This window comes from Streptococcus sp. 27098_8_12, assembly GCF_041432115.1.
GTDB classification, from domain to species: Bacteria; Bacillota; Bacilli; order Lactobacillales; family Streptococcaceae; genus Streptococcus; species Streptococcus parasanguinis_V.
The window spans coordinates 1-57,671 of the sequence record NZ_JAPVZA010000014.1 but is presented as its reverse complement, the minus strand read 5'-3'; the positions used below and the strand labels follow the sequence as shown (position 1 = coordinate 57,671).

General features: G+C 38.4%; 47 protein-coding genes, 2 pseudogenes and 1 other annotated feature (1 of these 50 running past the window's edge). Of the genes and pseudogenes, 43 read left to right on the top strand and 6 right to left on the bottom strand.

Annotated elements, in window-relative coordinates; all coding sequences use genetic code 11:
• The 29 genes from lepA to rplL all read left to right on the top strand — a co-directional run.
• A protein-coding gene (lepA, locus tag O3629_RS07030) for a translation elongation factor 4 (protein ID WP_009731117.1) crosses the window boundary here: on the top strand, positions 1-350 show its final stretch. 1,477 nt of this gene lie to the left of the window's left edge; the window shows 350 of its 1,827 coding nt (coding positions 1,478-1,827); its start codon lies beyond the left edge, outside the window; it ends in the stop codon at positions 348-350.
• 308 nt (positions 351-658) lie between these two features.
• Positions 659-1,303 carry a hypothetical protein gene (locus tag O3629_RS07025; RefSeq protein WP_371608953.1) on the top strand — a complete coding sequence of 215 codons (645 nt, stop codon included), beginning with the start codon at positions 659-661 and terminating at the stop codon, positions 1,301-1,303.
• Positions 1,304-1,387: 84 nt separating this feature from the next.
• Positions 1,388-1,882, top strand: coding sequence for a YkgJ family cysteine cluster protein (locus O3629_RS07020; protein WP_003001664.1), 495 nt, complete (start codon positions 1,388-1,390; stop codon positions 1,880-1,882).
• Positions 1,882-2,571 carry a YjjG family noncanonical pyrimidine nucleotidase gene (locus O3629_RS07015; RefSeq protein WP_371608952.1) on the top strand — a complete coding sequence of 230 codons (690 nt, stop codon included), beginning with the start codon at positions 1,882-1,884 and terminating at the stop codon, positions 2,569-2,571. Before O3629_RS07020 ends, O3629_RS07015 begins: the two co-directional genes overlap by 1 nt.
• A gap of 123 nt (positions 2,572-2,694) precedes the next feature.
• Positions 2,695-2,967, top strand: coding sequence for a 30S ribosomal protein S16 (gene rpsP, locus O3629_RS07010; RefSeq protein WP_003007475.1), 273 nt, complete (start codon positions 2,695-2,697; stop codon positions 2,965-2,967).
• Positions 2,968-2,987: 20 nt separating this feature from the next.
• A complete protein-coding gene (kphA, locus tag O3629_RS07005; RefSeq protein ID WP_003001620.1) occupies positions 2,988-3,227 on the top strand; it encodes an RNA-binding protein KphA in 240 nt (79 codons plus the stop codon).
• A 42-nt stretch (positions 3,228-3,269) separates the two neighbouring features.
• Positions 3,270-3,602, top strand: a complete 333-nt coding sequence (locus O3629_RS07000; protein ID WP_049507369.1) for a MazG nucleotide pyrophosphohydrolase domain-containing protein — start codon at positions 3,270-3,272, stop codon at positions 3,600-3,602.
• 53 nt (positions 3,603-3,655) lie between these two features.
• Positions 3,656-4,174 carry a ribosome maturation factor RimM gene (gene rimM / locus O3629_RS06995; protein WP_003011300.1) on the top strand — a complete coding sequence of 173 codons (519 nt, stop codon included), beginning with the start codon at positions 3,656-3,658 and terminating at the stop codon, positions 4,172-4,174.
• On the top strand, positions 4,164-4,880 hold the full coding sequence (gene trmD / locus O3629_RS06990) for a tRNA (guanosine(37)-N1)-methyltransferase TrmD (RefSeq protein WP_003007469.1): 717 nt from the start codon (positions 4,164-4,166) through the stop codon (positions 4,878-4,880). Before rimM ends, trmD begins: the two co-directional genes overlap by 11 nt.
• 138 nt (positions 4,881-5,018) lie before the next feature.
• On the top strand, positions 5,019-7,340 hold the full coding sequence (locus O3629_RS06985; protein WP_371608951.1) for a CAP domain-containing protein: 2,322 nt from the start codon (positions 5,019-5,021) through the stop codon (positions 7,338-7,340).
• 228 nt (positions 7,341-7,568) lie between these two features.
• On the top strand, positions 7,569-8,312 hold the full coding sequence (locus O3629_RS06980; protein ID WP_003016359.1) for a DeoR/GlpR family DNA-binding transcription regulator: 744 nt from the start codon (positions 7,569-7,571) through the stop codon (positions 8,310-8,312).
• Positions 8,309-9,220 (top strand): 1-phosphofructokinase, encoded by a 912-nt coding sequence (gene pfkB / locus O3629_RS06975; RefSeq protein ID WP_049488054.1) that lies wholly within the window; start codon positions 8,309-8,311, stop codon positions 9,218-9,220. The genes O3629_RS06980 and pfkB overlap by 4 nt, the downstream gene beginning before the upstream one ends.
• A complete protein-coding gene (locus O3629_RS06970) occupies positions 9,217-11,184 on the top strand; it encodes a fructose-specific PTS transporter subunit EIIC (protein WP_371467924.1) in 1,968 nt (655 codons plus the stop codon). Before pfkB ends, O3629_RS06970 begins: the two co-directional genes overlap by 4 nt.
• 131 nt (positions 11,185-11,315) lie before the next feature.
• A complete protein-coding gene (locus O3629_RS06965; protein ID WP_371467926.1) occupies positions 11,316-11,690 on the top strand; it encodes a DUF1149 family protein in 375 nt (124 codons plus the stop codon).
• A 3-nt stretch (positions 11,691-11,693) separates the two neighbouring features.
• On the top strand, positions 11,694-12,542 hold the full coding sequence (locus tag O3629_RS06960; protein ID WP_371467928.1) for a DegV family protein: 849 nt from the start codon (positions 11,694-11,696) through the stop codon (positions 12,540-12,542).
• 10 nt (positions 12,543-12,552) lie between these two features.
• The gene (gene dapB, locus O3629_RS06955) at positions 12,553-13,320 is read left to right on the top strand and encodes a 4-hydroxy-tetrahydrodipicolinate reductase (protein ID WP_371608950.1); all 768 of its coding nucleotides are present in this window, start codon (positions 12,553-12,555) and stop codon (positions 13,318-13,320) included.
• Complete coding sequence (locus O3629_RS06950; RefSeq protein ID WP_201036822.1) at positions 13,317-14,528, top strand: CCA tRNA nucleotidyltransferase; 1,212 nt, start codon at positions 13,317-13,319, stop codon at positions 14,526-14,528. Before dapB ends, O3629_RS06950 begins: the two co-directional genes overlap by 4 nt.
• Positions 14,525-16,393, top strand: coding sequence for an ABC-F family ATP-binding cassette domain-containing protein (locus O3629_RS06945; protein WP_371608949.1), 1,869 nt, complete (start codon positions 14,525-14,527; stop codon positions 16,391-16,393). The genes O3629_RS06950 and O3629_RS06945 overlap by 4 nt, the downstream gene beginning before the upstream one ends.
• Positions 16,394-16,402: 9 nt before the next feature.
• The gene (locus tag O3629_RS06940) at positions 16,403-16,921 is read left to right on the top strand and encodes a hypothetical protein (protein ID WP_024055631.1); all 519 of its coding nucleotides are present in this window, start codon (positions 16,403-16,405) and stop codon (positions 16,919-16,921) included.
• An 86-nt stretch (positions 16,922-17,007) separates the two neighbouring features.
• Positions 17,008-17,967 carry an ROK family glucokinase gene (locus O3629_RS06935; RefSeq protein ID WP_021153285.1) on the top strand — a complete coding sequence of 320 codons (960 nt, stop codon included), beginning with the start codon at positions 17,008-17,010 and terminating at the stop codon, positions 17,965-17,967.
• A gap of 78 nt (positions 17,968-18,045) precedes the next feature.
• Positions 18,046-18,885, top strand: coding sequence for a thymidylate synthase (locus tag O3629_RS06930; RefSeq protein ID WP_195423273.1), 840 nt, complete (start codon positions 18,046-18,048; stop codon positions 18,883-18,885).
• Positions 18,886-19,088: 203 nt separating this feature from the next.
• Entirely contained in the window at positions 19,089-28,391 is a 9,303-nt protein-coding gene (locus tag O3629_RS06925) for a CshA/CshB family fibrillar adhesin-related protein (protein WP_371608948.1), read from the top strand.
• 146 nt (positions 28,392-28,537) lie between these two features.
• Positions 28,538-29,047, top strand: coding sequence for a dihydrofolate reductase (locus O3629_RS06920; protein ID WP_371608947.1), 510 nt, complete (start codon positions 28,538-28,540; stop codon positions 29,045-29,047).
• A gap of 208 nt (positions 29,048-29,255) precedes the next feature.
• The gene (gene clpX, locus O3629_RS06915; protein ID WP_003001797.1) at positions 29,256-30,488 is read left to right on the top strand and encodes an ATP-dependent Clp protease ATP-binding subunit ClpX; all 1,233 of its coding nucleotides are present in this window, start codon (positions 29,256-29,258) and stop codon (positions 30,486-30,488) included.
• An 18-nt stretch (positions 30,489-30,506) separates the two neighbouring features.
• Complete coding sequence (gene yihA / locus O3629_RS06910; protein ID WP_003016353.1) at positions 30,507-31,109, top strand: ribosome biogenesis GTP-binding protein YihA/YsxC; 603 nt, start codon at positions 30,507-30,509, stop codon at positions 31,107-31,109.
• Positions 31,110-31,258: 149 nt separating this feature from the next.
• Positions 31,259-31,963 (top strand): glucosaminidase domain-containing protein, encoded by a 705-nt coding sequence (locus O3629_RS06905; RefSeq protein ID WP_021153281.1) that lies wholly within the window; start codon positions 31,259-31,261, stop codon positions 31,961-31,963.
• A 167-nt stretch (positions 31,964-32,130) separates the two neighbouring features.
• A complete protein-coding gene (locus tag O3629_RS06900; protein ID WP_371608946.1) occupies positions 32,131-32,928 on the top strand; it encodes a formate/nitrite transporter family protein in 798 nt (265 codons plus the stop codon).
• A gap of 61 nt (positions 32,929-32,989) precedes the next feature.
• Positions 32,990-33,124: a sequence feature (ribosomal protein L10 leader region), on the top strand.
• Between the two features lie 38 nt (positions 33,125-33,162).
• Positions 33,163-33,663 (top strand): 50S ribosomal protein L10, encoded by a 501-nt coding sequence (gene rplJ, locus O3629_RS06895; RefSeq protein ID WP_003001722.1) that lies wholly within the window; start codon positions 33,163-33,165, stop codon positions 33,661-33,663.
• Between the two features lie 76 nt (positions 33,664-33,739).
• Positions 33,740-34,108, top strand: coding sequence for a 50S ribosomal protein L7/L12 (rplL, locus tag O3629_RS06890; protein WP_003001622.1), 369 nt, complete (start codon positions 33,740-33,742; stop codon positions 34,106-34,108).
• Between the two features lie 204 nt (positions 34,109-34,312).
• On the opposite strand, the gene O3629_RS06885 is transcribed toward rplL, so the two are convergent.
• Together O3629_RS06885 and O3629_RS06880 are read right to left on the bottom strand one after the other, a co-directional pair.
• Complete coding sequence (locus O3629_RS06885; protein ID WP_070449964.1) at positions 34,313-34,612, bottom strand: tryptophanyl-tRNA synthetase; 300 nt, start codon at positions 34,610-34,612, stop codon at positions 34,313-34,315.
• A gap of 140 nt (positions 34,613-34,752) precedes the next feature.
• Positions 34,753-35,718: a hypothetical protein gene (locus tag O3629_RS06880; RefSeq protein ID WP_371608945.1), complete on the bottom strand. Its 966-nt coding sequence runs from the start codon at positions 35,716-35,718 to the stop codon at positions 34,753-34,755.
• Between the two features lie 523 nt (positions 35,719-36,241).
• On the opposite strand from O3629_RS06880, the gene O3629_RS06875 reads away from it, so the two are divergent.
• Positions 36,242-36,502: a hypothetical protein gene (locus tag O3629_RS06875; protein ID WP_371608944.1), complete on the top strand. Its 261-nt coding sequence runs from the start codon at positions 36,242-36,244 to the stop codon at positions 36,500-36,502.
• 5 nt (positions 36,503-36,507) lie between these two features.
• Positions 36,508-36,927, top strand: coding sequence for a hypothetical protein (locus tag O3629_RS06870; RefSeq protein ID WP_371608943.1), 420 nt, complete (start codon positions 36,508-36,510; stop codon positions 36,925-36,927).
• Between the two features lie 442 nt (positions 36,928-37,369).
• Here O3629_RS06870 and O3629_RS06865 read toward each other — a convergent pair whose 3' ends face one another.
• Entirely contained in the window at positions 37,370-37,837 is a 468-nt protein-coding gene (locus tag O3629_RS06865; protein ID WP_371608942.1) for an 8-oxo-dGTP diphosphatase, read from the bottom strand.
• A 603-nt stretch (positions 37,838-38,440) separates the two neighbouring features.
• Between O3629_RS06865 and O3629_RS06860 the strand changes: the two genes are divergently transcribed.
• On the top strand, positions 38,441-40,015 hold the full coding sequence (locus O3629_RS06860; RefSeq protein WP_371608941.1) for an ATP-binding cassette domain-containing protein: 1,575 nt from the start codon (positions 38,441-38,443) through the stop codon (positions 40,013-40,015).
• Between the two features lie 359 nt (positions 40,016-40,374).
• Here O3629_RS06860 and O3629_RS06855 read toward each other — a convergent pair.
• A pseudogene (locus O3629_RS06855) lies at positions 40,375-40,629 on the bottom strand (tyrosine-type recombinase/integrase); the annotation flags it as partial.
• Positions 40,630-41,017: 388 nt separating this feature from the next.
• Between O3629_RS06855 and O3629_RS06850 the strand changes: the two are divergent.
• From O3629_RS06850 to O3629_RS06825, 6 genes and pseudogenes are all read left to right on the top strand, one after another.
• A complete protein-coding gene (locus O3629_RS06850) occupies positions 41,018-41,884 on the top strand; it encodes a helix-turn-helix domain-containing protein (RefSeq protein WP_371608940.1) in 867 nt (288 codons plus the stop codon).
• A gap of 288 nt (positions 41,885-42,172) precedes the next feature.
• On the top strand, positions 42,173-43,420 hold the full coding sequence (locus O3629_RS06845; RefSeq protein ID WP_371608939.1) for an MFS transporter: 1,248 nt from the start codon (positions 42,173-42,175) through the stop codon (positions 43,418-43,420).
• Positions 43,421-43,659: 239 nt separating this feature from the next.
• Positions 43,660-45,270 (top strand): ATP-binding cassette domain-containing protein, encoded by a 1,611-nt coding sequence (locus O3629_RS06840; RefSeq protein WP_371608938.1) that lies wholly within the window; start codon positions 43,660-43,662, stop codon positions 45,268-45,270.
• A gap of 121 nt (positions 45,271-45,391) precedes the next feature.
• The gene (gene pezA / locus O3629_RS06835) at positions 45,392-45,868 is read left to right on the top strand and encodes a type II toxin-antitoxin system antitoxin PezA (RefSeq protein WP_371608937.1); all 477 of its coding nucleotides are present in this window, start codon (positions 45,392-45,394) and stop codon (positions 45,866-45,868) included.
• Positions 45,868-46,635 (top strand): type II toxin-antitoxin system toxin PezT, encoded by a 768-nt coding sequence (gene pezT / locus O3629_RS06830; protein WP_371608936.1) that lies wholly within the window; start codon positions 45,868-45,870, stop codon positions 46,633-46,635. The genes pezA and pezT overlap by 1 nt, the downstream gene beginning before the upstream one ends.
• 62 nt (positions 46,636-46,697) lie before the next feature.
• Positions 46,698-46,979 (top strand): annotated as a pseudogene (locus tag O3629_RS06825) (tyrosine-type recombinase/integrase); the annotation flags it as partial.
• A 507-nt stretch (positions 46,980-47,486) separates the two neighbouring features.
• On the opposite strand, the gene O3629_RS06820 reads toward O3629_RS06825, so the two are convergent.
• Positions 47,487-48,350 carry a helix-turn-helix domain-containing protein gene (locus O3629_RS06820; RefSeq protein WP_070588957.1) on the bottom strand — a complete coding sequence of 288 codons (864 nt, stop codon included), beginning with the start codon at positions 48,348-48,350 and terminating at the stop codon, positions 47,487-47,489.
• Positions 48,351-48,574: 224 nt separating this feature from the next.
• On the opposite strand from O3629_RS06820, the gene O3629_RS06815 reads away from it, so the two are divergent.
• The 3 genes from O3629_RS06815 (at position 48,575) to O3629_RS06805 (ending at position 52,267) form a co-directional block, all read left to right on the top strand.
• Positions 48,575-50,776: an ABC transporter permease gene (locus O3629_RS06815; RefSeq protein WP_371608935.1), complete on the top strand. Its 2,202-nt coding sequence runs from the start codon at positions 48,575-48,577 to the stop codon at positions 50,774-50,776.
• A gap of 4 nt (positions 50,777-50,780) precedes the next feature.
• On the top strand, positions 50,781-51,437 hold the full coding sequence (locus O3629_RS06810; protein ID WP_021153266.1) for an ATP-binding cassette domain-containing protein: 657 nt from the start codon (positions 50,781-50,783) through the stop codon (positions 51,435-51,437).
• A gap of 410 nt (positions 51,438-51,847) precedes the next feature.
• Entirely contained in the window at positions 51,848-52,267 is a 420-nt protein-coding gene (locus O3629_RS06805; RefSeq protein WP_371608934.1) for a hypothetical protein, read from the top strand.
• 64 nt (positions 52,268-52,331) lie between these two features.
• Here the strand turns inward: O3629_RS06805 and O3629_RS06800 are convergent, their stop codons facing one another.
• Positions 52,332-52,658, bottom strand: coding sequence for a helix-turn-helix domain-containing protein (locus O3629_RS06800; protein WP_013903620.1), 327 nt, complete (start codon positions 52,656-52,658; stop codon positions 52,332-52,334).
• A gap of 160 nt (positions 52,659-52,818) precedes the next feature.
• Between O3629_RS06800 and O3629_RS06795 the strand changes: the two genes are divergently transcribed.
• Positions 52,819-56,658, top strand: coding sequence for an SEC10/PgrA surface exclusion domain-containing protein (locus O3629_RS06795; protein ID WP_371608933.1), 3,840 nt, complete (start codon positions 52,819-52,821; stop codon positions 56,656-56,658).
• Between the two features lie 141 nt (positions 56,659-56,799).
• Positions 56,800-57,171 (top strand): hypothetical protein, encoded by a 372-nt coding sequence (locus tag O3629_RS06790; RefSeq protein WP_371608932.1) that lies wholly within the window; start codon positions 56,800-56,802, stop codon positions 57,169-57,171.
• The last annotated feature ends 500 nt before the right edge of the window (positions 57,172-57,671 follow it).

Below are 57,671 nucleotides of genomic sequence, written 5' to 3'. Positions count from 1 at the left end.
AAATGGATATCCTTCTCAATGGCGATACCGTCGATGCCCTCAGCTTTATCGTTCACAAGGACTTTGCCTATGAGCGTGGTAAGTTGATTGTTGAGAAACTCAAGAAGATTATCCCTCGTCAACAGTTTGAAGTGCCTATCCAAGCAGCCATCGGTCATAAGATCGTGGCCCGTACAGATATCAAGGCCCTTCGTAAGAACGTCTTGGCCAAGTGTTATGGTGGGGACGTCTCACGGAAACGCAAGCTTCTTGAAAAGCAAAAAGCTGGTAAGAAACGGATGAAAGCAATTGGATCTGTAGAAGTACCACAGGAAGCCTTCTTATCTGTCTTGTCAATGGATGAAGAATAACATTTAGAGAGTGGGACAGAAATCGGTAATTCGTAAGAATTCGATTTCGTCGTACCACCTCCGCACAGTTGAGTAGGGCTGTAAAAGCTGATGAAATCAGCGTAGTAGAGCCCACTCAACCACTGCGTCTTGCTCGACAATCCAAAAATAATTGAGAGGCTAGGACTTTTGTCCCAGCCTTTTGTTTTAGGTTTGAAAGAAATAAACTGAATGAGAAAGGTTCCATCAGATGTGACACTTATCCTATTTTAAAATACCCACTTTCATGGTAGACTAGAGGAAAGAAAACGTTCTCAAGGAGGTTGAGCATGAAACACAAATTATGGGTTACATCACTGACGATTCTTTCTACCTGCACACTAATGGCTTGTAGTCACACCACTCAAAAGGACACAGCAGCTTCTTCTACAAAAGAAAGTAGCAGCAAAGTCGAAAAGCAAACAAGCAGCTCTTCGTCAAAGGATACTGCTTCTACAAAGAAAACCACTTCCAGTCAAGAAACCAAGCGGATTGGAAATGCAGATTATGGTTACATCGATATTCCAAGTAAATGGATCAAGTTCACGGATATCGATGGGACAGAAGCTGTCCAATATACAGATGGCAGTGGCTATAATATTGTCACCTTGAACAGCTTTACCCGGGAAAAGGCCAAAGTTCCTGCGGATATCGAGTTTAATGCTGAATTTCTAGCCAAGAAACTGGCTGTAATGTGGCAAGATAACCAGGATGTTGGGAAGATGACGGGAGCTCGGACTAAAGTCTCAGGTCTGGACGCCTACCAGCTTCAAATTGTCATGAAATCTGGTCAATACCTGATTACTTGGATTTTCCAGAAGGGTGAAAAAGTTTATACCATTTCTTTTGAAGGGGATGCAGAAACCTTGAAAACCTTTATCCCATACATTGAAGACACTTGGAGCCTAGATGGAACAGGCGCTGTAACGGATTAATCAAGTGAGATAGATCGCAAGATCTATCTTTTTTCACAGTCTTTGTGGTATAATCTTTCTATTGTTTAGAAGAGGAAATAGAGGATGACACAGGAAATTGATATTGAAAAATACCATCAGTTAGCTCTCCAAAAGCAAAAGGAGCACCGCAAGGTATTGGCAAATCTCAAGAAGAAGCCACCTAAGAATTTAGATAAAATAGCTCAGGAAATCCACGATGAAGTTTTCCAAGAAATCGACTGTACGGCTTGTGCTAATTGCTGCAAAACCTTAGGGCCCGATTTTAAGGAAGCGGATATCACGCGGATCGCCAAATATTTCAAGATGAAGCTTCCTGCCTTTGAGGCAGAATTTCTTCAAGTTGACGAAGATGGGGACAAGGTTTTTAAATCCATGCCTTGCCCCTTTCTTGGTGGGGACAATCTCTGTTCCATCTATGATGTTCGTCCAAAAGCTTGTCGGGAATTCCCGCACACCGATCGCAAGAAGATTTATCAGATCAACCATCTGACCATCAAGAATACCCTCACTTGCCCAGCAGCTTATTTATTTGTAGAAAAATTGAAGGATCGTTTGTAATGGCATATACATTTTTACTTTTTGATTTGGACCATACCTTGTTGGACTTTGAATCTGCTGAAGAAACAGCCTTGACGCAGATGTTAGAAGACATGAATTTTCCAGATGTACAGGCCTTTAAGGATTACTACAAACCCATGAACCAAGGACTCTGGAAGGATTTGGAGCAAAAGAAATTGACCAAGCAAGAGCTCGTGGATAGTCGGTTTGCGATTGGGTTTGCCCACTTTGGGATCACGGTTGATGGGGCTGAGATGGCTCTTCGCTACCAAGATTACATCAGTCTTCAAGGGCAGTCTTTCCCAGGTGCGGAGGACTTACTGGCCCGACTTGAAAAAGCGGGTTACCAGCTCTATGGTGCAACGAATGGAGTGACTGCCATTCAAGAAGGACGCTTGGCTCATTCTACAATTGCTTCTTATTTCAAAGAGGTCTTTATCTCTGAGCAGCTTCATACTCAGAAACCAGAACCTGCATTTTTTGACAAAGTTGGCCAACTGATTCCAGGTTTTAGCAAGGAAGAGACCCTTATGATCGGAGATTCCTTGACGGCGGATATCGCAGGAGGCCATGCTGCGGGGATTGATACCGTCTGGTATAATCCTGATCGTAAGGAAAATACCAGCCTGGTAGTACCGACTTATACCGTTAGCAACTATCAAGAAATCGCCGATTTACTGATAAAATAAAAAATTTTAAATACTGTCAAGTTTTTTTCTTGACAGGTCTATAAAATGTGTTATAATAGATCATGTGCTAAATAGCTTGTCTATTTCACCGAAAATTAAAATATAGAAAAGAGACTTATAAAAATGGCAGTTAAAATTCGTTTGACTCGTATGGGTTCTAAGAAAAAACCTTACTACCGTATTAACGTAGCAGATTCACGTTCACCACGTGATGGACGTTTCATCGAAACAGTTGGAACTTACAATCCACTTGTTGAAGAAAACCAAGTAACTTTGAAAGAAGACCGCGTTCTTGCATGGTTGGCTGATGGAGCTCAACCTTCAGATACAGTTCGCAACATCCTTTCAAAAGCTGGTGTGATGAAGAAATTCCACGATTCTAAATTCTCAAAATAATTTTTTAAGTAGGTTGATGTATGGATACGATTGAAAATCTCATTATTGCAATTGTGAAACCCTTGATTTCACAACCGGATGCCTTAACCATCAAGATCGAAGATACTCCTGAATTCTTGGAGTACCACCTTGACCTTGATCCTAGCGATGTTGGTCGTGTAATCGGTCGAAAAGGTCGCACCATTTCTGCGATAAGAACGATTGTCTACTCTGTCCCAACTGAAGATAAAAAAGTAAGAATCGTTATTGATGAAAAATAAAAAGGCGGGACTTAGTCCCGTTTTTTGTTGCAAGGAGAAAGAATGAAAGAAGTGACTATTCGGCAGTTACAAGCCTATTTACAAGAACATTACCAGAATACCCGGACGGAAGAAGGTTTGTTTATCAAGCTGGTTGAAGAGGTTGGCGAAGTAGCCGAGGTGTTAAATGGACGTTCTGGACGGAAAGCGGGTGTCCAAGATTCAAATGAGGAATTGGCTAAAGAACTAGCTGATATCATTCACTACACGGTCGCTATCGCGGCCATTAATGAAATCGACCTTACTAAAACTATCTTTGAAAAAGATAAAACAGCAGCCGTAAAATACCAGCACGAGCGGGATTTGGAGCAGTTTCTAGCAGATAAGTCCATTTGAGAAAATCTCTTGAACGTGATAAAATAGAGTGAATAAACTACACTGGAGAAATCATGAATTACTTTAATGTTGGGAAAATTGTCAATACCCAAGGCTTACAAGGAGAAATGCGGGTCTTGTCTGTGACAGACTTTGCGGAAGAGCGTTTTAAAAAAGGAGCTGAGTTGGCGCTCTTTGATGAGAAGGATCGTTTTGTCCAAACGGTGACCATTGCTAGCCACCGCAAGCACAAGAACTTCGACATCATCAAGTTTAAGGATATGTACCATATCAATGCCATTGAGAAATTCAAAGGCTTTAGCCTCAAGGTTGCAGAAGAAGACTTGACGGATTTGGAGGATGGCGAGTTTTATTACCATGAGATCATCGGCCTTGATGTTTACGAGAATGACCAACTAATCGGTCAGATCAAGGAAATCCTGCAACCAGGTGCCAATGATGTCTGGGTCGTGAAACGCAAAGGCAAACGAGATCTTCTTTTGCCATATATTCCACCTGTAGTCTTGAATATTGATATCCCAGGAAACCGGGTGGATGTAGAGATCTTAGAAGGGTTAGACGATGAAGATTGATATTTTAACCCTCTTTCCAGAGATGTTTTCTCCCCTTGAGCATTCCATCGTCGGAAAGGCTCGTGAAAAAGGTCTATTAGAGATCAACTACCATAATTTCCGCGAAAATGCAGAGAAGGCGCGGCATGTGGACGATGAACCTTATGGTGGCGGGCAAGGCATGCTTCTACGAGCGCAGCCGATTTTTGATGCCTTTGATGCCATTGAGAAAAAGAATCCGCGCGTGATCCTGCTGGATCCTGCTGGTCGGACCTTCGACCAAGCCTACGCAGAAGAGTTGGCTCAGGAAGAAGAATTGATTTTTATCTGTGGTCACTATGAGGGCTACGACGAGCGGATCAAGACCTTGGTGACGGATGAGATTTCTCTTGGCGATTATGTCCTGACGGGTGGCGAGCTAGCGGCCATGACTATGATTGATGCGACGGTACGCTTGATTCCAGAAGTGATCGGAAAAGAGTCCAGCCACCAGGATGACAGTTTCTCCTCTGGTCTCTTAGAGTATCCTCAATACACCCGGCCTTATGAATACAGAGGAATGACAGTTCCAGATGTTCTTATGAGTGGCCATCATGAAAATATCCGTCAGTGGCGCCTCTATCAGAGTTTGAAAAAGACCTTAGAACGTCGTCCAGACTTGCTAGAAAACTATGAGTTGACAGCAGAAGAAGAGAAGATGTTGGAACAAATTAAACAAGAAGACTAACAGCGTCAGCTGTTTTTCTTTTGCCTCAAAAATTTATGAAAAAAACTTTTAAAACCTACTAGTTATTGGTAACAAAATGTGGTATGCTAAGGGGTAGAGAAACTTCAAGAAAATGATTAAGTTTTGGGGGTGAGTTTAATGGGAAAGAAATTAGGAAAATCGGTTTTCACGACTGGGATTGCTGCAACAACAGTCCTATCTGGTATGTTTCATCACAAAGCAAATGCCGAAGAGGTCAAGCAAAATGAAAATCCAGAAACCAACAGCACGGAAGTAGTTGAAAAACCAATTACAGTTGATGAGTTGAAGCAAATCACAGCTCAAAAAGGGCAAGTGGTGAAAGATGTCCACTACCAAGAGCAAAAAGTGATCGATGCTCAAACAGAAGTCAAGGCTGCTGGACAAGAACTGGAAGAAAAGAAAGCAGAAGTGACGGATGCGGAAAACCTCATCGCAACGACTTCGGATGCCCAAGTTCAGAATGCAGAAAATGACGTCAAGGTGGCTCAAGCCTATGTGACTATTGAAGAAAATAAGGTTCGAGAAGCAGAAGCTGCTCATGACCAAGTCGTAGAGGCTGTTCGTCAACAGGAAAATCAGGTTACTGCTCAGGAATCTTTGGTCGATGTAGCACAAAATGAATTGAACCAAGCCAAAGCACCGATTTCAAATGATGAGAATGTACTCAACCAGGCTTTGTTGGAGCAAAGTCAAGTCGAGCAAAGTATCCGAGAATCTCAGAATCATCTTGCAACCTTGCAAGCGAGTCAGCAAACTGGCTCAGATACTGTGGCTCAAATTGAGAACGACATTCAACTGGCTCAAACGCGTCTAACAGATTTGAAAGCGGTCATCGCTACCAAGGAAGCAGAATTGGCAGCCTTAGAACAAGCAGCGGCCAATAGCCCAGTTCAGTTGAGTCAAGCGACTTATGAAGGTTATTTGCAACACTTAGCAGACAATGGCAATGAAGCTGCAGCGAGCGCTTTAGCCCTCTACAAACGTGGTCGTGAAGAAGACGGCTTAACGGTTGGAGAGTCTGGATCCTTGCAAGCTAACCTCCGAGCACTTGAAATTGCTGATGCTATCAACGCTTATCGTCGCAATGCCGGCTTGCCTGAATTGGAACTGGATCCCTATTCCCTTCCAGCCAGTCAAGTACAGTTGGAATACTTCAAAAAAGCCAACTGGCATATGTTTAAGTATTTGCCAAACGAGAACATCGCTTATGGCTTCTCACCTGCTGGTGCGGTTGACTTTTGGTACAATGAAAAAGCGGCTTATCAGGAAGTAGCGGCTCAATATGGTCTACCAACAGACGAAACACAAATCGATGCCAATGACATTTATATGAAAATTGGGGCTGAGGCCTTTGCGAAGGTTGGTCACTACCTCCAAATGGTAGACAACAAAGCGACAGCTTTATCAGTCGCTTATGACCCAAGCAATGCTATGTCAGAAGCAGCTTTCTTACATAGTCCGGTCCATTCAGCAGTGTCAACCAGTGCACTCGCTTACCAATTGCGTCAGGGAGCTGGCGCAACGACGACAAGATCAGATGTGAAAGCAAAATCTGATGAAGTCGCTAATCTCAAGTTAGACAAGGCCAATCAAGAGTCTCAAATCATTATCCTGCAAGGCAAGTTAGAAGATGCCCGCCATACCAATTCAAATGTGGCAGTAGAGATGGCCAATGTCCAAAAGACCATCCAAAATTACAAGATTCTTCTCGTTAGCAAGGACCATGCGGTTGAAAAGGCGAAGGCGACTCTTGGTGTATCTCGAGGTCGGATTGAAGCAGCCATCCAACCAAAAGAAGCGGCCCTTCAAAAAGCGAAGGATTTGTTAGCGGCTGCGCGTGAGAAATTAGATCGTTTAAAAGCAGAAGAAGCAGAAAAAGCCCAAGTCGTTCAAGAAGCGCATGAGGGCTTGAAGGCGGCGCAAGAGCGACTAGTTGCAGCTGAAAAACGTCTTTCTGACTTTAAAAATGCTCCAGAATTATTGGTCAAAGCCCAATCCGTTTTATCAGCTGCGGTGGCTAATTTAGAGAATAAAAAAGAAAAATTGGAAGCAGAATTCACAACCCTTCAATCTTATCAAAGTGTCGTGGAACTGTTGAATTCCCAATATGAAGATCTAGCTTCTCGGATGGATCCAGCTATTTTAGAAGCAGCAGATATGCCAATGGATATCCGCTCAAGCAATCCAACAACTTTCTCGGATAGACCAACGGTTCTTCCAACAACTACCAATAGTCCACAAGTGCAAGCACCAACAGCTAGTCCAGCTCCAAAACAAGAAGCTAAAGTAGAAGAAATCAAACCGAAAAAAGAAAACAGCCAAGCTGTGGCTGGATCTGATTCCTCCAAATATGCAGTAGCAACAACAGGTGTTGCCGTCGGGCTACTTGCTGGATTGTTTGGTTTCAAGAAAAAGAAACAATCATCAAAAAATGATTAAGACATACCGAAGATAGAGTGGATGCTTAGACATTTTATTGCTTAAACTCTTCAAAGAAGATATATGAGGGTGGGAAAAGAACTCTTTTAACAAAATGAGTTCATTCCCACTCTTTTTTGTACACTTTTGTATCTTTTGGAAGAAAATGACAGAAAATGATAAAAAATGTTGACAATTTTGAAAGATAGAGTATAATAGTTTTTGTAATCGATTGCAAAAGGAGGGGAAATGCTTAAATCTGAACGAAAACAGTTTATCCTCGAAAAGGTTTTGAAGGAAAAATTTGTCTCTTTGGAGACTCTTGTACAAGATTTGGGAACATCTGAATCGACTGTTCGTCGGGATTTGGATGAGTTAGAGGATGAAAGCAAACTTCGCCGGGTCCACGGTGGGGCGGAAAGTCTTCACTTTCTTCAAGAGGAAGAAAGTAATAAAGAAAAATCTATCAAAAACATTCAAGTTAAGTCAAAAATTGCAGTAAAGGCAGCGGAATTGATCAAAGATCACGATGTGGTCTTTATCGATGCCGGGACGACCAATGAACTTCTAGTACAAGAAATTGTTAATCCAACGGTGACAGTAGTGACCAACTCGATTCACCATGCAACCAAGTTGGTTGAGCGAAATGTTCCAACAGTCATTATAGGTGGAATGGTTAAATCTTCTACAGATGCTAGTATCGGAGGAATCGCGCTCAATCAAATCGGTCAGTTAAATTTTGACAAGGCCTTTCTTGGAATGAATGGAATCGATGATGAGTTTTACAGCACTCCAGACCTGGAAGAAGGATCTGTCAAGCGTGCGATTATCGAAAATGCAAAAAAAACCTATATCCTAGCGGATGATTCGAAAATTGGCGTGACATCCTTTGTCAAAGTGGCTCCTATCAAGCGAGCCATGATTATCACCAATCAATGTGAACCGCAACGATTAAAGGTTTTAAAAGAAAAAACGGAGGTTATAGAGGTTTGATTTATACAGTAACACTGAATCCAGCCATTGACTATATTGTTCGACTCGATCATGTAGAGACGGGAGCGGTCAATCGGATGGCTTCGGAAGATAAATTCGCCGGTGGTAAAGGGATCAATGTCAGTCGTGTGTTGAAGCGTCTCGATATCGAGAACACAGCGACTGGATTTATCGGTGGTTTCACTGGACGTTTCATTGAAGACGTACTGACCAGCGAAGCCATTTCAACCAACTTTGTGACAGTGGACCAAGATACACGGATCAATGTCAAGATCAAAGCTGATGAGGAAACAGAGATCAATGGGAATGGCCCAGAAGTAACAGAAGCTCAGTTGCAAGAATTGCTCGACATCTTATCGAGTTTATCATCAGATGATGTGGTAGTCTTTGCAGGATCTGCTCCATCTTCACTTGGAAATGCTGTTTACAAACAATTGATCGCAGCAACTCGTGCGACAGGCGCGCAAGTCGTTTGCGACTTTGAAGGGCAAACCTTGATTGATTCCTTAGAGTTCAATCCCCAATTGGTTAAACCAAATAACCATGAATTGGGAGATATTTTTGGAGTTACCTTGACGGAATTACCAGAAATTGAACGTTACGCCAAAGAAATCTTGGCCAAAGGAGCACAAAACGTCATTATTTCCATGGCGGGTGATGGAGCTCTTCTTGTCAGTCCAAACGGTACTTACTTCGCAAAACCAATCAAAGGGGAAGTGAAGAATTCTGTTGGGGCTGGAGATTCCATGGTAGCAGGCTTCACTGGGAAGCTCGCAACAACAGGAGATGTCATCGAAGCCTTCAAATGGGGCGTGGCTTGTGGAACAGCGACCACCTTCTCAGATGATTTGGCAACAGCTGACTATATAAAAGAAACTTATGAAAAAGTAGAGGTAGAAAAACTATGAAAATTCAAGACGTTTTAAATAAAAACGTGATGTTGTTTGACCTTCAAGCGACAGATAAAGAGGGCGTGATCAATGAGATGATTCAATCGCTCGTTGATAATGGTGTGGTGACAGATTTTGACACCTTCAAGGCTGGAATCATGAACCGTGAAGCACAAACTTCAACTGGTTTGGGTGACGGAATTGCTATGCCCCACAGCAAAAACGAAGCAGTCAAAGAAGCAACAGTCTTGTTTGCAAAATCAAACAAGGGTGTGGACTATGCTTCACTGGATGGCCAACCAACAGACTTGTTTTTCATGATCGCAGCTCCAGAAGGGGCAAATGACACTCACTTGGCAGCCCTTGCTGAATTGTCTAAGTACTTGATGAAACCAGGATTTGCGGACAAACTTCGCCAAGCAAGCACTCCTGATCAAGTGATCGCAGCCTTTGATGCAGAAGAGCAAGAAGCTGCCGCTGAAGAAGCGAAAAAAGCAGAAGCAGTCAGAGAAGCAGCTTCGTCTGACAAACCTCTCATCGTTGCCGTTACAGCATGTACAACAGGTATCGCCCACACTTATATGGCAGAAGAAGCCCTCATCAAAAAAGGGGAAGAAATGGGTGTTATAGTCCGCGTTGAAACTAACGGTGCATCTGGTGTCGGCAACCGCTTGACAGCTGAAGAAATCGCAAAAGCTGAAGGGGTCATCATTGCAGCTGATAAAGCAGTTGAAACCGCTCGTTTCGATGGCAAAAAATTGATCTCTAAACCAGTCGCAGCCGGTATCCGTCAGACAGAAGACTTGATCCAAACCATCTTGGATGGCAAAGCAGATGTCTTCCACGCTGAAAATGCTGCACAAGCTAGCGCTAGCCAAGAAAAATTGAGCCTAGGTGGAGCCTTCTACAAACACTTGATGAGTGGGGTTTCTCAAATGCTTCCATTCGTTATCGGTGGTGGTATCTTGATCGCCCTTGCCTTCTTGATTGACCAAGTTCTTGGTGTACCTCAAGATCAATTGTCTAGTCTTGGTTCTTATCATGTATTAGCAGCACAATTTAAAACAATTGGTGGAGTAGCCTTTGGCTTCATGCTTCCTGTACTTGCAGGTTACATTGGATTCTCAATCGCTGAAAAACCTGGTTTTGTAGCAGGGTTTATCGCTGGATCTATTGCTAGCTCAGGGTCAGCATTTGGAAATATCGCCTACGGTGCTGCTAAAGGTGAATTACCAGCAGCAGTATCATCTGGTTTCCTTGGTGCCTTAGTTGGTGGTTTCCTAGCAGGTGGAGTGATTCTAGTTCTTCGTAAAGCCCTTGCAGGTCTTCCACGTTCTCTTGATGGTATCCGTTCAATCCTTCTCTTGCCATTGCTTGGTGTTGGTTTGACAGGATTCTTGATGTTCCTCATCAATATTCCAATGGCTGCTATCAATACTGGTCTTAACAACTTCCTTTCAAGCTTGTCAGGTAGCTCAGCTGTCCTTCTTGGACTTCTTGTCGGCGGTATGATGGCTGTCGATATGGGTGGACCAGTTAACAAAGCCGCTTATGTCTTCGCTACAGGTACACTTGCTGAATCTGTTGCTTCAGGTGGTTCTATTGTTATGGCAGCTGTTATGGCAGCTGGTATGGTTCCTCCATTGGCAGTATTCGTAGCAACTGTATTGTTTAAAGATAAATTCACACAGGAAGAACGAGATTCTGGTTTGACAAACATCGTTATGGGTCTTTCCTTCATCACAGAAGGTGCCATTCCATTCGGTGCAGCTGACCCAGCTCGTGCCATCCCTAGCTTCATTGCAGGTTCAGCATTGACAGGTGCCCTTGTTGGTCTTGCAGGCTTGAAACTTATGGCTCCTCACGGAGGAATCTTCGTTATCGCCCTTACATCAAATCCACTTCTTTACATCTTGTTCGTATTGATCGGTGCAGTCGTAAGTGGTATCTTATTCGGATTGCTTCGCAAACCTAAAAACTAAATATGATTAAAAGGTTGGGTCTTCCCCGGCCTTTTCTTCTTGTACTAGCAAAAAATCACCTCATTCGGCGTTGGTATCTTAAGCTGAATTATGGTATAATAAGCATAACGCATATTTTTAGGAGAATAAAAATGGATATTCAACGTGAAAAAGAATTTGTCAGCCAATACCACTATGACGCTCGTAATTTTGAGTGGGAAAAAGAAAATGGCATCCCTGAAACAAAAGTTGATGTAAACTTTCAATTGATCAATCGTGATCAAGAACAAAACACGACTTCTTTGATTGTCATCTTGAGCTACATGATCGTTTTTGACGGTTTTGTGATCAGCGGAACCATCACTCAAATCAACCACTTGTTTGGTCGTTATATCAATGAACCAAGTGAATTCAGCAAAGACGAAGTGGAAGAATTGGCTCGCCCTTGCTTGAATATGCTCAACCGTTTGACTTATGAAGTCACAGAAATTGCCCTCGATTTACCGGGTATTAATTTGGAGTTTTAATCAATGAAATTAGCAGTGATCACGGATTCGTCTGCCTATTTATCGCAAGACGTGCTCCATCACGACGACTTATTTATTTTAGAGATCCCGATCTATATCGATGGGGAGTCTTATGTTGAAGGGAAGAACCTGACACACGATGAGTTCTACCAAAAGATGGCTGCGTCTAAGGAATTGCCAAAGACTAGCCAGCCGAGTGTGGCAGAGTTAGAAGAAGTCTTATCTGGTTTGACAGCTAAGGGCTATACGCATGCTATCGGTCTTTTCTTGTCATCAGGTATTTCTGGTTTCTACCAAAATATCCAATATTTGAAGGACGAATTTGAAGGCTTGACCGTCGAATTTCCGGACTCAAAAATTACCAGTGCTCCTCTAGGAATGATGACAGAAGACTGCTTGAAATGGGCTGGTGAAGGCCGTTCCTTCGACGAGATTGTTGCCAATGTCCAACACCAGATTGATGGAACCTCTGCCTATATCATGGTGGATGATTTGAACCACTTGGTTAAAGGTGGCCGTCTGTCAAATGGGGCTGCTATTCTTGGGAACCTATTGAGCATCAAGCCTATTCTTCATTTTAATGATGAAGGCGTGATTGAGGTCTTTGAGAAAGTCCGGACGGAAAAGAAAGCCATGAAACGCTTGGTAGAGATTGTTGTATCAGATATCGCAGATGGTCATTACCAAGTCTTTGTCATCCACGCTAATGTCCCTGAAAAAGCAGAAGCACTTCGCCAACTGCTCATCGAAGAAGGAGTGGAAGGTGACATTCCTTTTGCTACCTTTGGAGGGGTTATTGGGACGCACCTAGGTGACCATAGCTTAGCAGTTGGGTATATCCCTATCGTTTAAGGAGTATTCTATGTCAATTAAAGTCATTATCGCAGGTTTCAAGGGAAGAATGGGACAAGCAGCCTTCAAGATGGTTTCAGAAGATCCTGAGCTAGAATTAGCTGGCTTGATCGATCCATTTACTGATGAGACAGAGGTTGCAGGGGTCCCTGTCTTTAATCGCAAAGAAGATGTTGTGGGTCTAGAGGCAGATGTTTGGGTAGATTTTACCATGCCCAAGGTCGCTTACGAAAATACTCGCTTTGCAATTGAGAATGGCTTTGCGCCTGTTGTGGGAACGACTGGATTCACTCCTGAGCAGATCCAAGAATTGACAGACCTTTCACGTGAAAAGGGCTTGGGTGGCTTGATCGCGCCGAACTTTGCCATCGGAGCCGTGCTTTTGATGCAATTTGCAGCGCAAGCAGCTAAGTATTTCCCGAATGTGGAAATTATCGAATTGCACCACGATAAGAAAAAAGATGCACCGAGTGGAACAGCCATTAAGACCGCTGAGTTGATCTCTGAGAAGCGCGAGAAGATCCAGCAAGGTGCAGCAGATGAAGAAGAGTTGATGCCTGGAGCAAGAGGTGCAGAGTTTGAAGGGATGCGCATCCATTCGGTTCGATTGCCTGGCCTAGTCGCTCACCAAGAGGTGATTTTTGGTAGCCAAGGCGAAGGCTTGACTCTCCGTCATGATTCCTATGATCGTGTTTCCTTCATGACAGGAGTAAATCTAGGGATTAAAGAAGTTGTCAAGCGTCATGAGCTTGTCTATGGTTTGGAACACTTACTATGAGATTAGAAAAGATGCCTTCTGAGTTTCAGGAGGCTTTACCAATATTAGAGAAGATTAAAGCAGCTGGTTTTGAGGCCTATTTTGTAGGGGGATCTGTCCGTGATGCCCTCTTGGATCGTCCGATTCACGATGTCGATATCGCATCCTCCTCATACCCAGAAGAGACCAAGGCGATTTTTGATCGGACAGTAGATGTCGGTATCGAACACGGGACCGTCTTGGTCCTTGAAAATGGTCAAGAATATGAAATTACGACCTTCCGGACAGAGGATGTCTATGTCGATTATCGCCGTCCAAGCTCCGTGTCTTTTGTACGCTCGCTAGAAGAAGACCTCAAGCGTCGTGATTTTACGGTTAATGCCTTTGCCTTAAATGAAAAAGGAGAAATTGTTGACCTCTTTCATGGACTAGAAGATTTAGAAAACAAGGTCCTTCGGGCGGTTGGGATTCCTCATGAACGGTTTAACGAAGATGCACTCCGGATCATGCGAGGCTTTCGTTTTCAAGCCAGTCTTGGATTTGAATTAGAAGAGGCAACCTTTGATGCCATGAAGGAGTGCGCTCCCTTACTAGAGAAGATTTCTGTAGAGCGCACCTTCATCGAGTTTGATAAGCTCTTGCTTTCTCCATTCTGGAGACAGGGCTTGGAGGCCCTGCTTGCAAGTGGTGCTTATCACTATCTGCCAGAGATGAAGGATCGCAAAGAAGCAATCGAGCGTTTGTTTGACATAGAGTTGGAATATACCTTTTCAACTTCTGAGCAAGCCTGGGCTGCTCTGGTCTTAGCACTAGAGATTCAAGATATTCCAAAATTCTTTAAAAAATGGAAGACCTCTAGAGAGTTTGCCAAGACGGTGGAGCAGATCGTAGAGATTCTTAAGCTCCGAGAAAAAGGAAGTCTAGACAAGCGTGCTTGCTACAAGTATGAGAAGCGTTTGTTGCTAGTGGCGGAAGAGCTCCGGGAAGCGTATGCCTTGAGTGTAGATTATCTGGCCATCGAGCGTGTCTATGATAGCTTGACCATTCATGATAAGCACGAAGTGGTGGTCAATGGTGGCATGCTGATCAAAGAATATGGCTTTCAACCTGGTCCAGCCTTGGGAGAGATTTTGACAAAGATCGAATATGCCATTGTCGATGGGGAACTGGCCAATGAAAAAGAAGCCATCATTGCCTATATCCAGCAAGCAAAAAAGGAGGAAAAATGAGCGATTTTATTGTCGATAAATTAACCAAATCTGTCGGAGATAAGACCGTCTTTCGTGAGATTTCCTTTATCATTCATGACTTGGATCGGATCGGACTGATCGGGGTCAATGGGACTGGAAAAACCACGCTGTTAGATGTGTTGTCTGGTCGCTCTGGCTTTGATGGAGATGTGAGTCCTTTTTCTGCCAAGTGTGATTATACGATTGGTTACTTGACGCAAGAGCCAGACTTTGATGATCAAAAGACTGTTTTGGATACGGTGTTATCTAGTGATTTGCGTGAAATGCAGTTGATTCGTGATTATGAATTCTTGATGGCGGATTACCGAGAAGAGAACCAAGCACGTCTGGAAAAGGTTATAGCGGAGATGGATTCACTCAATGCTTGGGAAATCGAAAGTCAGGTCAAGACAGTCCTTTCAAAACTTGGGATTAAAGACTTAAATGCAAAAGTTGGAGATCTATCTGGAGGCTTGCGTCGCCGGGTTCAACTGGCCCAGGTTTTGCTGTCTCACCACGACCTTCTCTTACTAGATGAGCCGACCAACCACCTAGATATTGATACTATTGAATGGTTGACCAATTTCTTGAAGAATTCTAAGAAAACCGTACTCTTCATTACCCACGATCGCTATTTCTTGGATAATATCTCGACGCGGATCTTTGAGCTGGATCGGGCTAGTTTGATTGAGTATCAAGGCAATTACCAGGATTATGTCCGCTTAAAGGCTGAGCAAGATGAGCGTGATGCAGCCCTTCTTCATAAGAAGCAGCAACTCTATAAGCAGGAGTTAACCTGGATGCGGAGGCAACCCCAGGCGCGTGCGACCAAGCAACAGGCTCGGATCAATCGTTTCCATGATCTTAAGCAAGACTTGTCTGGGCAAAGCAATCAGACGGATCTAGAGATGAACTTTGAGACCAGCCGGATCGGAAAGAAAGTCATCGAGTTTAAGAATGTGAGTTTTGCTTTTGAAAATAAGCCGATTTTACAAGACTTTAACCTCTTAGTGCAAAATAAGGACCGCATCGGGATCGTCGGGGATAATGGTGTCGGTAAATCGACCCTACTTAATCTGATCGCTGAGCGACTCCAGCCTCAGTCAGGGCAAGTGATCATTGGGGAAACCGTGAGGGTGGCTTATTTCTCTCAACAGATCGATGGCTTAGATGAGAGCGAGCGCGTGATTAATTTCTTACAAGAGGTTGCGGAGGAAGTCAAGACGACTGTCGGAACAACTTCGATCGCAGATCTCTTGGAGCAATTTCTCTTCCCACGCTCTATGCATGGAACCTTGATCGAGAAACTCTCCGGCGGTGAGAAGAAGCGCCTCTTTCTCTTGAAACTCTTGATTGAAAAACCCAATGTACTTCTCCTCGATGAACCGACCAATGACTTGGATATTGCTACCTTGACGGTTTTGGAAAACTTCCTTCAAAACTTTGGTGGTCCCGTTATTACCGTTAGTCACGACCGTTATTTCCTAGACAAGGTCGCAAGCAAGATCCTTGCTTTTGAAAATGGGGGCATTCGGGAGTTCTTTGGCAATTATACGGATTATTTAGATGAAAAAGCCTTTGAAGCAGCCCAGGTAACGGCTAGTCAAAAGATTGAAAAAGAGAAACCTGTCAAGCCAAAAGAAGAGAAGAAGCGCATGAGCTACATGGAGAAGCAAGAGTGGGCAAGTATTGAGGCAGATATCGAAGCGATTGAAAATCGAATTGCAGAGATTGAAGTGGAGATGAATGAAAACGGCTCTGACTTTGGCAAATTGTCAGCCCTTCAAAAAGAATTGGATCAGGAAAATGAGCGATTGCTTGAGAAGTACGATCGCTATGAATATCTGAGCGAATTAGATGAATAAGGAGGCCCTATGAATCAATTGAACCGGATATCCCTTGGGATTTCAGCCACTATTTTTACTATTATCGGTATCGTCTTGTTTATCAATCCGATTGAGCACATCGGCTCATTTAGCTGGTTGATTTCCTGTGGTTTCTTTTTAATCTCCCTTTCGCGTTTTTCACGCTATTACCGATTGCGTCAGGCTGGTATCATTCAGCAGCAACAGCTCTTTCACAGTATGGTCGCCTTGGTTTTTGCGGTCTACTTACTGCTTTATGGCTACAAGACTTTGCCGATTGTCTTTCCAGTCACTTTAGGAATTTGGCTCATCTACCGTTCGATTTTGAACTTCCGAAAAGCCAATTTCTACTCGAGGAAGGTTGAGGAACTGTCCAAGCGTTATATTTTCTTTGCCTTGCTACAGCTCTTCATCGGTTTATTCTTAATTGTTAGTCCGCTTTCGATTAGCGTCTTTCTATTAAATATTATTGGCTTGATTTTCCTCATTTTAGGATTTCAATCCTTTAGTCTCTTGTTAAAAAGTTAAGAAAAGTTACGTGCAAACCTTTGCGTTTGATAAAAAGTCTGATATAATAGATCTGTAAGTGTTTACAAGTTTGAAAGGAGTTACAGATGTCTAAAAAAATTATTGGTATTGACCTTGGGGGAACTTCAATTAAGTTTGCCATCCTTACTTTGGATGGGGAAGTTCAAGAAAAATGGTCTATTAAAACAAATATCTTGGATGAAGGTAGCCATATCGTAGATGATATGATCGAATCCATCGCGCATCGTTTGAAGATGCTTGAGCTTGATGCTTCTGAGTTCCAAGGAATTGGAATGGGTTCACCTGGTGTCGTTGACCGTGAAAAAGGTACAGTTATCGGTGCCTACAACTTGAACTGGAAGACCCTTCAACCAGTTAAAGAAAAAATCGAAAGTGCCCTTCATATTCCATTCTTCATTGATAACGATGCCAACGTTGCTGCTTTGGGTGAACGTTGGAAAGGGGCTGGTGAAAACCAACCAGATGTTGTCTTCATGACACTTGGTACAGGTGTTGGCGGTGGTATCGTCGCTGAAGGTCGTCTCTTGCACGGTGTGCGTGGAGCTGCTGGGGAACTTGGTCACATCACGGTTGACTTTGATGATCCAATCCAATGTACCTGTGGTAAAAAAGGCTGTCTTGAAACGGTTGCCTCAGCAACTGGGATCGTCAACTTGACTCGTCGTTATGCAGATGAGTACGAAGGGGACTCTCAATTGAAAGTCTTGATCGACAATGGTGAAGAAGTGACAGCTAAAACGGTCTTTGATCTAGCAAAAGAGGGTGACGCTCTTGCTTTGATCGTTTATAAGAACTTCTCACGCTACCTTGGACTTGCTGCAGCCAATATTGGTTCAACCTTGAACCCGTCTAAGATCGTTATCGGTGGTGGGGTATCTGCTGCTGGAGACTTCCTCTTGGATGGCGTGCGCAAGGTCTTTGAAGAAAACTCATTCCCACAAGTACGTGAATCTACTCAATTAGCACTTGCTACTTTGGGAAATGATGCGGGTGTCATCGGTGCCGCATCTCTAGTATTACAATAAGATTAAAAGGAGATTTCCCTCTCCTTTTTTCTTTATCCTGTGATATAATGAAGGCAATAGTAGATTAAAGGAGGAGATATGACAAAAGCAGATACAATTTTTAAAGAAAATATTCGAAAAATCATGGAAGAAGGGGTCTGGTCAGAGCAGGCGCGTCCTAAGTACAAGGATGGCAGAACGGCCAACTCCAAGTACATCACAGGAGCCTTTATGGAGTTTGACCTCTCAAAAGGCGAGTTTCCTATCACGACCCTTCGTCCCATCGCCATTAAATCAGCCATCAAAGAGATGCTCTGGATCTACCAGGATCAGTCGAATAGCTTAGACCTGTTAGAAGACAAGTACAATGTCCACTACTGGAATGACTGGGAAGTAGGGGATAGTCGTACTATCGGTCAGCGCTATGGTGCTGTGGTCAAAAGGCATGACATTACCAATAAAATCCTCAAACAATTAGAAGCCAATCCTTGGAATCGCCGCAACATCATCTCGCTCTGGGATTATGATGCCTTTGAGGAGACCGACGGACTCTTGCCATGTGCTTTTCAGACCATGTTTGACGTGCGTCGGGTTGATGGAGAGATCTATCTAGATGCGACCCTGACCCAGCGTTCAAATGATATGTTGGTAGCCCACCATATCAATGCCATGCAATATGTAGCTCTTCAGATGATGATTGCCAAGCACTTTGGCTGGAAGGTCGGAAAGTTCTTTTACTTCATTAATAACCTTCATATCTATGATAATCAATTTGAACAGGCTGAAGAGTTACTCCGTCGGGAGCCTTCAGATTGTCAGCCACATTTGGTTTTGAATGTACCAGATGGAACCAATTTCTTTGACATCAAACCAGAAGATTTTGAACTGGTCGATTACGATCCAGTGAAGCCACAATTGAAGTTCGATCTTGCCATTTAGTAATAAATCAAGGTTTTTTGATGCCTCGATCAATTGGTAAAATCCTTTTGAAATTAAAACAATTTTAGCTAAAAATTTTTACTCATTTTTGAGTCAAAATGTTTTGAAAATCGTTCGGGTTTTGTTAAATAGATAAGGTTTGGAAAAAACTAGACAATTTTAAAAAGAATGTTAATTTATAGATAAAAATGGAGGTCCATTAGATGGGGAAAGACTTATTTAATGATCGTATTAGCAGATTCTCAATTCGTAAATTGAATGTGGGTGTTTGCTCAGTACTGTTGGGAACACTTGTCATGGTTGGGACAGCCGCAAGTGCAGCCGCTGAAGAAAAGACAGATATGACAAGTGAAAGTGTAGCAGCAGTTGCAACAGCGTCAGAAGCGCCCGCAACTTCAACAGCTACTTCAGCAGCATCAACCGCTGCAACAACTAGTACAGCAGCTACAACTTATGATGCAAACGCAGCAATCACTGCACCAGAGACTTCAACTGCTGCAGCAACATCAACAGCACCTGCTTCAACTAGTGAAGCAAGTAGCACAAGTACAGCAGCTTCAGCAACATCTGCTACCTCAACTGCACCGGGAACATCAACCGCTGCAACACCAAAATTAGAAGCAACTACGCCAACAAACAAGGCAGCAGAAGTAACTGCAACAAGTACAGATAAAAAAGAAGAAGCAACTCTTTCAGCTGGACAAGGTGTAACAGCAAACAATACAGTAGCAACGGAAGAGACAGCCCAAACTTCTGGTAAAAAACGTAATCGTCGTGCCCTGGGTGATGCCAATGATCCAAGCTTAATCGGGGATGACGTTGAAGATGCAACTTCAACACCAAAAGTTGAAAAACCAGGCCTTACAACAAATATCGATGCTAAAGACATAGCCAGCCAAATCTCTTGGTTGGACTTTGGCGATACAGCCAACTGGACAGGGACTACTACAACATCAAAAGGTGAACTTGCTCTCCAAGTCGGCGCGACCTACACCAAGGAAATTATGCCGGGCTATGTGGTTACCATCAAAGTCAAGTCTTTGAAACCCTTCCAAGCGACAGAAATATACAAAAAACGCCTTGAAGAACGAGGAGCAACAGAAGCTGAAAAAGCGACCTATGACCCCAATGCTAGAAATGGTTATGTGAATGGAAATGCAAATCCGTTTACCTTGGCGGAATTTAATGCCGGTGAAGAAGCTAAGGTTATTGCCGAGCCTCAAAACCGTTGGACTGAAATTAAAAACGAGGGGATTGATACTGGTACAACTAAGAAAACTACTATTAGTTCAGAATTAACCGGCGGGAACATTGGGATCCAGTTTGAAGTTTCTGCGACCTTCCGTGGCAAAGCCGTCAAACCTGCCATTGTCATGGCAGATGGTGAGTCGGCTAACCCTGGTGAATTGGTTCTGTTTACCACCAATGGAGAAGGATGGAAACATATAGGGGAATGGAAAAAATCGACTAGAAGATATAATGTAACCTACATTCCACAAGATACAGACAATTTATTTGGTTCAAACCCTACCACAAATATAAATGGCATGAATTTCTATGGGTTGAATCTTAACCAACTTCGAGGTTCAACTCAAGCTGGGCCGGATAAAAAAGCGGTTGCTTGGAAGTACTTCGGAAGTGCTGATTTAACAACTGGAGGTCTCGGAACAGGGGTCTTCGGACCAAATATTTCTGCAAATGATGTTGATGTTCCTCTTGTTATGACAAAGGGAGCTTCTGAAATCGGTCTTTACATCGCTTCAGGTGGTAAACAGTCTGCTATGCTAGGATTCTTCCCACTTGATGAAGGAGATGCGCCTGAATCATACGGTAAGGCGATTCATTCGATCGCAACTGTAGATGGAATTACTGGTAAGAAAGTGAACCAACCTTATCTCGGTCACTTGAGTCCTGATATGGATGAAAACAATACCCTTGATTGGACGGGTGATGACAAGGCGACCACTGCGGATGAAGGCATCGACCAATTACTTCCAAATGATCTCAAAGGAAAAACCAATGAGCTGATCAAGATGGACCGGACACGTCCAGGTAATTACACCATTTCAGTGGAAGCACATACGGGTGGAGCAGCAAAAGCTAACATCTATGGTTGGATAGATTTCAACCAAAACGGAACCTTCGATGAAGATGAACGTTCTGATTTAACAACCATTACTCAAGATGGGACGGCTACGTTAAGCTTTACAAAGAGTAAAACCTATATTGATCCTAGTGTCAATGAATTGGGTGTTCGGATCCGTATCGCAAAGAATGATAAGGAGATTGAAAGCCCAACGGGTATGGCTTTCTCTGGTGAGGTTGAAGACTTTAAGACTCAAATCACTCACCCACCAAAAGGGGAATTTAAAGAAACAACTGGCCCTCAAGGTGCAAAACAAACCGCTACTGTAGCCTTTACTGCTCGAGGTTTGCAAGGCTATAGCCTAACTGAGTCAGCAAAAATTGATGAAACAGTAGCTCCACAAATGATAGATAACCGTACAGGGCAAGTCGTAACACCTGGTGCAGATGGCTACTATGCTGTAGCTGGTCAAGGGAAGTACAAGATCACTTCAAACGGAACTTCTGTGGATGTTGAGTTCATTCCCGAAGATCACTTCCTTGGAACAGCTGACGGTATCTCTATCCGTCGTACAGACAGCAATGGCTACGATACGGGTTGGTCAACAAAATTCCCAGCCGATGAAGCCAATGTCGATACTGCCATCAATACCATGGACGGTCTATACATCCCAACAGTTACACCAACGGAAATTGAAGGGGTAGATAAGACTTCATCAGATGTCCAAGGTGCGACTCAAACTGGTACACCTACTTTTAACACAACTACAACGAATGCTAATGGCGAAAAGATCTCTGTCACTCCAAGCTTGGAATACCCTGCTAAATTGGTGGACCCAGCGACTGGTCAAGTAACCAATGCAACCTCTGTAACAGTAGCAGGTGAAGGAACTTACAGCATTGACGATGCAACTGGTAAAGTAACCTTTGTTCCAGAACCAGGATTCACAGGTACAGCTCAAGGTGTTACCGTATCAGTAACAGCACCTGTCGGAAAAGATAAAGACGGTACCGTCCGTGATGAATACCTTAAGACAGCAACCGCTAAGTACACACCAACGGTTACTCCAATAACAGTGACTCCTACAGACAAGGTTTCTGCGGATATTCAAAACGTTCCTCAAACCCAAACACCAACCTTTGATTTGAGTAACGACAAGACTGCTGAAATCACTAGCAAGAAATTGGTGGATCCCGCAACTGGTCAACCAACTGATGAAACAACAGTGACAGTAGCAGGTGAAGGTAGCTATACTATCGACCCAACGACTGGAGCAGTAACATTTACGCCAGAAAAAGACTTTGTCGGTACTGCAAAAGGAGTAACTGTTCAGGCAACTGCTACTATTACAAATGCTAATGGTAAGACTGCAACCATTACTTCAGATGCGGCCTACACACCAACTGTTGTGCCAGCAGTTCCAACTGCAAACCCTGCAACTTCTAAAGATGTTCAAGGTGCAACTCAAACCGGTACACCAACCTTTGCAGGAACAACTGTTCAAGTAAACGGTGAAGATAAAGCTATTACCATTAAAGACAATAGCTACACATTGCTAGATAAAGATGGTAACGAAGTTTCAACGACACCAGCTTATGCTGCCGATGGTACTACTGAAATCGGTACCTACTCAATTGATCCAGCAACTGGAAAAGTAACCTTCACTCCGTCAGACAAGTCATACACTGGCGCAGTCACACCAGCCAAGGTTCAAGCTGAAAGCTCAAACGGTATCAAGGTGGACACAACTTACACGCCTGAAATCGTTCCAGTAACACCGACAGCAACTCCAGCTGAAACAGAAGATATTCAAGGTGCTACACAAACTGGTAAACCTGAATTCAAGGGTGGAACAGTAACTATTGATGGTGTTGAGAAGACAGTAGCCATCAATGAAAATGTTCCAGCAACCTTCGACGATGGTTCAACTACGAAGACTGTAGACGGTGTAGGTACTTACACAGTAGCTGCAGATGGCACAGTGACATTTGTTCCTGAGAAATCATTTGTCGGAACTGCACCGGCTGTAACGGTTGTTCGTGAAGACATGAACGGAACTAAGGCTTCAGCGACATACACACCAACTGTAACTCCGGTAACGCCAACTGCAGCCCCAGCTGAATCATCAGGTGTTCAAGGTGCGACACAAACTGGTAAACCTGTATTCACTGAAGGCGACAGCCGTGTTCCAATGAACGATGATGTTGCTGCAACATTTGACGATGGTTCAACTACTAAAACAGTTGATGGTGTAGGTACTTACACAGTAGCAGCAGACGGAACTGTCACATTTGTTCCAGACCCAAGCTTTACTGGTACTGCACCAGCCGTAACCGTTGTTCGTGAAGATAAGAACGGAAGCAAAGCTTCAGCAACTTACACACCAACTGTAAATCCAGTCACTCTTACTCCAACAAATAAAGTTTCTGAAGACATTCAAAATGTTCCTCAAACAGAAACTCCTACATTTGCATTGAGTGATGATGAAACTGCTCAAATTACAAGTAAGAAATTGATTGACCCTGCAACAGGTCAACCAACAGATGAAACAACTGTAACAGTAGCAGGTGAAGGAACTTACACAATCGATCCTACTACAGGAGCAGTAACCTTTACTCCTGAAAAAGACTTTGTCGGAACTGCAACTGGCGTGAAAGTCCAAGCGACTGCAACAATTACCAATGCAGACGGTAAGACTTCAACCATCACTTCAGATGCAAGTTACACACCAACAGTTGTAGCAGCTGTTCCAACAGCTACACCAGCTACATCTAAAGATATCCAAGGTGCGACACAAACTGGAACACCAACCTTTGCAGGAACAACTGTTCAAGTAAATGGTCAAGATAAAGCGATCACCATTAAAGATAACAGCTACACACTTTTGGATAACGACGGTAATGAAGTAACAAGCACACCAGCTTATGCAGCTGATGGTACCACTGAAATCGGTACTTACTCAATTGATCCAGCAACTGGCCAAGTAACCTTCACACCAACTGACAAATCTTATACTGGTAAAGTAACGCCTGTTAAGGTTCAAGCTGAAAGCTCAAACGGCATCAAGGTGGATACAACCTACACACCTGAAATTGTTCCAGTAACACCGACAGCGACACCAGCTGAAACAACGGATATTCAAGGTGCGACTCAAACAGGTAAACCTGAATTCAAGGGTGGAACCGTAACAGTTGATGGCGTTGAGAAAACAGTAGAAATCAATGAAGATGTTCCAGCAACATTTGACGATGGCTCAACAACTAAGACAGTTGATGGCGTTGGTACATATACAGTAGCAGCTGACGGAACTGTAACCTTTGTTCCTGAGAAATCATTTACTGGAACTGCTCCAGCAGTGACGGTTGTTCGCGAAGATAAGAACGGAACCAAAGCTTCTGCAACATACACACCAACTGTAACTCCAGTAACACCTACTGCGAAACCAGCTGAAACAACGGATATCCAAGGTGCTACACAAACAGGTAAGCCTGAATTTACTGAAGGTGACAGCCGTGTTCCAATGAACAATGATGTTCCAGCAACATTTGATGATGGTTCAACGACTAAGACAGTTGACGGCGTTGGTACTTACACAGTAGCAGCAGACGGAACAGTTACATTTGTACCAGAAAAATCATTTGTTGGAACTGCACCAGCGGTAACAGTTGTGCGTGAAGATATGAATGGCACTAAAGCCTCTGCAACTTACACACCAACTGTAACGCCTGTAACACCAACAGCTGAAGATGCTACTTCAACTGGTAAACAAGGTCAAACTCAAACAGGTAAGCCTGAATTTACTGAAGGCAACAGCCGTGTGCCAATGAACGATGATGTTCCAGCAACCTTCGATGATGGATCAACAACTAAGACAGTAGAAGGCGTTGGTACTTACACAGTAGCAGCAGACGGAACTGTAACCTTTGTCCCTGAGAAATCATTCGTCGGAACTGCACCAGCTGTAACAGTTGTTCGTGAAGATAAGAACGGAACTAAAGCTTCTGCAACTTACACACCAACTGTAACTCCAGTAACTCCAACAGCAACACCAGCTGAATCTACTGGACCTCAAGGTCTTGTTCAAACTGGAACTGTAACCTTTACTGAAGGTGATGAAGTAGCTCCAATTAACAAGGATTCGATTACTCTTCTTGATGAAAATGGTCAACCAGCAGCATCAGTAGAAGCGAAATCACCAGCAGGTGACGTGATCGGTACCTTCACTGTTGATAAAGAAACAGGTGTTGTGACCTTCACACCAACAGATAAATCTTATTCAGGTGATGTGGTTCCAGTTAAGGTTCAAGGTAAAGATACAAACGGAACATCTGTAGAAACAACTTACACACCTAAGATTACTCCAGTCGTTCCAACTTCTGAAGATGCAACATCGACAGATATCCAAGGTCAAACACAATCAGGTAAACCAACCTTCACCGAAGGAAATCCAAATGTTCCAATCGATGAGGATACTCCAGCTACCTTCGAAGATGGCTCGACTACGAAGACTGTCGATGGTGAAGGAACTTACACAGTTGCTCCAGATGGAACAGTAACCTTCGTGCCAGAAAAATCATTCACTGGAACTGCTACAGGCGTAACAGTGAAACGCGTGGATAAGAACGGTACTGAAATCACAGCGAAGTACACACCAACTGTGACACCAGTAACTCCAACTGCAACACCAGCAGAAACAACAGATATCCAAGGTGCCACTCAAACAGGTAAACCTGAATTCACTGAAGGTGACAGCCGTGTGCCAATGAACAATGATGTTCCAGCAACCTTCGAAGATGGTTCAACTACGAAGACTGTAGACGGTGTTGGTACTTACACAGTAGCAGCAGACGGTACAGTAACCTTTGTACCTGAAAAATCATTCGTTGGAACTGCACCAGCTGTAACAGTGGTTCGTGAAGATAAGAACGGAACAAAAGCTTCTGCAACTTATACACCAACCGTAACACCAGTTACACCAACTGCAGAAGATACAACATCTACTGACAAACAAGGTCAAACGCAAACAGGTACACCAACCTTCACACCAGGTAATCCAAATGTTCCAATGGATGATGATACACCTGCAACATTTGAAGATGGCTCAACTACGAAGACCGTTCCAGGTGAAGGAACTTACACAGTTGCTCCAGATGGAACAGTAACCTTCGTACCAGAAAAATCATTCACAGGAACAGGTACAGGCGTAACCGTGAAACGTGTTGATAAGAACGGTACTCCAGTTACTGCTAAGTACACACCAACTGTGACACCAGTAACCCCAACAGCAAGTCCAGCTGAATCAGAAGCACCTCAAGGTGTGGTTCAAACTGGAACTGTAACCTTCACAGAAGGTGACCCAGTTGCACCAATCGACAAAGATACCATTACTCTTCTTGACGAAAATGGTCAGCCAGCAGAATCAGTAGTTGCCAAGTCACCAGAAGGTAAAGAAATCGGTACTTTCACAGTCGATAAAGAAACAGGTGTTGTAACCTTCACACCAACTGATAAATCTTACTCAGGTGATGTTGTGCCAGTTAAGGTTCAAGGTAAAGATACAAACGGAACGGTTGCTGAGACAACTTACACACCTAAGATCACTCCTGTTGTACCAACTGCTGATCCTGCAACATCAACAGACATCCAAGGTCAAACTCAAACAGGTACACCAAGCTTCACACCTGGTAACCCTGCAATCCCAATGGATGATGATGTACCAGCTACCTTTGAAGATGGTTCAACAACAAAAGTTATTCCAGGTGAAGGAACTTACACAGTTGCTCCAGACGGAACCGTAACCTTCGTACCAGAGAAATCATTCACAGGAACAGGTACAGGCGTAACAGTGAAACGTGTTGATAAGAACGGTACTCCAGTTACTGCTAAGTACACACCAACTGTAACACCAGTAACTCCAACCGCTGAGCCAGCAACATCTACTGACATCCAAGGTGCAACACAAACTGGTAAACCTGTATTTACTGAAGGTGACAGCCGTGTACCAATGAACGATGATGTTCCAGCAACATTTGACGATGGTTCAACTACTAAGACAGTTAAAGGTGTTGGTACTTACACAGTTGCTCCAGACGGAACAGTGACATTCGTACCTGAGAAATCATTTGTCGGAACTGCACCAGCAGTAACAGTTGTTCGTGAAGATAAGAACGGAACAAAAGCTTCCGCAACTTACACACCAACTGTTACACCTGTGACACCAACAGCTGATCCTGCTACATCAACAGATATCCAAGGTCAAACTCAAACAGGTAAACCAAGCTTCACGCCTGGTAACCCAAGTGTACCAATGGATGATGATGTACCTGCAACCTTTGAAGATGGATCAACTACTAAAGTTATTCCAGGTGAAGGAACTTACACCGTTTCTCCAGACGGAACCGTAACCTTCGTACCAGAAAAATCATTCACAGGAACCGGTACAGGCGTAACAGTGAAACGTGTTGATAAGAACGGTACACCAATTACCGCAACTTACACACCAACTGTAACACCAGTTACACCAACTGCAGAACCAGCTACTTCAATTGGTAAGAAGGGTGCCACTCAAACAGGCAAACCAACCTTCACAGAAGGCGATAGCCGTGTACCAATGAATGACGGAGTTCCAGCAACCTTTGAAGATGGTTCAACTACGAAGACAATTCCAGGTGTTGGTACATACACAGTAGCAGCAGATGGAACTGTAACCTTCACACCAGAACCTGAATTCACTGGAACAGCACCAGCTGTAACAGTGGTTCGTGAAGATGTGAACGGAACAAAAGCTTCTGCAACTTACACACCAACTGTCCTTCCAATCACTAAGTTTGTTGATAAAGAAGGTAAGGAAATCCCAGGATATCCTACAGTTGATGGAGAAGAACCAAAAGCTGAAATTCCAGGTTACCGCTTTGTGGAAACGAAGAAATTGCCTAATGGTGATACTGAACACGTCTATGAAAAAGTGACGACTTCATATGTAGACGAAAATGGGGACCCAATCCCAGGTAACCCAACAGAAGATGGGGAACAACCGAAGAAAGATATCCCAGGTTATGACTTCGTGAAGACTGTTGTAGATAAAGATGGAAACATTCAACATATCTACAAGAAGACTGTGACACCAACTCCAATGCCGGATCCAACTCCGACACCAGAGCCACAGCCACAACCTACTCCACAACCGCAACCAACACCACAACCACAACCACAACCTACTCCACAACCAAAACCAGAAGAACCAACGATTCCTGTCGTTCCAGAAACGAAAGAAGAAGTGAAGTATATTGATCCACAAAATCCTACTGCACAACTTCCAAACACAGGAACAAAAGAATCTTCTACTGCTGGTCTTGCAATCTTTAGTGCTTTAGCAGGTCTCTCATTATTCGGATTTGCAAAACGCAAAAAAGAAGACTAAGCTAACTTGTGGCTAAGAAAAACCGCGAAAATCTCGCGGTTTTTTCTGTTTGTTTTTGAAAAAATATCCTCCAAACTAGATAGTTGAAATCAGTCTTTTATAAGAAAATTTGATAAAATAGAAGTATCAGTGTAAAGGATGAGAGAATGAAAAAGATAATTGGTATCTGGGCTCAAACTGAAAATGGCATTATTGGAAAGGACCAAGTCATGCCTTGGCATCTGCCAGCTGAGCTTCAGCATTTCAAAGAAACAACCATGGGACAAGCGATTCTCATGGGAAGAGTGACCTTTGATGGTATGAAAAAACGGGTTCTACCAGGTCGGACCAGCATTATCTTAACGCAAGATCAAGGCTATGATCCTGAAAATGATGCTGTACTCGTCATGCACAGCAAGGAAGAAGTCTTGGAGTGGTACCAGAACCAAGAGAAGAATCTTTACATTATTGGAGGCAGTCAGATTTTAAGGCTCTTTTCTGACCAGTTAGAAGAGTTGATCCAGACCATGATTCATGCGGATATTGATGGCGATACATTGGCACCGAGATTTGAAGAGAACCGCTATGAAAGAGTCCGTCAAGTCCATCATCTGAAAGATGAGAAGAACCCATATGATTTTACGGTCAACTATTATAAGAGAAAGGATTTAGACTAATGGAGCGAAGTGTCTTTGGTTTTTTTACAGCTGTCCTATGTGTCATCTGTTTGATTTGCGCCTTACAAACCTTTCGTAAAAAACGGTTTGGCCTCGCTATTTTATTCTTACTAAATGCTTTTACCAATCTTGTGAATTCCATTCACGCCTTTTACATGACCTTATTTTAAACTAAATAGAAACAGAAAATGACAGAAAGAGGAAATACATGCCAACGAATCAAAATAATGATATGATGGTTTATTGTTCATTTTGCGGAAAGAGTCAAGATGAAGTCCAAAAAATCATTGCAGGGAACAATGCGTTTATCTGTAATGAATGTGTAGAGTTAGCACAAGAAATTATCCGTGAGGAGCTAGCAGAAGAAGTCCTTGCAGACCTTAGCGAAGTTCCAAAACCAATCGAATTGCTCAATATCTTGAACCACTATGTGATCGGTCAAGATCGTGCCAAACGTGCCCTTGCTGTAGCGGTATACAACCACTACAAACGCATCAACTTCCACGATACGCGCGAAGATGAGACAGATGTTGAATTGCAAAAATCAAACATCCTCATGATTGGTCCTACTGGTTCAGGTAAGACTTTCTTGGCCCAAACCTTAGCACGTAGCTTGAATGTCCCATTTGCCATTGCAGATGCAACTGCCTTGACAGAAGCTGGTTATGTAGGAGAAGACGTTGAAAATATTCTCTTGAAACTCCTTCAGGCAGCTGATTTCAATATCGAACGTGCTGAACGAGGCATTATCTATGTCGATGAAATCGATAAGATCGCTAAGAAAAGTGAAAATGTCTCTATCACGCGTGACGTTTCTGGTGAAGGAGTGCAACAAGCTCTCTTGAAGATCATCGAAGGAACTGTCGCTAGTGTCCCACCTCAAGGTGGACGCAAACACCCACAACAAGAGATGATTCAAGTGGATACCAAGAATATTCTCTTCATCGTAGGTGGAGCTTTTGACGGGATCGAAGAAATTGTTAAGCAACGTCTCGGTGAAAAAGTCATCGGTTTCGGTAAGAACAATAAAGCTATTGATGAATCAAGCTCTTACATGCAAGAAATCGTTGCAGAAGATATTCAAAAATTCGGGATTATCCCAGAATTGATCGGACGTCTTCCAGTCTTTGCTGCTCTTGAGCAATTGACAGTTGACGATCTTGTCCGTATCTTGAAAGAGCCACGCAATGCCTTGGTAAAACAATACCAAACCTTGCTTTCTTATGATAACGTTGAATTGGAATTTGATGATGAAGCCCTTCAAGAGATTGCCAATAAAGCCATCGAAAGAAAAACAGGAGCTCGTGGACTTCGCTCTATTATCGAAGAAACCATGATGGATGTCATGTTTGAAATTCCAAGTCAAGAAGATGTCAAACTTGTTCGAATTACAAAAGAAGCTGTAGATGGAACTGAAAAACCCATTCTCGAAACAGCCTAGAAAGATAAAATATAAAATATGGAAATTAACACACATAATGCGGATATCCTCTTAAGCGCTGCAAATAAGAGCCATTATCCTCAAGATGAGATTCCAGAAGTTGCACTTGCCGGTCGATCCAATGTCGGCAAGTCTTCTTTTATTAATACTCTCTTAAATCGAAAGAACCTGGCCAGAACATCTGGGAAACCAGGAAAAACCCAATTGCTCAATTTCTTCAATATCGATGATAAACTCCGGTTGGTAGACGTACCGGGTTATGGCTATGCCCGTGTCTCTAAAAAAGAGCGCGAGAAGTGGGGGCGGATGATCGAAGAATACCTCACTAGCCGGGAGAACTTAAAAGCAGTCGTTAGCCTAGTCGATTTTCGTCACGAACCTTCAGCAGATGATGTTCAGATGTATGAGTTCTTGAAATATTATGAAATTCCTGTGATCTTAGTTGCTACCAAGGCAGATAAGATTCCACGTGGAAAATGGAACAAACATGAATCAATCATCAAGAAAAAACTAGATTTCGATCCTGCTGACACCTTTATTGTCTTTTCTTCTGTAACCAGGGAAGGACTAGAGAAGTCATGGGATGCTATTTTAGAAAATGCGTTTTACGAAATAAATTGAAATGATATGAAAATGTCATTTTTGTTTTGGATTTATCTCGCAATTGTAATACAAGTGTAATATAAGTGCCTTTGTTTTCTTCTATTTATATGGTATAATCTCTATAAAGATAAAAGATGATAAAAAATTAATTGGAGATAAATTGTATTATGAAAAAGAAAATACGGAATAAAACGAAATTATTTGGTTTGTTCGTTTCTGTATTAGCAGTGGGGACATTTGCTGCTGCTATGAGCGAGCATGTCACATCAGTTGGCGCTAATGATGGAACTTACCAAGCTTATTCAGACCCTACTGAAGCCTTCATCTCACAAATTGGTGAATCAGCTCGTCAGCTCGGTCAAGAGAATGACCTTTATGCTTCCGTTATGATCGCACAAGCCATCCTTGAAAGTGGTTCAGGTCAGTCTGGCTTGTCTTCTTATCCGCATTACAACCTTTTCGGGATTAAAGGAAGTTATGCTGGTCAATCTGCAGTGATGCAAACTTGGGAAGATGACGGTGCTGGAAATGCCTATACGATTAATGACGCATTTCGTTCTTACCCATCTTACTATGAATCATTGCAAGACTATGTAGCTGTTTTGAAACAAGGACATTTTGCAGGTGCATGGAAGAGCAACACCTCTAGTTACCAAGATGCAACAGCAGCGTTGACAGGGGTTTATGCGACAGACACAAGCTACTATGCTAAACTTAATAATATCATTGAAACCTATAATTTGACTCAATACGATTCACCAAATGTTCAGGGTGGAATCACAGGTTCGGTATACAATCCATACCGTCAACAGTTCACTTCACAAGAAATCTTGAATTTGGATATCGCTTGGGCGAACCGTTTGAATTATTAAAACTAAAACAGGCAGATGCCTGTTTTTTTGTTGTTTTTTAGCACACAGTGATATTCGATATAAAACGTATGTGATGAAAAAATAATAATTCTCTCTGAAAACCTTTTCATTCTTTTCTCTCTATGTTATAATGATTTTATTCACAAACATTATATAAGGAGAATAGTATGTCTGAATCTAATTTTATTCAAAAAGTTGGAGCGGCGTGTAATAAGAAGGAAGATCTCTATCAGAAATCTAAAACTCGCTATGCAGTCCGTTCTATTTTTGCTGGAGGATTTCTTACTTTAAGTACGGCGGTCGGAGCAGTTGCAGCTGACTTATTAAATACCTTTGTACCTGGATCTGGTCGTTTTCTATTTCCATTCATCTTTGCCTGGGGTTTGGTATACCTCTTATTCTTAAATGCGGAATTAACCACCTCAAATATGATGTATTTGACGGCGGGTACCTATTTAAAGAAAATTAACTGGAAGAAAGCTTTGGAGATTCTTCTATATTGCACCTTCTTTAATTTAATTGGTGCTTTAATCGTCGCTTTTCTTTTCAATCAAACAACTGCCTTCGCACATATCGATCCAAAAGGATTCCTAGCTACGGTGGCAGAAAATAAACTCCAACGAAGTAATCAAGTGGTTTTCTTTGAAGGGATTATTGCCAATATCTTTGTAAATATTGCTATTCTTTCTTATCTATATTTCAAAGATGAAACAGCAAAGGTGCTCTTAGCCCTCTCTGCTATTTATATGTTTGTCTTTATGACTAATGAACACTTGGCTGCAAACTTTGCTTCCTTCTCATTATTAAGCTTTAATTCAGTATCTAGCCAATTGCCACATTTTGAGTTTTTAAATATTTTACGTCATTATAGCGTCACCTTCTTTGCCAACTGGGTAGGAGGAGGAGTTCTAATGGGACTAGCCTATGCTTGGTTGAATAATATCAATAGTCTCTACAACGATTAAAAAATATAAAAAAAGTTTGCAAAAGTACTTGCATTCTTTTTTTATATATGATAAACTAATCTACGGTTTGAAAAAACTGCCTAAGACAGTAGGGGAGCTCGACTCATAAAGATCCTACCGAGGACAAAACGTATCAATTAAAAGAAGCGTATTGTACTTTCGTGTCTAGGTTTGGGCGCGTTTTTCTTTTGGAAAAATTCCCCAAGCAAAATAATTACGGAGGTGAACACACTAATGAGTGAAGCAATTATTGCTAAAAAAGCGGAACTTGTTGACGTAGTAGCTGAAAAAATGAAAGCTGCTGCATCAATCGTCGTTGTAGATTCTCGCGGTTTGACAGTTGAGCAAGATACAGTTCTCCGTCGCAACCTTCGCGGAAGCGAAGTTGAGTTTAAAGTTATCAAAAACTCAATCTTGCGTCGTGCAGCTGAAAAAGCTGGTCTTGAAGATCTTGCATCTGTTTTCGTTGGACCTTCTGCAGTAGCATTTTCTAACGAAGATGTTATCGCACCTGCGAAAATCTTGAACGATTTTGCAAAAGACGCTGAAGCACTTGAAATCAAAGGTGGTGCAATCGAAGGCGCTGTCGCATCTAAAGAAGAGATTCTTGCACTTGCAACTCTTCCAAACCGCGAAGGACTTCTTTCTATGCTCCTTTCTGTACTTCAAGCGCCAGTGCGCAACGTTGCTCTTGCAGTCAAAGCGGTTGCAGACAACAAAGAAGACGCAGCTTAATCTTAAGCTACGCAGCGTAGCCTAGCTACAAAAAAAATAAAAATTTAAAATTAAAACTTATTTGGAGGAAATAACAATGGCATTGAACATTGAAAACATTATTGCTGAAATTAAAGAAGCTTCAATCCTTGAATTGAACGACCTTGTAAAAGCTATCGAAGAAGAATTTGGTGTAACTGCAGCTGCTCCTGTAGCTGTTGCTGCAGCTGGTGCTGCTGACGCAGGTGCTGCTAAAGATTCATTCGATATCGAATTGACATCTGCAGGCGACAAGAAAGTCGGCGTTATCAAAGTTGTACGTGAAATCACTGGTCTTGGTCTTAAAGAAGCTAAAGAACTTGTTGATGGTGCACCTGGCGTTATCAAAGAAGGTGTTGCTGCAGCTGAAGCTGAAGAAATCAAAGGTAAATTGGAAGAAGCTGGAGCTTCAGTTACTCTTAAATAATAGAGTAACGCAAATTGAATGCGAAAGCCTAGTATATTAAGGTTAAGAATTGCTTAAGGTGATTTAAATCTTAAATAGGGGAGTTATTCCCCACCAAATCCCCGCCAAGTTAGATCTTGGCGGGGATTTTTTTCTACAACAAAATAGACACTATAATTCTTTTGTTAGTTTTATGATATGCAGAAATTATAGTGCTATTTTAACCTAAATCCAATCATTGCCTTCAACTGGTGCATATGCCCACCAGACCCAAGCTAAACCAAGATCGGTAGCTTGAATCATATTATTTTGCTTAGTAATTAAATTATGATGAAGTGCAAAATCAATGTATTCATCTAACTGATTTCTTTTATCAGCATAGCCTTCTTCAATTAATTTTGAGATTGATTCAGGTGAACTAACGTATTCTAAAAAGCTAGTGAAGTAGGTATCTGTTATTAATTTTTCACGAATTTCAAAATTTGAACCTTTGAATTCTCTTTGTAACTGATCTTTAATTGACATCTTTTTCTCCTTTAAATTTATACTATGTCTGTAAAATGTGTTAAAACTATTAGCCATACAATTTAAGTATGCCATAAAAACGTCGAAAAACTGTTTTTTTCCGTTTTTTTTCTTCATTTTTTAGTCGAAAATGAAATACTTTAAAGAATATAGTTGGTCACTGTAACGGATAGACGCCAGTGGGAAAGATGGAAGACCGAGACAGCCATCAAGGCTAAACGATTATATTTTGTAGGCAGGGCTGAATTTAAGGCTTTTTTATAGTTTGATCCACGAATTTTATAAGGTTCATCTCTTAGTTCATTAATGAAGTTTTTCTTTTGTTTTTCAAATTTCTTTAATGATTTATCCCTTAAATTTTGGTGACCAACCTCCCAACGTTCTATTAAAAAATTTTTTAAATTCACCTTGAAATTTGGATTATCTTGGAGTTTATTCAAGTAGAAGTAATAACACTCTCTTGCATGTTGAGCTCGCATCCCATGTAGATTGATTAGATTATTCATTTCCACATCTGTAAAGATATAATCATCCTCTTGTTTATTTTTAAAGGTATCGAGGACGACTGGAACATCTTGAGGAAGAATAAGTTGAGGTTGAAATTTTCCTCCCTTTCCACGCTGAACTAAAACATAGTAATTTCCATTATTATCTTTTCGAATATCTTTTCCTTTTAATTTTTTTAATTCGGATCTACGAATCCCAACTGCCCGCTGAAAATTAACCAGACGAGAGAAGCGAGAGTCTGTTTCTTGATGTTTACCTTGTGAGTTTTTTGATTTTACACGACCTCGGATAATTTTGTCGCTGGAACGCTTGTCTTTTCTAACTCTATTCATGTTGATATCAACTGCTTTACAAACAGGTGCTAAATAAGTGTGAATGGTAGCAACAGAGTATTGTTTTGGATCATCATTTAGATCTAGTTGGTATAGTTGAATTACTTCTTCAGTAATATCTGATTTTTTCTTAATATTGTGTTCTTTAGCCCACTTTGTGAAACGAGTAATTGCTCTTTTATAGCTTGTCCTCGTTCGATTGTTTGTGATATTTTTTGAAGCTGCAATAAATAAATCATGCTTGAGGGAATTTCTTTTTCTTGGCATTATACATTCCTTTCTAAAATAAATACATATTATTGTTAAACTGCCTCCCACCCTTTTTTAATAAGCTGGGTATGCTTTTGATACTTCCCATCGAGGCTAACTCTTAAAGTTTAATGTTTGCGATAGATTTTCAGTACTCACCGTAATCTATGTTTGGAAGGATCATAAAGATGTCATTGCTTGTTCGAGCTTATAAAACTTTTCTATTTTACTTTTTTTATTACATTATTTTTTTACTTTACTAAACTAGTTATTTTTTTAGTTTTTACTTTTATTTTTACCTCTTTTATTATACCTTAAGCACGTTTTTCTTTACTTTTTATCTACTAAATGGTTATTCTTTACTTCATGTTATTCAGTAGAGAATAACCATTTAGATTTTCTTTCTTTTTTTCTTAGTTTTTTCCTTTGCAATGACTAGCATATGAGAAATAAGTACGTTAACCGTGCCCGGTAATAAACTTTCTCACCATATGGCTAATGGTAATCGCTCTACTTTCTCAATTAAATTTATAATAATAGTATGCCATATTTTGATAAAAATAAAGATAGAAGAAAAAACATCGTTATTTTAGGAACGGAAATGTTGATTTTATTTTTACAGAAAAATGGCATAATAATAGTGAAGATAAAAAAAGGCAGTGGTGAACTGTCTTTTTTTTATTTCTCAATAAAGGAGGTAGCAGATGCTCAAGACAAATCATTTAATAATAATATTAGAGAGAGTGAGGCCACCGTAAAGCTAAGGATGAAAAAATCTTTTAAAAAAAATAATAGGAGGTAAATAAAATGAAAACCTATAAAAAGTATGTAGTTTTTTCAAGTCAACAATATATTTCAGAATTAATTAATCATAATGAAGAAGTTAATATTAGAATGTTTTATTCAACATTTGATGAGGATCAGTATATTTCAATCTTGAATGATCAAGATCAAGAAGTATCATTCAATTTTGTAAATGATAGTATTGAAATTGAATTGATTGATCCATTGTGTGAGAAAATTTTGATTACATTTGATACTGTAGAACAGACAGCCAAAGTTCATCAAGTAATTAAATTTCTCTTAGATTTGTTTTTTAAATTCAATTGGCATGAATCAGTTGCGGCGTTATCAGTTGCAGATTTCTGGGAATTGATCAAGAATTACGAGAAAGATAACCTCGATATGACGTTTGGTTACCCAAGAATCTCAGGTTCTAATAGCTAATAGCCATATTTTTAGGCACAAAAAACTCTAAGCAGGCAGAGCCTGCTAACTCATGACAGAAAAAGAAGTAAAATATTTAAAGATTCAATTTAATTCAATTGAAACTGTTAACAGTGATTTTCGTGTAGCAGACGGAACTTTTGAAAAACAGTAATATAATTTAAGTATCTATTTTAAATATACGTGAAATTATCGCAACTGAAATCGGAATAAGAAAATTGATGCAATAGAATATAGAGAAAGCCTTGGAATGATTCCAAGGCTTTTTTAGCTATCTATATATACAAGGAAAAAGTTGATAGAGTAGATGATTTTATTAGATACCCTTGTTTTGTAAAATATTAAACTATATGTTATTAAAGACAGATTGTATTGAGTACTGAATTATACAAAAATTACTAATGGATTGAGAATTTTGCATTTGATTATACTGTAGAGAATATTAGTCAAATAAAATTGTTTTATTTTCGCTAATGCATTTCTTATTATCATCCCAATAGTTAATACTTTCAAAGCTTCCTTTTTTTAAATAAAGGGGTAGCCTTTTTCTTATTTCATCTTGCATTGGTATTTTATCGATTTCTTTTAGATTCCACCATTTTGGCTCACCTTCATCAGATGTGCTTAGTTCACCAGTAAACTGAGTACATAAAAAGTCATAGAAGACAAATCTCTCATTACCAATTGAATTAGTAAAGCCTGAAATTCCTTTTAATTCAAGATTTAATGCGGTAAGTCCAGTTTCTTCCTTAAGTTCCCGTAATGCAGCTTCAAAAAAACTTTCAGGAAATTCAACTTTTCCACCCGGTGGAATCCAGCCAGGAAAATTATCGTGCTGTCTATTAAGTAATAAAATTTCTTGATTTTTCAAAACGCAAATGTTAACCCAGTTTTTGATTTTTTCAGTCATATTATTAGCCTCCAACAAGTATTTTTTCATATACAAGTCTATATGTCAAGAACTATAAGCTATTTATGATTGTGACAAATGTATCTCAGCCAAAGATTGATAATTTTCACGCAATAGCTGATTAACTCTCAGATATGATGATAAAATAATTTTTACAAGACTAGTTAACTTTATTATACTGTAATTTTATACTTTCGATATTGTACTTATCTAAGGTACTTTTTAATTTTTCTATAAAGTACTGTTGTTCTTTAGTAAATGGATTAGGTCTACTCAAAAAAACTCTTATTTTTTTATTATTCACGCCAGATTTCTCCTACCGATAACTATTTATTATCACTAGTATACCATAGTTTCTAATCTCCTATATGTTTCCAACAGTAACTTTTTATTGGGATGGATAAGATGAATACTTACTGGGAAAAACTCGGAATATCATTAACAGTTTAAACTTTTCTAATCTTTTGAATATTCATTGACTAGACTTATTTTTAGATGTATAATGAGCATGTAAAATATATCACAAAGAATAATATGTAATAAGATTTAATGATTACATCTGATATTTCTCAACCATAGGGTTCTATTTTCTAGGAGAGATTTATGATTAATATCTTTAAATATCTTGATAAAAAAACAAAATACCTAACCATTATTGGAGCACTGGCAAATGGGGGTCTCGCATTAGGTCAACCTTTGGTTGTTGCCAAAGCATTATCGATAGATCAAAATAACCTTACCTATTCTTCTATTTGGAAATTTGCCCTCTTTGGTTTTTCTGTTTATTTCGCTTTGTATAGTCTTATGTTATTCTGTAATCATGCAAATAATGTCTTTAGACGTGAAATTCACATGAATATCCGAACGGCCCTTTTTCAGAAGTTAATGGAAGACAGGGAATATAGTGAAGATGAAAAGATTACCATGCTGACACAGGATATGGAATTTCTAGGAGATAACTTTTTTGAACGCTATATGTCTATTTCATGTTGGGGATTTGGAGCACTGATTACGGCGATCTATATCATTGCCCAAAATGTTTTATTGGGTTCTATCTTTGTTTTCTTCACAATCTTACGTCCCATTCCACAATTCTTGATGAATAATAAGCTAAAGAATTCAGGGGATGAAATGTCTCAGGGAAGAACAGCCGTTCATAACCAAATCTCTGATAGTATTCGAGGGGCTCAAACCTTGCGGATGAATCAGGCCTTGCCTGAAAATTCTCAGCGCGTCTGGAATATCAACCTTCGTTATCAACGAGCTATTCAAAAGTTTGTTTTTACCCATAATATTGTTTTCTTTTGTAATGGTTTTATGGTCTTTCTGAGCCAAGTACTCCCCTTGGTATTAGGGTTCTTCCTTGCTATGCAGGGTCATCATGTTTCAGTGGCTAGCCTGGTTGCTATGTATATTGCTGCTGGTCAACTGGTAGGGCCTATCCAAAATATCATGTATGATGTGGTTGAAGTACAAGGAGCCAAAACAACGGCAGAAAAGATTTTCGGAATTTTAAATCGAGCAGATGGTAGTGAATCGGACAATCATTCGATCTCCCAAGTAGAAGAGCTAGAAATTTCTCATTTAAGTAAATCTTATAACGGTAGAGAGATTCTTCGCGATCTTAATCTAGCCATTCGACAAGGCGAAAAAGTCCTCATCAAAGGGCCAAGTGGCTGTGGGAAATCAACCCTCTTCCGAATGATCACAGGGGAAGAAAAGCCGGATGCCGGAACGATTACTTGTCGTACAAGGGATGGAGTTAAAACAAGTCATTTTATTCGTCAGGTAGGTATCATCAGCCAGCATCCCTTCCTCTTTAATGATACTGTTCGCTACAATCTTAGTTTGGGACAAGAGTTTTCAGATCAAGAATTGGAGACTGTTTTGAGACAGGTCAAACTCGACCATGAACTAACTGATGGACTTGATTTTGTAATCACTAATAACGGAGAAAATATTTCAGGCGGACAACGAGTCCGAATTGAACTAGCCCGCTTCCTACTTCGTAAAAAGGATATTTTATTAGCAGATGAGGTAACTGCAGCTCTTGACGTAGAAAATAGCCAGATGGTTCGAGACTTGATTTTCTCACTACCGATGATGGTGTTAGAAATCGCTCACCATATTGATAATGAAAGTCGATACGATCAAGTCATTGAACTAAGAAAAAATTGAATTATTTTCATGATAAGATAAAGTAGTGAGTACTCTCTCCAGTCGGAAACTTCCTCACTACTAATCTTAATATGTTTGTTAACTGTAGTAGTAAAAAAATATTATTAAGTAGGTAATTTTGTATTTGACTTACATTGTACAAAAGTAGTTGAAAAATCTCTGAGAACATTCCGGTATCAATAATGAGTTTTTTTTTCAATTGAAACTATAATGTAGGATTTTTTTAACTGTAGTAATGTTATAAAATTAATCTTACCAATAAAGTATCTATAGGTCTTTGTATACCTAAAATTTTATAATAGCAATATAAAATTTACATTAATTGTAAAATGATTTATTATAGCTAAATATAATAGTCTCTAATTAGTTTTTTTAATTTGTGCAAGTCGTTCTATTAAAATATCGACTGCTTCATTCTTTCGGTTAGGATCTAATTCCGCATAGATATCCATTGTGGTTGAAATAGATCTGTGTCCCATACGTTCTTGAAGTTCTTTCCAATTTGCTCCAGCGTTGAGCATTAAAGACGCATGAGTATGGCGGAATATGTGAAAACCATAATTAGGTAAACCTAACTCTTTTGATCGTTTAATAAGAGTAGCTCGCTCATTTCGATGGGGAGATGTACCTTAAACAGATAAGAAGCTTGCCAAAAACTTTATCTGGAAATAATCTCCCTAATTTAGACTAAAATAAAATGCATAATATCAGTTTTTTGAATACCTGATATTATGCGTTTTTAGTTTCAAAGACTTTTAGGAATTACTTGAACTATCAAACCCTATATATGTTTTTCTGAGTTACATGAAAAGTCTAACTTAATTTGACAATCTAGAAATTATTTGAGTAGATTATTTTCAAAAGAAGACGAAGTAGATCAAAAAAGATTTGCTACCATTTATATAAAATTTGTATCTTTATGGACATATATTTGAATTTTTGATTTAATCATGTTACAATTAAAATTGAAATCAAAATCAATTAGAAAAGGAATATCCAAACGTGGGTACATTATTAGCAACCAGATTAAAAAATAGACGAAAAGAATTAAAATTGTCCCAGCGAGAATTGGCCGAAGGTATTTGTAAACAGGGGCAAATTAGTCGATTAGAGAGTGGAGAGTTCACTCCTGGGGCGGATTTTTTACATGCACTTGCTAAGAAATTAAAAGTTAGTATGGATTATTTTTTTGATGAGCAGATTGTTGAGGAGGTTGATGAGCTAGCAGAGTTTAAGAAATTAGCACATACATTTATCATAAATAGAAATTATGAGTCTTTGAAATATATATATGAATTAGAAAATGTAAAGTCTCATCGTTTATCTCTAGCAGATAAATTTTATATGGAGTGGATAAAATCTCTGATAGATTTTTATTTCTATGGGCAACAAGAGGAGGCAGTTGAAAGATTGGAGAAGGTGCTGTCACAGTTAAGTATATCTGATATGAACTATCTCCAAATTTCAAACACTCTATTCAATTTTTATTACGATATTGGAGATTTAACGCGATTTGATGAGATTCGAAAAACATTAGAGTATCAAGTAAATCAACTCAATTTAAATACACTCGAAGAGTTAGAACTATTTATTAAGTTCAACTATAACGTTTGTAGATATTTATGGCTACAGAATAATATTGAAGAAGCTATTACTAAAATAACAGCTACTATAAAGCAGTGTCAGGCTTACAGAACAACTTATCTTTTAGCTGATTTGTATTTATTGATGGGAAATGTAAGTAAGGACTTTTCTTCTAAGATTTCGGTAAAAGAATATTTTGAGACAGCACATTTTCTTTATAAATTGGATGAAAATATGTCAATGGCTTTGAAAGTCGAACATTATATTGCAAATATGACAGAATAATGAAAATGATGTTCAATTGAGCATCGTTTTTTTAATATCTCATAGATACAAAAATGATTTATTTTAAAAAAAATAAAAATAGTTTATAAAAAGATATTTACAACATGATGACGGAGTGCTAAAATAAATGCAAGAAAATTAATAGTAAGACACCATACAGTGTAATTTCACCGATATCGTATATGGCAGTAGCAATTATTTCCTACAAAGTATTGGATTCCTTGACAGGATTATTAAATATAACAAATTATATCCAAATCGATTGTATGAATTTCGAGGTATACAAACATGATATTAGAAAAATTCAGTAGTAACTTTAAAAACTTGATATTAGGTAGATCTTCTAGAAACATTGCAGATAGTTTTTACTTCATTGCATTGTCGATTGGGTTAATCAAAGTTTATAATATTGAAGCTGGTCAGTTATCTTTATTTACTCTAATAGGTTTTATCCCTAACTTACTTGCCGTTTTTTATGGAATTTTTGTAAATAAAATTCAAAGAGATAAAGTCTGGCTAGTAACTTTTCAAGTTCTTCAACTTTTTATAATTTTCATTACTATTCTATGCTTAAGATATCGCTTTGAAGTTTTTTATCTTTATATTTTTAATTTTTTGTTTAGTTTATCAACAAATCTACTCAACACATTGCAAATGAAGATTGTTCCAGGAACATTAGAAAATAATGAAGAAACGATAAACAAATCTATAGATGTTCAGTATATGGCTTCAAATGTGTTAGATATTATTAGTAACCTGTTTGCCTCGTTACTGTTAGGAGTGTTGTCCTATTTTGTTGTTTTCAATATGAGTATTCCATTTTTTGTAGCTGCGATATACTTTATGTTGAAAATCAGGTTAGATATACCTGATAAAAAAAAGTCAGATGGTACGTCTGAAAATATAGAAAGCGAAAGTGAATCAACTTTTCAACTCTTGGACACAATTTCTGCTTTTCGAGAATCAAAATTTGCCTCTTTTATTGTAATTACAGAGTCAATTTTAAGTGGTGGAACAGATCTACTTTTAACTTTAGCCCCCTTATATCTTGTATCGGAAGGAATTCCTATTCAGTATCTTGGGTTGGTATTGGCAGTACAACGATTAGCAGATTTGACAGGTGCTTTTGTGGCACCTAGGATAAAAATATCATATAAAAAGTTTTTCTTTATTGATTATATTGTATCGGGCTTCTTTTTATTCTTAGTATTTGTAATACCAATTCCATTGATTAAGCTTTTGCTATTTGGATTATCCTTTATAATTATTGGTATATCTGGTAATATGTTTGAAAAAATGATTTATTCTGAATATAACTATGAAAATATGGGGTTAATCTACTCTACTAATTCAAGCTTATATGCTTTATTTTCAATTGTATTCTTAATAGTCCCTCAATTTTATTCGGATATACATATTCTAGGAATAACGATAAATATATTTACGGTATTAGTAGGGTTTTATTTGTTATTTATTAACAATCCATTTAAGGAAAGTGAGGGAATAGAAAATGAACCAGAAAGTTATGCAGAATAATTTAAAAAAAGAACATAAAGTTGATCAGCGGTCTAAAAATATATCTATGAAACAGAATAATGGAAGTTTAAAAAAAGCTAGAAAATTTCAAGTTAATAATAAAGGAAATAGATAGAAATCGACTACTCTGAACTGCGCCCTAAAAGTTAGTAGGAATTTTATTATCTTATATTGCCATTAAATATCAGAGAAAAATAATTGGTGAAGAAATATTTGGAATTTTTAAGTGAGGCTGGGATATGACATTAAAAACTTATTTAATTAGATGCAAACGAAGTAATTCTATATGGTTGTTTTGGATTTTTATTAATTCATTATGTGTTTACTTAAATGGTATATTGAGTGCTAAAGCAATTTCTACAATTGTAAATTTTGATTTACAGGGATTTTTGTATTTAAGTGGAGCGATTTTAGCTGTAAATTTAATATGGGTATTGCAAATATATCAAAACTCAAAAGCAAGTGAAAAAGCCATACAAGAAATGTGTACCGAAATACGTAAAGATATTGTAAAAAGTATTGAAAGTAAGGGTGTGATTCGTTTTGGCTCAAAAAGTGTTAGCGCCTATACCTCATGGCTGACAAATGATCTTAATACTATTCGAGATCTTGGCTTTGAAACACTTGAATTAATGATTAGTCAAGCATTAAATATCATTTTTGCAATTATTGCCTTTTTTAGTTTCCATTATTCATTATTGTTTACAATTTTGATATTCTTCATTCTAATGGTAAATCTTCCTAAAATATTTACAAAGAAAATGGAGAATAAAGCTGTTTACTTTACTGAGAAGAATGAAGAATTAGTTAAAGCAATTGATGATTCTTTAAGTGGATTTCGAATGTTATCCAATGCTAATCAACTTCATTTTTTAATGGTAAAAATCTTATCTTATTCAAAAAAATATTCGAAGTCCAGAGTTTCATATTCAAAAACCTTTGGTGGGCTTATGTCTGTTCAAAATGGGACTAGTTTTGTGAGTCAAATTGCCATGTTGACCCACGCAGGGGTCTTATATTTTAACCGATTAATTCCGATTGGGGCTGTATCTTCTTCTCAATATTTTTCATCAATTATCTTTGCGGGCTTAACAGGCTTAACAGCAAATTACGCTGAGTTTAAAACTGTAAACAAAATATTTGAAAAATTTGAATTGGAAGGTGACCAAAGTATTCATGAAAGTAATGTTAATAAACAAACTTGGAAGAAATTTATAGATAAAGTAGAATTTCAATCGGTAACTATTGAACGTGATGGTAAGATTGTCTTAGATAATTTAAATGTTAAAATTGAAAAAAATAAGAAGTATGCAATATCAGGGTCATCTGGTTCAGGAAAATCAACTATATTAAAGGCTATTAATGGTGAAATCCCAATTTCGAAAGGCCACATCTTCTATGATAATATCGATTCAAAAAATATGAATTTCAAGGATCTTCATGAAAATATTTCTTATGTTAGTTTGGAAGATCATATTTTTAACGAATCCATTTTATTTAATTTGACATTAGGCCGTGAAATAGAAGATTCAAAAATCGAAAAAGCATTGGAAATATTTTATTTAAGAGACTGGATTAATGGATTGAGTCATGGATTGGAAACTACTTTATCGGAAATTAGCCAAGATATTTCTAGTGGACAGAAGCAACGAATTAGTTTAGCTAGAGCTTACCTTGAAGAAAAACCAATTTTGATTATTGATGAGGCAACTGATGCGATTGATAAAGAAAGACGGTATCAAATTGAGAAACATCTATTCTCAATGACAGAAAAAACTGTTATTTTTGTAAGCCATCATCTAGATGAAAATATAAGATCTCTTTTTGATAAAATTATATATTTGGATTAGTTTTAACATACTGAGATCAGTTGGTTAAATTAAAGATTCATCTACCAGATTTGAAAACGCACCAAAATTGGTGCGTTTTTTCTTTTTGTGCTATAATAGGAATAATTAAAGGAGGACCTTCATGATCGGAGAAAATATTAAAACGTTACGCAAGGCACATAACCTAACTCAGCCTGAGTTTGCAAAGATTGTTGGTATCTCTCGAAATAGTCTGAGTCGTTATGAAAATGGGACAAGTCGAATTTCGACAGAATTAATAGATCGTATTTGCAAGAAATTTAATGTTTCGTATATCGATATCGTAGGGGAGGAAAAAATGCTCACACCAGTAGAAGATTATCAATTAACTCTGAAAATTGAAGTGATTAAAGAACGAGGGGCGAATATCTTAGCGCAACTTTATCGTTTTCAAGATGACCAAGGAATTGCATTTGATGATACTTTGAATCCTTGGGTTCTAATGAGCGATGATTTGTCTGATTTGATTAACACGAGGATTTATCTTGTTGCAACTTTTGAGGATTTAGAGCGATATAATGGCTATTTGGATGGCATTGAACGTATGCTAGAACAAGCTAGTCATCTGGTGGTGGCTTAATGAAACTAGAAGAATTTAGTCAAGATAATTTTGAACAAGCCTCCAAACGACTCGTTCGTTCTTTAACTCGTGGAAAAACAACCTCATCTCAGCCCAAGGCTATCTTGCTCGGTGGACAGAGTGGTGCTGGGAAAACAACGATTCATCGTATTAAACAAAGGGAATTTCAAGGTAATATCATTATCATTGATGGAGATAGTTATCGCTCTTTTCATCCGAACTACCTTGGCCTACAGGAAAAGTATGGCAAAGATAGTGTGGATTATACCAAAGTATTCGCGGGACAAATGGTTGAATATCTTGTAGATGAGTTGAGTAAACAAGGTTATCATTTGTTAATCGAGGGTACTTTAAGAACAACAGAAGTCCCTAGAAAAACGTCACAATTATTGACAACTAAAGGTTACCAAGTCTCACTTGCAGTAATTGCGACCAAGCCAGAATTGTCCTATCTCAGTACCTTGATACGTTATGAGGAGCTCCATGCAATAGACCCAAGTCAAGCGAGAGCGACTCCCAAAGAGCACCATGATGGAATTGTAGAACATTTAGTTGATAACTTACGAGAGTTAGAAAATGACAAGATTTTTAATCAAGTTCAAATTTACCGAAGAGATCAATCGTGTGTTTATGATTCGCAAGTAGACGAAACATCAGCAGCAGTAGTCCTACACGAATGCCTATTTGGAAAATGGAATAAGGTGGAAAAAGAGATGTTGAAGTTGGGACAGGAACGGTTGAGAGAACTGGGAGGAATTGATAAGTGACGAAGGGCTAATTTATGAGTACATGATAAATTGCAAGAATAAGTGCAACATTTACTTGAACTCATCCTCTTAAAGCACTGTCAGAACAAAGCGTACGTCTAATTTTAAAGAAGATGGTTAAGAAAAACAACTTATCTATAACTATCACGCCACATATGTTTAGACACAGCTTTGCTACAATGCTACTGGATAAAAATGTAGATATTCGTTATATACAGCAAATACTTGGACATAGCTCTATTTCTGTAACTCAGATCTATACTCATGTGTCTCAATCAAAACAAAAAGAAATACTCACTCTGTGTAATCCCATATCTTCCATTTGTTCTCGGCCACAAAAGTAAAATAACCATAGCTAAATCAAAGCAGTTTGATGATTCCCCTCTAGCAATTTTTACTCTACTAATTTCAAAAGAACAAGTATCTAATTTCATTATTATCAACAAAAGGTAGTTCTATATTTTTGAACTACCTTTTACATATTATAAATATTTTGTGTCTTCTGTTTTATTTAGATTTTGTGATTTTCTCTAGCCAAAGATACACTTTTTTATGAACAATCTTCCAGGAGAACTTTATCAATAATTTCTTATTTTAATTTAGGAAAAATAGAAAAAACTAGGTAATCAAAATACTGCTAATAAGAAGGGTTCTACTGAAAGTGTAGAACTCTTTTTCTACCATATACTTGATAACACAAGAAATCAAAATGTTACCAAATTAGAACGGGAAACAAAATCAGTATAGTTATTTAAGATACCATGGAAAAATTATAAGGCTGATAGTATTAATTTCACTATCAGCCTTACAGGTTATTTAACGTTTCAGAAAAACTATAATGTCAAGATTAACTAAACAGTATCTAATTCTTTCAAATAATTTTCTATCTTCATCAACATTAAAGGATTGTTATAAATCTTACATAACTCTCTTGCTTCTATATAATAATTTTTGACTTGTTCTTTGTCTAGAAATTTGGCTCCAGCATTTCCTACAAGAATAAGTAGGGGAGCTAGTTGGTAGCTTGTCTGTCTTTGTTTACAGAGTTCAATCGTCTCAAGAGCTTCTTGGATGGCTTCGTTATATTTTTCCTTTGACACTAGGTAGTGAGCGTAGTTGTAACGAACTCTGATGTAACCAAATAAAAACTCTTGATGCTCAAAATTTTTTGTCTGATATAACTCCATTAAATGAGAGTAGTTTGCCTCATATTCTTGTTCACGACCCACTAAGGAATAGAAATTAGATAGAGTATTCAATGCCTTTAAATAAATCAGAGTATTTGAGGAGACTTTTAATAATATATTTTCCAATGAAGAAATAGCCTCACACTTACTGTCATATTGATAGAAGTCAATAATAGATTTAATCCATTCAAGGTAAGTTCGGTCTTCTAGTGTTAGAAAAGTGCTTCGTTCAATCTCTATTTTATAAATATATTCCAAATTGTCATAATTTCTATCATCTAATAGGCGAGCAGATAATTGCTTGAAATTAGAGAGGTTAGATTTAATTTCAATTTGTTCATTAAAAAAATAATCTAATGGCACTTCAAGTCGTTGTGAGAGTTTGAACAAAAGGTCTGCGGAGGGAATGAAATGCCCTCTCTCAATTTTACTAATCTGGCTTTGTTCACAAATTCCTTCTGCAAGCGTTTGTTGGGAGAGTCTCAACTCTTTTCTTTTCAATCTGAATCTCTCTGCGAGTGTATTCATTAAAGATAATAAACCTTCCTATTTGCTTAATTTTATTATAAAATTTTTAGTTCAAAATAGCAAGTTAAAGGAATAAAATATTCTTTATGGTAATAAAAATAAAAAAAGTTCAATAAACAATAAAAAATTGGCTAAATAAAAATATATATGTTAAAATAAAAACAAGGAAGCTGAAAGGGGTTTCATTGCGTGAGAAAAAAACGTGGAATTGTAGGTAAGTACGTATGACATACAAAAACATGTTATTAGGTAAAATGAAATACTTAATCCTGTTTTTGATTGCCATCCAGAGTGTCTTACTTGCTCTGGTGGCAATTTTTTTAGCAGGTTTACAGTATCAACAGTCATGGCAGAGTTATAATCATCATTCCGGGACCGTAACAGTTTATCTTCAGAAGTTAACAGAAAAGCAATCACAAGATGTATTTAATTATTTTTTAGAACAGAGTGACTTGTCCATATGGACAAAACGTTCTGAAAGTAGTGATACAGGAGAAGGTCTAAATAGGATTTATATAGACATCCTTGGTAGCTCTGCTGGTTTTTCAGATTTTGAAAGTACGGGTAAAATAGTTGTCTCACAACAACAATTTGCAAATTTATTATCTCATAGTGATAATAGTATGACTATTGGACTTGACAAAGGCTCAAATAATATGCTTTACGAGCTTCCAGATTTATTATTTAGCACACCTGTAGTCATTGAACGATTAGATTATACTTTCCAAAACACTAATACGATTAATGGGATCTACCATATCAATGGTCTCCGCGATGCTGTCTCAAGAGATAACTTTTTGCTGCATCTTTCAAAGGTGTCAGGTATTTCTGTTGAGGATTTGACAAAAGAAAGTTTTGGAAGTAGTACTGATCAGGGAATTTGGGGAATAATACTTGCTATCAGCATCTTAGTAAATGCATTCATTTTACTGATCCTATTCTTAATCTGTGTTCTTCAATCCTTTAAACATTTCGGAACATTGATTCTTTTAGGATGGGATAGAAAAGAATTATGGTCTGCTTTTTTCAAAAATTCTCTACTATTTTCAATCTACATTATTCCAATTATCTCTTTATGTAGTTGGTTGTTGTCAGGCTGGTCTAGTTTTGGTTTATCATCGTTTATTCTAGTTTTTGCTGGAGTCAGCCTCTCAGTCTTGTTGCTACTATTTATATTCATTATTCCAACGATTATTGTTTATTCGGTTTCTCCATTAGCCGCAATTCATAAACGATTACCAATGAAGCTTTTAATGGTGACCTGCTTGTTATTCTATACCTTGGTAGCTGGTTTGTTAATCGCAGTCAGTTACTCTTTAGATGCTCCAATGAATCAGTTTATTGACAATATGAAAGTATCTAGGGAGTGGAAGAATGTTGAAGATATGTACGTTATCTCCAGCTTTGTTGAGGGAGATGATGTAGGTACATATGCAGGAACTACAAATTCCCTTGAGCGTAGTATGTATAACTTTTACCAGCGTATATCTGAGCTTCCAGGTGTCTATATTGCCCAAGGACAATTTCTTAATCAGGAGTCCCTTGATGCAGTCTATGGAACATACCAGCATGTCCCTAAAAAACCATTTTGGTATTTGAAATTTTCTTATAATTACCTGCAAGATCTAGGTATTCACCTAAGTGATGAAGAGTTGCTAGAGATGAGGAATGGTACTCGACTTTATCTTCTACCTAACACGCTCAATACAGAAGAACTTGAGGTGATGAAGGCCTATTTACAGGAAAGTGTCACTGTAAAACAGGGAGATTTACAAACTAATTTCACAGAAAATCCGAAATTTATGTTCAAGGTTTACCAACCGTCTCGACCAATATTTACTTGGTCAGATTCCATTTCTTACGGTACAACTAGTGAGAATCCAGTTATTTTTGTCTCAACACCAGAGAATTTATATTTCATGGAGTCGGCAAACTTAGTTGTAAGTGGCTATAATGGTCTTTTGAAGATTCGTGATAGGGAAACGATGAAACAGGTAGTGTCCATTTTAGAAACAGAATTTCCAGATTTAAAGGATAATCGGTTGAGTTTTACAACTGTCAAGAACTTTATCAATGGTCTTCAAAAAGATCTGAGTTATACATTTTATCTTTTCGGCACGATCATAGCGATTATCATAATTACGATGATGGCTATTTTCTGGAGTTTTGTCTTAATGTACCGCTTGTTATTTAAAGAAAAATTGTATGTTCAATACTTTATGGGATTCTCACCATGGAAAAGATATATTGGTGTGCTTTCTCTCATTATTAGTTTTTCTGTGATGGAACTAATCGTTTCTATCTTAGTGGGTTCTAAGTTGGGAATAGTCATGACACTAGCTACATTTTCTTTTCAGATAATGCTTCTTTACTTCAGCTTGTTCCGTAAAGAGGGAGAGAGTATCATACAATTATTTAAGGAGTAATCTCATGTCTAGAATTTCAGTACAAAATGTATCAAAACAATTTGGTTCAAGAGAAATTTTCAAAGACTTAAGCTTTGATATTGAGGAAAATGAATTTGTAGCTTTAGTAGGACCTTCTGGTTCTGGAAAATCGACTATCCTCAATATGATTGGACTATTGGATACTGTTGACAGTGGTAAAATCCTAATCAACGGAAAAGTTTTGCCTAAGGTAAATTCGCAATCAGCAGTTCATTACCGAAGGAATGTCATCAACTATCTTTTTCAATCCAATGCACTCATTTCTACATCTAGTGTGAAAGATAACCTGATGCTTGCCATGACTTTTTCGAATTTCTCTAGACAGGAGAAGGAGCAGAGAATCAAGGAAACGCTAGAATTTGTTGGTCTACAAAATCGGTTAAATAGTAAAATCAATGAATTATCGGGAGGTGAACAGCAGAGAATTGCGATTGTGAGAGCTATTTTAAAGCCCGGAGATATTGTCCTAGCAGATGAACCAACCGGATCGTTAGATCCTGAAATGTCTCAAAAAGCATTCGATTTGATTCGAACTTTGAGAGATCAGTTTGGTAAAACAATTTTGGTTGTTACACATAACATGGAGCAAGCACGGCAATGTGATAGGATCATTTCACTGGAGTCGGTTCTTGCAAATTAACTCAACCATTATTTAATGCTAAGGCAAATTGGAAAGCTGGAAGTATGCAAGAAGTATTGAACGTAATTCAATCACAACATAAGTTTTAAAACGTCTAGACGTACTTAGAAAAACATAAAAAAATCTTCTTGTTATGTACTGACCCCAAAACCTAGACAAAAAATTTATCCTCTGGGGCCAAGAGCATTCTATAGTACTTTTTTGAAAAATCTATCTTTATTTTTACAGAAAAATGGCATAATAATAGTATAGATAAAAAAAGAAAGGCAGTGCTGAACTGTCTTTTTTTGTTCCTAAAAAAGGAGGCAACAGATGCTCAAGAACAATCGTTTAATAATAATAGAGAGAGTAAGACCACCGTAAATCTAAGGAAATAAATCTTAAAAAAATAATAATTAGAGGTAAAATTTATGAAGATTTACAAACAAGATGTGATTAATTTAACTCAACAATATCTTACAGAGTTAATTAATCACATTGAAGAAATTAATATTAGAATGTTTTATTCAACATTTGATGAGGATCAGTATATTTCAATCTTGAATGATCAAGATCAAGAAGTATCATTCAATTTTGTAAATGATAGTATTGAAATTGAATTGATTGATCCATTGTGTGAGAAAATTTTGATTACATTTGATACTGTAGAACAGACAGTCAAAGTTCATCAAGTAATTAAATTTCTCTTAGATTTATTTTTTAAATTCAATTGGCATGAATCAGTTGCAGCGTTATCAGTTGCAGATTTCTGGGAATTAATCAAGAATTACGAGAAAAATAACCTCGATATGACATTTGGTTACCCAAGAATCGCAGGCTCTAATAGCTAATAGCCATATTTTTAGGCACAAAAAGAGTGGGAAAGGAACAGTTTTTAATCCTTTTCCACTCTTTTTATTTTGTCTCGTTAATTATAGTGTTAATAGCTGAAATGACTTTATTTTGTTTGTACTCTGGTAAAGATTTAATAGTGTCAATAAGCTGTGCTAAGTCAGTGCTTTCTTCTTTAAGTGTTAAATCAAAAAAAGTTTGTAGATCAACATTTAACGCATCTATAATTTTCTCCAGAGTACTAATTTTTATATTGGGCTCTAAATTTTCTAACTTATAGGCATAATTGGTACCAAGATCTGCTTTTTCTTCTAATTGTTCCTGAGTCATTCCTGACTGGGTCCGCAGAATCCGTATTCGTTTGCTTATATACTTTTGTAATTCTGACATTGCTCACCTCTTAAGACTATTTTACAGCCTTATAAGGTTAGGTTCTAGTTCTTAAAAGGTTGGTTACAACTTTACAAAGTTGCTAAAATATAGTATAATTCGGTTGTATATAATTATATAGTGATAATTTGCTCAATACTCTATCATAAAGGTGGGAATTATGAAAAAGAAAACGATCAAAGCAACTGTATCTGCTGTATCAATAGCTACAGCTTTTGCGGGAATTTCTGTTGTACAAGCGGATGAAGTAACTGCAACTCAGCCAAATGAGTCAACATTAAGTGTTGAATCGACGACTCCTTCGTCTACAAATATAAAACAAGTAGACGGGGTATTTGTTCATAATGGGGTTGCAACCGTAACGAAAACGCCAACTTCTGAAATTGTAGAAGAAGCTAGAACAATCAAGGAAGAAGCGGATCAATCGGTTTCAAATCAAGAAAGTGCATTAGAAAACGCTAAGGCTTCGGAAGCAGTCGCTGCATCGAAAGTTTCCGATGCAAATGTTAACTTAAAGAATGCTGAGGCGAATAAAGAATCAGCTACGCCTGAGAAAATTGAAAAAACCAAAAATGAAATATCAGAAGTAAAAGCTGATATTGAGAAAAAGGAAACATCACTAAAAGATGCATCTGATAAAGTTCTAGAAGCTGAGAAAGAACGTAATCAGCAATCAGATGTTATTAAAAAAGATCAAGATAAAATTTCAGAGCAAGAAAAGAAAGTTTCGACAGCTGAGGGAGCAGTAGCAACTGCACAAAAAAATCTTGATGGTACTGGAGCATCGGAAATCATTGCTGAAAGAGACAAAGCAAAAAGTGATGTAGCTGAAAAAGAATCAGCAGAATCAGCAGCGAAAGAGGCTTTGGGAAATGCCATTAACGAAGACAAAAATAAGGCTGAAGAACTCAGTAAAGCTTCTGCTGATGAAAAAACGCAACTTAGTGCTAGTCAAGTTTCTGCTAAACAATTAGCAGATGCTAAAAAGGTTGCAGAAGAAGCAGCGAGTGCATTAGTGAAGGCTCAAAAAGAGAAAGAAACTGCTCAGAAGGTTTTAGACGGTACAGGCGTCGAAGAAATAGTAGCAGAACGTGATGCGGCTAAGAAAAATTTAGATGCTAAAACAGCAACTGAAAATACAGCGAAACAAGAACTTGATCGTGCCAAAGAAGCGGACGATAAAAAAGCTACTGCACTAAAAAATGCAAAGTCTGTTGAAGCGGATCAAATAAAGAAAAGTCAAGAAACAGCAGCAAACTTGTCATCTGCTGAAGAAAAACAAAAACAAGCACAAGAGAATCTAAAGAAAGCTCGAGAAAATAAGGTTTCAGCGCAAAGTAATCTTGATGCTTCTGAATCACAACTTGCCCAAACAATCGCAAATCGTGATAGTAAAGCAAATGATTTAGCAAATAAACAAAATAGTAAGATTAGTGCAGAAGAAGAGCTCAAAAAAGCTAAAGAAAATGATGATAAGAAAGCTTCGGATATTTCCACTTTAACTACTAAGAAAAAACAAGAAGAGGCTAAAGTAAATGAAACTTCAAATGAGCTAGCGAGTGCTACACTAGCAGCTCAGGAAGCAAAAGAGAATAAAGAGAAGGCTGATCAAGTGGTTGAAACGCTCAATAAACAAATTGCAGCAATTAAAAATCTCACTATTCCTCAATTGCCTCAAGATGTCATTGATGCTTACAAGACTTACCTTGCTGATGATTCAGACGCAAATAAAAATGCCTTAAACGACGTTATTCAAAAATGGTTCAAAGATAGCAAATATGATTTTGGAACTGCATTAACAGAATTTTCCCCTGAACACCAAAATATATTCATAAAGGAATGGTCAAACAAGGATATTGTTTTGCCTATCGATGATTCAGTCGTAGATTTAGACAATTTAACTGACAAGCAAATTGAAGCTTTGAGCCAATATTATGCACTTCTCGCCAACAATCTGCAAGACCAAGTTTGGGGTAGTCATCATTATATTGTCACTGAAGAATCTGTTCAGGGTGTCAAAAACATTGCAAAAGCCTATGCTGAAGAAAATAAACCATATAGCACAAGTCACAGTGATACTGCTCTAGCGAAAGATGGATTAGATTCCATCGTATGGACTGGAGAAAACATGAGCTATGATAATACTTTGCTGGGTTATGGTGCGTATTATTCAGAAGCTAAAGAAACTCGTAAAGCAACAATGTCTCAATTGTATCGTGAGGTATATGATGCTGTAATTAGTTTTATGACAAATGATGTTCATGCTTATTTTGGACACATGAAACTTATGATTGGGCAGAAAGCTCCTACAAATATTCGGGCAATTGGAGCTGCAAATAGTTTCACACCAAGTGGTGTTGGACGCATGCACTTTATTGAATTCAAAGGTCAAGATGCACATCTTGAATATGTTAAAGATGAACAAACTGGTGAATACCATTTTGTAACTGTTGACGACTATTATGATAAAGGAATTGCTAAACCTCTAGCTACTCCATTTGATACTTCAAAAATGGAAGATGAATTAACAACTGCAAAAGCTAAACAGACTGCAGCAAATACGGCAAATGATTCTGCACAGAAACGTTTGGTAAAAGCTAAATCAGAAAACGATTCAAGTACAAATGCTCTCAAAGAAACGACAGCAAAATTAGATGCTCTGAAAGCTACTCCCGATCAAACACCTGCAGCTACTACTAAATTGGAAAACGCTACACAAAATTATAATGAAGCACAAATCCAATTTAATAAGGCTCAAGATGCACTCGATCAATTAAATGCTGATATTCAAAGCAAGCGTCAAGCTTTAGCAAATGCAAAAGATAATTTAGACCAGGCCACAACAGCAGAAGTAAAAGCTAAATCTGATCTTGAAAAAGCAAAAGTAGAAAATCAAAATGCAAATCAAAATCTGAAACAAACTCAAAAACTAGTAGCAGAATTGATGTCAGTTCCTGATCAAACTCCAGGTGCACAGAAGAAATACGACAATGCGAAACAACTAAAAGAAGAAGCTGAAACAAGATATATCAAAGCTCAAACAGCTCTGGATAACTTAAATGCAGACCTTCAAGTTAAGCAAAAAGCATTAGAAACTGCAAAAGAGCAGCTTGAAAAAGCAAAAGCAACAGATAAGACTGCAAGAAACAATTTAGATGAAACAACAAAAATTCATGAAAAACATTTGGCAGCCTTAAATGCTACACGTCAAACGATTACAAGATTAAACTCAATCTCAGATAAGACACCTCTTGCGCAAAAGAATCTAGATGAAGCTTCTCAACAATTGGTTGTTGCCAAGACTCGTTATGCAAAAGCACAATTAGCTGTTGAAAATCTAAATGCAGATATTCAAACAAAACAAAAAGTTTTAGCAGATGCGCGTGCAGAATTGGATAAAGAACTTAAAGTTCTTTCAGATCTTAAAGCTGAGAAAGCTAAGAACGAAGCAGAACTCAGAAACCGTCAGAATAAAGTTGAAGAGTTAAAAGCTAAAGAAAGTCAAATTAAGGATGAAATTTCTAAATTAAAGACTAGCTTAGTCGCTTTAGAAACACTTTTGGATCGTCTTGAAAATGCTGATGCATATTTGAAGAAAGCAAAAGAAGCTTATGATAATGCAGTTGAAGAGCATCGTTTAGCACTTGAGAATGTAGCAAGAGAGGAAGATAAACTTAAAACACTTCTACAAGATCAATTGGATGCAACTGCACAATATGAAGCAGTTAGGGAAGTCTATTTAAATACTCGTACAAGACAAAGCGAAGTCTTTAACGATAAAGTAGATCACAAGATGATTTTTCTGAATCCTGCGTTAGAAAAGAGTATACCAGAAAGTACTTCTAATGAACGAGTATATAGCTATGCTGGAAATCAAGCTAAATATGCTGCAAATAGAGCCTTGCCTAATACAAGTTCAATTGAAAATTGGTTAGTGTTTGCAATGGGAATTGTTCTTTGTAGTTTTGGTATTTCAGTATCACGGAAACATCGTGATTAATAAAAGCTGGTAAGTATTTCTTATTGTAGTAATGAATAAAAGTTTATCATTCAAAATTTGATTTTTTACTAATGATTTTAGTGAAACTAGGTATATGAAAAAAATAATAAATATCTTTAGATATTTATAGGAGGAAAAATAATGAAAAAAATTATTGCTTTAGTTGTTTTAGTACTTGCGGTTGCCGGTGGAGTATTCTTTCTCTTGAATCAAAATTCAGGACCAGAGAAGCAAATTATTGGTACTTGGTATGATAGTAAACACGATTCAACTATCGTTTTCAATAGCGATAAAACACTAGAAGTAACAAATAATAAAGACGAATCTAGAGATGGCACTTGGAAAATTGCTGGGAAATACGTCAAATTAAAGGTTTCTAGTGCAGCGAGTGCTAAAGCTGAATTACCTGGAAAAGATGAAAAAGAAGTAAAATATTTAAAGATTCAATTTAATTCAATTGAAACTGTTAACAGTGATTTTCGTGTAGCAGACGGAACTTTTGAAAAACAGTAATATAATTTAAGTATCTATTTTAAATATACGTGAAATTATCGCAACTGAAATCGGAATAAGAAAATTGATGCAATAGAATATAGAGAAAGCCTTGGAATGATTCCAAGGCTTTTTAGCTATCTATATATACCTTGTATATTCTATCTGGTTTAGTGTGATATATTCATTGTTAATACTCTTCGAAAATAAAATTCAAACCGCGTCAACGTCGCCTTGCCGTATGTGTAGGGATACTGACTACGTCAGTTCCATTTCAACCTCAAAACAGTGTTTTTAGCAACCTGCGGCTAGTTTACTAGTTTGCTCTTTGATTTTCATTGAGTATAAATAAAAATATGAGTTCTCCTCTTATTTTAAAAAATAATTATTTTATAATTTTTTTATACTTAGTGTAAACTATTCAGTGCGTCCCAAATACGGGAGGTTTGTTTCTGATTTTCATATTTGGATTATAATACTCTCATCAGAGTTACTTAAGGAGTAAGATATGAACCAGATTA

Bases quoted from the DNA above. Each gene is read 5' to 3' on its own strand.
- O3629_RS07025 (WP_371608953.1), top strand. From the start codon at position 659: ATGAAACACAAATTATGGGTTACATCACTGACGATTCTTTCTACCTGC.
- O3629_RS07020 (WP_003001664.1), top strand. From the start codon at position 1,388: ATGACACAGGAAATTGATATTGAAAAATACCATCAGTTAGCTCTCCAA.
- O3629_RS07015 (WP_371608952.1), top strand. From the start codon at position 1,882: ATGGCATATACATTTTTACTTTTTGATTTGGACCATACCTTGTTGGAC.
- rpsP (WP_003007475.1), top strand. From the start codon at position 2,695: ATGGCAGTTAAAATTCGTTTGACTCGTATGGGTTCTAAGAAAAAACCT.
- kphA (WP_003001620.1), top strand. From the start codon at position 2,988: ATGGATACGATTGAAAATCTCATTATTGCAATTGTGAAACCCTTGATT.
- O3629_RS07000 (WP_049507369.1), top strand. From the start codon at position 3,270: ATGAAAGAAGTGACTATTCGGCAGTTACAAGCCTATTTACAAGAACAT.
- rimM (WP_003011300.1), top strand. From the start codon at position 3,656: ATGAATTACTTTAATGTTGGGAAAATTGTCAATACCCAAGGCTTACAA.
- trmD (WP_003007469.1), top strand. From the start codon at position 4,164: ATGAAGATTGATATTTTAACCCTCTTTCCAGAGATGTTTTCTCCCCTT.
- O3629_RS06985 (WP_371608951.1), top strand. From the start codon at position 5,019: ATGGGAAAGAAATTAGGAAAATCGGTTTTCACGACTGGGATTGCTGCA.
- O3629_RS06980 (WP_003016359.1), top strand. From the start codon at position 7,569: ATGCTTAAATCTGAACGAAAACAGTTTATCCTCGAAAAGGTTTTGAAG.
- O3629_RS06970 (WP_371467924.1), top strand. From the start codon at position 9,217: ATGAAAATTCAAGACGTTTTAAATAAAAACGTGATGTTGTTTGACCTT.
- O3629_RS06965 (WP_371467926.1), top strand. From the start codon at position 11,316: ATGGATATTCAACGTGAAAAAGAATTTGTCAGCCAATACCACTATGAC.
- O3629_RS06960 (WP_371467928.1), top strand. From the start codon at position 11,694: ATGAAATTAGCAGTGATCACGGATTCGTCTGCCTATTTATCGCAAGAC.
- dapB (WP_371608950.1), top strand. From the start codon at position 12,553: ATGTCAATTAAAGTCATTATCGCAGGTTTCAAGGGAAGAATGGGACAA.
- O3629_RS06950 (WP_201036822.1), top strand. From the start codon at position 13,317: ATGAGATTAGAAAAGATGCCTTCTGAGTTTCAGGAGGCTTTACCAATA.
- O3629_RS06945 (WP_371608949.1), top strand. From the start codon at position 14,525: ATGAGCGATTTTATTGTCGATAAATTAACCAAATCTGTCGGAGATAAG.
- O3629_RS06940 (WP_024055631.1), top strand. From the start codon at position 16,403: ATGAATCAATTGAACCGGATATCCCTTGGGATTTCAGCCACTATTTTT.
- O3629_RS06935 (WP_021153285.1), top strand. From the start codon at position 17,008: ATGTCTAAAAAAATTATTGGTATTGACCTTGGGGGAACTTCAATTAAG.
- O3629_RS06930 (WP_195423273.1), top strand. From the start codon at position 18,046: ATGACAAAAGCAGATACAATTTTTAAAGAAAATATTCGAAAAATCATG.
- O3629_RS06925 (WP_371608948.1), top strand. From the start codon at position 19,089: ATGGGGAAAGACTTATTTAATGATCGTATTAGCAGATTCTCAATTCGT.
- O3629_RS06920 (WP_371608947.1), top strand. From the start codon at position 28,538: ATGAAAAAGATAATTGGTATCTGGGCTCAAACTGAAAATGGCATTATT.
- clpX (WP_003001797.1), top strand. From the start codon at position 29,256: ATGCCAACGAATCAAAATAATGATATGATGGTTTATTGTTCATTTTGC.
- yihA (WP_003016353.1), top strand. From the start codon at position 30,507: ATGGAAATTAACACACATAATGCGGATATCCTCTTAAGCGCTGCAAAT.
- O3629_RS06905 (WP_021153281.1), top strand. From the start codon at position 31,259: ATGAAAAAGAAAATACGGAATAAAACGAAATTATTTGGTTTGTTCGTT.
- O3629_RS06900 (WP_371608946.1), top strand. From the start codon at position 32,131: ATGTCTGAATCTAATTTTATTCAAAAAGTTGGAGCGGCGTGTAATAAG.
- rplJ (WP_003001722.1), top strand. From the start codon at position 33,163: ATGAGTGAAGCAATTATTGCTAAAAAAGCGGAACTTGTTGACGTAGTA.
- rplL (WP_003001622.1), top strand. From the start codon at position 33,740: ATGGCATTGAACATTGAAAACATTATTGCTGAAATTAAAGAAGCTTCA.
- O3629_RS06885 (WP_070449964.1), bottom strand. From the start codon at position 34,612: ATGTCAATTAAAGATCAGTTACAAAGAGAATTCAAAGGTTCAAATTTT.
- O3629_RS06880 (WP_371608945.1), bottom strand. From the start codon at position 35,718: ATGCCAAGAAAAAGAAATTCCCTCAAGCATGATTTATTTATTGCAGCT.
- O3629_RS06875 (WP_371608944.1), top strand. From the start codon at position 36,242: ATGCCATATTTTGATAAAAATAAAGATAGAAGAAAAAACATCGTTATT.
- O3629_RS06870 (WP_371608943.1), top strand. From the start codon at position 36,508: ATGAAAACCTATAAAAAGTATGTAGTTTTTTCAAGTCAACAATATATT.
- O3629_RS06865 (WP_371608942.1), bottom strand. From the start codon at position 37,837: ATGACTGAAAAAATCAAAAACTGGGTTAACATTTGCGTTTTGAAAAAT.
- O3629_RS06860 (WP_371608941.1), top strand. From the start codon at position 38,441: ATGATTAATATCTTTAAATATCTTGATAAAAAAACAAAATACCTAACC.
- O3629_RS06845 (WP_371608939.1), top strand. From the start codon at position 42,173: ATGATATTAGAAAAATTCAGTAGTAACTTTAAAAACTTGATATTAGGT.
- O3629_RS06840 (WP_371608938.1), top strand. From the start codon at position 43,660: ATGACATTAAAAACTTATTTAATTAGATGCAAACGAAGTAATTCTATA.
- pezA (WP_371608937.1), top strand. From the start codon at position 45,392: ATGATCGGAGAAAATATTAAAACGTTACGCAAGGCACATAACCTAACT.
- pezT (WP_371608936.1), top strand. From the start codon at position 45,868: ATGAAACTAGAAGAATTTAGTCAAGATAATTTTGAACAAGCCTCCAAA.
- O3629_RS06820 (WP_070588957.1), bottom strand. From the start codon at position 48,350: ATGAATACACTCGCAGAGAGATTCAGATTGAAAAGAAAAGAGTTGAGA.
- O3629_RS06815 (WP_371608935.1), top strand. From the start codon at position 48,575: ATGACATACAAAAACATGTTATTAGGTAAAATGAAATACTTAATCCTG.
- O3629_RS06810 (WP_021153266.1), top strand. From the start codon at position 50,781: ATGTCTAGAATTTCAGTACAAAATGTATCAAAACAATTTGGTTCAAGA.
- O3629_RS06805 (WP_371608934.1), top strand. From the start codon at position 51,848: ATGAAGATTTACAAACAAGATGTGATTAATTTAACTCAACAATATCTT.
- O3629_RS06800 (WP_013903620.1), bottom strand. From the start codon at position 52,658: ATGTCAGAATTACAAAAGTATATAAGCAAACGAATACGGATTCTGCGG.
- O3629_RS06795 (WP_371608933.1), top strand. From the start codon at position 52,819: ATGAAAAAGAAAACGATCAAAGCAACTGTATCTGCTGTATCAATAGCT.
- O3629_RS06790 (WP_371608932.1), top strand. From the start codon at position 56,800: ATGAAAAAAATTATTGCTTTAGTTGTTTTAGTACTTGCGGTTGCCGGT.